51 protein-coding genes, 1 tRNA gene and 1 pseudogene (2 of these 53 cut by a window edge) are annotated in these 56621 nt (G+C 59.8%); 22 read left to right on the top strand and 31 right to left on the bottom strand.

Annotation, left to right across the window (positions count from 1 at the left end; all coding sequences use genetic code 11):
* The 3 genes from AB8B33_RS19445 to AB8B33_RS19435 form a co-directional block, all read right to left on the bottom strand.
* Positions 1-802 carry the 5' end (the start) of a DUF2126 domain-containing protein gene (locus tag AB8B33_RS19445; RefSeq protein ID WP_439016570.1) on the bottom strand. It extends 2525 nt beyond the left edge of the window, so only the first 802 of its 3327 coding nucleotides appear in the window; it begins with the start codon at positions 800-802; its stop codon lies off the left edge, out of view.
* Positions 803-909: 107 nt separating this feature from the next.
* The gene (locus AB8B33_RS19440; RefSeq protein WP_113320948.1) at positions 910-2292 is read right to left on the bottom strand and encodes a sensor histidine kinase; all 1383 of its coding nucleotides are present in this window, start codon (positions 2290-2292) and stop codon (positions 910-912) included.
* Positions 2289-2966 carry a response regulator transcription factor gene (locus AB8B33_RS19435; RefSeq protein ID WP_113320947.1) on the bottom strand — a complete coding sequence of 226 codons (678 nt, stop codon included), beginning with the start codon at positions 2964-2966 and terminating at the stop codon, positions 2289-2291. Before AB8B33_RS19435 ends, AB8B33_RS19440 begins: the two co-directional genes overlap by 4 nt.
* Before the next feature lie 233 nt (positions 2967-3199).
* On the opposite strand from AB8B33_RS19435, the gene AB8B33_RS19430 reads away from it, so the two are divergent.
* Both AB8B33_RS19430 and AB8B33_RS19425 read left to right on the top strand, forming a co-directional pair.
* Positions 3200-3712: a GNAT family N-acetyltransferase gene (locus tag AB8B33_RS19430; RefSeq protein WP_439016569.1), complete on the top strand. Its 513-nt coding sequence runs from the start codon at positions 3200-3202 to the stop codon at positions 3710-3712.
* Positions 3713-3780: 68 nt separating this feature from the next.
* On the top strand, positions 3781-4845 hold the full coding sequence (locus AB8B33_RS19425; RefSeq protein ID WP_310383665.1) for an ABC transporter substrate-binding protein: 1065 nt from the start codon (positions 3781-3783) through the stop codon (positions 4843-4845).
* A 179-nt stretch (positions 4846-5024) separates the two neighbouring features.
* Here AB8B33_RS19425 and AB8B33_RS19420 read toward each other — a convergent pair whose 3' ends face one another.
* Both AB8B33_RS19420 and AB8B33_RS19415 read right to left on the bottom strand, forming a co-directional pair.
* Positions 5025-5858 (bottom strand): class I SAM-dependent methyltransferase, encoded by an 834-nt coding sequence (locus AB8B33_RS19420; RefSeq protein WP_113320945.1) that lies wholly within the window; start codon positions 5856-5858, stop codon positions 5025-5027.
* A 191-nt stretch (positions 5859-6049) separates the two neighbouring features.
* Entirely contained in the window at positions 6050-6730 is a 681-nt protein-coding gene (locus AB8B33_RS19415; RefSeq protein ID WP_113320944.1) for a winged helix-turn-helix transcriptional regulator, read from the bottom strand.
* Between the two features lie 327 nt (positions 6731-7057).
* Between AB8B33_RS19415 and AB8B33_RS19410 the strand changes: the two genes are divergently transcribed.
* The 5 genes from AB8B33_RS19410 to AB8B33_RS19390 all read left to right on the top strand — a co-directional run bounded on the left by AB8B33_RS19410 (position 7058) and on the right by AB8B33_RS19390 (position 12629).
* On the top strand, positions 7058-8002 hold the full coding sequence (locus tag AB8B33_RS19410; protein ID WP_439016568.1) for a Bug family tripartite tricarboxylate transporter substrate binding protein: 945 nt from the start codon (positions 7058-7060) through the stop codon (positions 8000-8002).
* On the top strand, positions 7999-8490 hold the full coding sequence (locus tag AB8B33_RS19405; protein WP_310383659.1) for a tripartite tricarboxylate transporter TctB family protein: 492 nt from the start codon (positions 7999-8001) through the stop codon (positions 8488-8490). Before AB8B33_RS19410 ends, AB8B33_RS19405 begins: the two co-directional genes overlap by 4 nt.
* 92 nt (positions 8491-8582) lie before the next feature.
* Positions 8583-10100 carry a tripartite tricarboxylate transporter permease gene (locus AB8B33_RS19400; protein WP_310383657.1) on the top strand — a complete coding sequence of 506 codons (1518 nt, stop codon included), beginning with the start codon at positions 8583-8585 and terminating at the stop codon, positions 10098-10100.
* Between the two features lie 274 nt (positions 10101-10374).
* Positions 10375-12282, top strand: coding sequence for a methyl-accepting chemotaxis protein (locus tag AB8B33_RS19395; RefSeq protein ID WP_439016567.1), 1908 nt, complete (start codon positions 10375-10377; stop codon positions 12280-12282).
* Positions 12283-12458: 176 nt separating this feature from the next.
* Positions 12459-12629, top strand: coding sequence for a hypothetical protein (locus AB8B33_RS19390; RefSeq protein WP_439016566.1), 171 nt, complete (start codon positions 12459-12461; stop codon positions 12627-12629).
* A gap of 128 nt (positions 12630-12757) precedes the next feature.
* On the opposite strand, the gene AB8B33_RS19385 is transcribed toward AB8B33_RS19390, so the two are convergent.
* Entirely contained in the window at positions 12758-13852 is a 1095-nt protein-coding gene (locus AB8B33_RS19385) for a DUF475 domain-containing protein (protein WP_439016565.1), read from the bottom strand.
* Positions 13853-14224: 372 nt separating this feature from the next.
* On the opposite strand from AB8B33_RS19385, the gene AB8B33_RS19380 reads away from it, so the two are divergent.
* From AB8B33_RS19380 to AB8B33_RS19370, 3 genes are all read left to right on the top strand, one after another.
* Positions 14225-14464 carry a hypothetical protein gene (locus AB8B33_RS19380; RefSeq protein WP_439016564.1) on the top strand — a complete coding sequence of 80 codons (240 nt, stop codon included), beginning with the start codon at positions 14225-14227 and terminating at the stop codon, positions 14462-14464.
* 38 nt (positions 14465-14502) lie between these two features.
* A complete protein-coding gene (locus AB8B33_RS19375) occupies positions 14503-14679 on the top strand; it encodes a hypothetical protein (protein ID WP_439016563.1) in 177 nt (58 codons plus the stop codon).
* A 157-nt stretch (positions 14680-14836) separates the two neighbouring features.
* On the top strand, positions 14837-15550 hold the full coding sequence (locus tag AB8B33_RS19370; protein WP_439016562.1) for a hypothetical protein: 714 nt from the start codon (positions 14837-14839) through the stop codon (positions 15548-15550).
* A gap of 34 nt (positions 15551-15584) precedes the next feature.
* On the opposite strand, the gene AB8B33_RS19365 is transcribed toward AB8B33_RS19370, so the two are convergent.
* The 3 genes from AB8B33_RS19365 to cpdR1 all read right to left on the bottom strand — a co-directional run bounded on the left by AB8B33_RS19365 (position 15585) and on the right by cpdR1 (position 16808).
* Positions 15585-16061 carry a hypothetical protein gene (locus tag AB8B33_RS19365; protein ID WP_439016561.1) on the bottom strand — a complete coding sequence of 159 codons (477 nt, stop codon included), beginning with the start codon at positions 16059-16061 and terminating at the stop codon, positions 15585-15587.
* A gap of 225 nt (positions 16062-16286) precedes the next feature.
* Positions 16287-16361 (bottom strand) — tRNA-Val (locus AB8B33_RS19360).
* Between the two features lie 84 nt (positions 16362-16445).
* The gene (gene cpdR1, locus AB8B33_RS19355) at positions 16446-16808 is read right to left on the bottom strand and encodes a response regulator CpdR1 (protein ID WP_003542883.1); all 363 of its coding nucleotides are present in this window, start codon (positions 16806-16808) and stop codon (positions 16446-16448) included.
* A 190-nt stretch (positions 16809-16998) separates the two neighbouring features.
* Here cpdR1 and AB8B33_RS19350 point away from each other — a divergent pair, with 190 nt between their 5' ends.
* Together AB8B33_RS19350 and hisN are read left to right on the top strand one after the other, a co-directional pair.
* Complete coding sequence (locus AB8B33_RS19350; RefSeq protein WP_310383648.1) at positions 16999-17880, top strand: N-formylglutamate amidohydrolase; 882 nt, start codon at positions 16999-17001, stop codon at positions 17878-17880.
* A gap of 251 nt (positions 17881-18131) precedes the next feature.
* A complete protein-coding gene (hisN, locus tag AB8B33_RS19345; protein WP_113320938.1) occupies positions 18132-18905 on the top strand; it encodes a histidinol-phosphatase in 774 nt (257 codons plus the stop codon).
* Positions 18906-19010: 105 nt separating this feature from the next.
* On the opposite strand, the gene AB8B33_RS19340 is transcribed toward hisN, so the two are convergent.
* Positions 19011-19982 (bottom strand): alpha/beta fold hydrolase, encoded by a 972-nt coding sequence (locus AB8B33_RS19340; protein ID WP_439016560.1) that lies wholly within the window; start codon positions 19980-19982, stop codon positions 19011-19013.
* Positions 19983-20219: 237 nt separating this feature from the next.
* Between AB8B33_RS19340 and AB8B33_RS19335 the strand changes: the two genes are divergently transcribed.
* Together AB8B33_RS19335 and AB8B33_RS19330 are read left to right on the top strand one after the other, a co-directional pair.
* The gene (locus tag AB8B33_RS19335) at positions 20220-20744 is read left to right on the top strand and encodes a hypothetical protein (protein WP_439016559.1); all 525 of its coding nucleotides are present in this window, start codon (positions 20220-20222) and stop codon (positions 20742-20744) included.
* A gap of 325 nt (positions 20745-21069) precedes the next feature.
* Positions 21070-21540 carry an Hsp20 family protein gene (locus AB8B33_RS19330; RefSeq protein ID WP_007822816.1) on the top strand — a complete coding sequence of 157 codons (471 nt, stop codon included), beginning with the start codon at positions 21070-21072 and terminating at the stop codon, positions 21538-21540.
* 71 nt (positions 21541-21611) lie between these two features.
* Here the strand turns inward: AB8B33_RS19330 and AB8B33_RS19325 are convergent, their stop codons facing one another.
* Positions 21612-22616, bottom strand: a complete 1005-nt coding sequence (locus AB8B33_RS19325) for a bile acid:sodium symporter family protein (protein WP_439016558.1) — start codon at positions 22614-22616, stop codon at positions 21612-21614.
* A gap of 94 nt (positions 22617-22710) precedes the next feature.
* Between AB8B33_RS19325 and AB8B33_RS19320 the strand changes: the two genes are divergently transcribed.
* Entirely contained in the window at positions 22711-23565 is an 855-nt protein-coding gene (locus tag AB8B33_RS19320; protein ID WP_439016557.1) for a LysR family transcriptional regulator, read from the top strand.
* A 74-nt stretch (positions 23566-23639) separates the two neighbouring features.
* Here AB8B33_RS19320 and AB8B33_RS19315 read toward each other — a convergent pair whose 3' ends face one another.
* Entirely contained in the window at positions 23640-24692 is a 1053-nt protein-coding gene (locus AB8B33_RS19315) for a threonine aldolase family protein (RefSeq protein ID WP_439016556.1), read from the bottom strand.
* Positions 24693-25233: 541 nt separating this feature from the next.
* Between AB8B33_RS19315 and gltB the strand changes: the two genes are divergently transcribed.
* The 3 genes and pseudogenes from gltB (at position 25234) to AB8B33_RS19300 (ending at position 32536) form a co-directional block, all read left to right on the top strand.
* The gene (gene gltB, locus AB8B33_RS19310) at positions 25234-29958 is read left to right on the top strand and encodes a glutamate synthase large subunit (RefSeq protein WP_439016555.1); all 4725 of its coding nucleotides are present in this window, start codon (positions 25234-25236) and stop codon (positions 29956-29958) included.
* Between the two features lie 223 nt (positions 29959-30181).
* Complete coding sequence (locus AB8B33_RS19305) at positions 30182-31636, top strand: glutamate synthase subunit beta (protein WP_439017278.1); 1455 nt, start codon at positions 30182-30184, stop codon at positions 31634-31636.
* A gap of 257 nt (positions 31637-31893) precedes the next feature.
* A pseudogene (locus AB8B33_RS19300) lies at positions 31894-32536 on the top strand (hypothetical protein).
* Positions 32537-32575: 39 nt separating this feature from the next.
* Here AB8B33_RS19300 and AB8B33_RS19295 read toward each other — a convergent pair.
* Together AB8B33_RS19295 and AB8B33_RS19290 are read right to left on the bottom strand one after the other, a co-directional pair.
* Positions 32576-33787: an SGNH/GDSL hydrolase family protein gene (locus tag AB8B33_RS19295; RefSeq protein ID WP_439016554.1), complete on the bottom strand. Its 1212-nt coding sequence runs from the start codon at positions 33785-33787 to the stop codon at positions 32576-32578.
* 192 nt (positions 33788-33979) lie between these two features.
* Positions 33980-35203 (bottom strand): lytic murein transglycosylase, encoded by a 1224-nt coding sequence (locus AB8B33_RS19290; protein WP_439016553.1) that lies wholly within the window; start codon positions 35201-35203, stop codon positions 33980-33982.
* A 203-nt stretch (positions 35204-35406) separates the two neighbouring features.
* Between AB8B33_RS19290 and galU the strand changes: the two genes are divergently transcribed.
* A complete protein-coding gene (gene galU / locus AB8B33_RS19285; RefSeq protein WP_310383622.1) occupies positions 35407-36294 on the top strand; it encodes a UTP--glucose-1-phosphate uridylyltransferase GalU in 888 nt (295 codons plus the stop codon).
* Positions 36295-36300: 6 nt separating this feature from the next.
* On the opposite strand, the gene AB8B33_RS19280 is transcribed toward galU, so the two are convergent.
* Positions 36301-37833 carry an outer membrane beta-barrel protein gene (locus tag AB8B33_RS19280; RefSeq protein ID WP_439016552.1) on the bottom strand — a complete coding sequence of 511 codons (1533 nt, stop codon included), beginning with the start codon at positions 37831-37833 and terminating at the stop codon, positions 36301-36303.
* Positions 37834-37976: 143 nt separating this feature from the next.
* Here AB8B33_RS19280 and AB8B33_RS19275 point away from each other — a divergent pair, with 143 nt between their 5' ends.
* Positions 37977-38972, top strand: coding sequence for a KpsF/GutQ family sugar-phosphate isomerase (locus AB8B33_RS19275; protein ID WP_439016551.1), 996 nt, complete (start codon positions 37977-37979; stop codon positions 38970-38972).
* Here AB8B33_RS19275 and AB8B33_RS19270 read toward each other — a convergent pair whose 3' ends face one another.
* The 13 genes from AB8B33_RS19270 to AB8B33_RS19210 form a co-directional block, all read right to left on the bottom strand.
* On the bottom strand, positions 38973-39428 hold the full coding sequence (locus AB8B33_RS19270; protein WP_113320927.1) for an NfeD family protein: 456 nt from the start codon (positions 39426-39428) through the stop codon (positions 38973-38975). It abuts the gene before it with no gap.
* 3 nt (positions 39429-39431) lie between these two features.
* A complete protein-coding gene (locus AB8B33_RS19265) occupies positions 39432-40451 on the bottom strand; it encodes an SPFH domain-containing protein (RefSeq protein ID WP_113320926.1) in 1020 nt (339 codons plus the stop codon).
* An 83-nt stretch (positions 40452-40534) separates the two neighbouring features.
* Complete coding sequence (locus AB8B33_RS19260) at positions 40535-40798, bottom strand: hypothetical protein (protein ID WP_439016549.1); 264 nt, start codon at positions 40796-40798, stop codon at positions 40535-40537.
* 157 nt (positions 40799-40955) lie between these two features.
* On the bottom strand, positions 40956-41987 hold the full coding sequence (gene hemH, locus AB8B33_RS19255; protein ID WP_439016548.1) for a ferrochelatase: 1032 nt from the start codon (positions 41985-41987) through the stop codon (positions 40956-40958).
* A 126-nt stretch (positions 41988-42113) separates the two neighbouring features.
* Positions 42114-44021: a 5'-nucleotidase C-terminal domain-containing protein gene (locus AB8B33_RS19250; RefSeq protein WP_439016547.1), complete on the bottom strand. Its 1908-nt coding sequence runs from the start codon at positions 44019-44021 to the stop codon at positions 42114-42116.
* 177 nt (positions 44022-44198) lie between these two features.
* A complete protein-coding gene (locus AB8B33_RS19245; RefSeq protein WP_439016546.1) occupies positions 44199-44519 on the bottom strand; it encodes a hypothetical protein in 321 nt (106 codons plus the stop codon).
* A 30-nt stretch (positions 44520-44549) separates the two neighbouring features.
* Complete coding sequence (gene omp10, locus AB8B33_RS19240; protein WP_439016545.1) at positions 44550-44918, bottom strand: outer membrane lipoprotein Omp10; 369 nt, start codon at positions 44916-44918, stop codon at positions 44550-44552.
* Positions 44919-45091: 173 nt separating this feature from the next.
* On the bottom strand, positions 45092-46537 hold the full coding sequence (locus tag AB8B33_RS19235; protein WP_029868533.1) for a homospermidine synthase: 1446 nt from the start codon (positions 46535-46537) through the stop codon (positions 45092-45094).
* 131 nt (positions 46538-46668) lie between these two features.
* Positions 46669-47526 (bottom strand): heme-dependent oxidative N-demethylase family protein, encoded by an 858-nt coding sequence (locus AB8B33_RS19230; RefSeq protein ID WP_439016543.1) that lies wholly within the window; start codon positions 47524-47526, stop codon positions 46669-46671.
* 47 nt (positions 47527-47573) lie between these two features.
* Positions 47574-47858, bottom strand: a complete 285-nt coding sequence (locus tag AB8B33_RS19225; RefSeq protein WP_192729205.1) for a YciI family protein — start codon at positions 47856-47858, stop codon at positions 47574-47576.
* A gap of 2 nt (positions 47859-47860) precedes the next feature.
* A complete protein-coding gene (locus tag AB8B33_RS19220) occupies positions 47861-48490 on the bottom strand; it encodes an aminotransferase class IV family protein (RefSeq protein ID WP_439016541.1) in 630 nt (209 codons plus the stop codon).
* On the bottom strand, positions 48487-49647 hold the full coding sequence (locus AB8B33_RS19215) for an aminodeoxychorismate synthase component I (RefSeq protein WP_439016540.1): 1161 nt from the start codon (positions 49645-49647) through the stop codon (positions 48487-48489). Before AB8B33_RS19215 ends, AB8B33_RS19220 begins: the two co-directional genes overlap by 4 nt.
* 34 nt (positions 49648-49681) lie before the next feature.
* The gene (locus AB8B33_RS19210) at positions 49682-51535 is read right to left on the bottom strand and encodes a M3 family oligoendopeptidase (RefSeq protein WP_113320916.1); all 1854 of its coding nucleotides are present in this window, start codon (positions 51533-51535) and stop codon (positions 49682-49684) included.
* A gap of 311 nt (positions 51536-51846) precedes the next feature.
* Here AB8B33_RS19210 and AB8B33_RS19205 point away from each other — a divergent pair, with 311 nt between their 5' ends.
* Both AB8B33_RS19205 and AB8B33_RS19200 read left to right on the top strand, forming a co-directional pair.
* A complete protein-coding gene (locus AB8B33_RS19205) occupies positions 51847-53391 on the top strand; it encodes a sigma-54-dependent transcriptional regulator (protein ID WP_439016539.1) in 1545 nt (514 codons plus the stop codon).
* Between the two features lie 179 nt (positions 53392-53570).
* Positions 53571-55448, top strand: a complete 1878-nt coding sequence (locus AB8B33_RS19200) for a DUF882 domain-containing protein (RefSeq protein WP_439016538.1) — start codon at positions 53571-53573, stop codon at positions 55446-55448.
* 156 nt (positions 55449-55604) lie between these two features.
* Here AB8B33_RS19200 and AB8B33_RS19195 read toward each other — a convergent pair whose 3' ends face one another.
* The 3 genes from AB8B33_RS19195 to AB8B33_RS19185 all read right to left on the bottom strand — a co-directional run.
* The gene (locus tag AB8B33_RS19195; protein WP_007822869.1) at positions 55605-55868 is read right to left on the bottom strand and encodes a DUF2312 domain-containing protein; all 264 of its coding nucleotides are present in this window, start codon (positions 55866-55868) and stop codon (positions 55605-55607) included.
* Between the two features lie 90 nt (positions 55869-55958).
* Positions 55959-56264 (bottom strand): DUF1244 domain-containing protein, encoded by a 306-nt coding sequence (locus AB8B33_RS19190; RefSeq protein ID WP_439016537.1) that lies wholly within the window; start codon positions 56262-56264, stop codon positions 55959-55961.
* Positions 56265-56282: 18 nt separating this feature from the next.
* Positions 56283-56621 carry the 3' end of an N-formylglutamate amidohydrolase gene (locus AB8B33_RS19185; protein ID WP_439017277.1) on the bottom strand. It continues 450 nt past the right edge of the window, so only the last 339 of its 789 coding nucleotides appear in the window; its start codon lies off the right edge, out of view; it ends in the stop codon at positions 56283-56285.

The following is a 56621-nucleotide window of genomic DNA, read 5'->3' as shown; positions in this document are numbered from 1 at the left end:
TGCTGAAATGCGGCGTGGCGGCGAGCGGAATATGGCTTTCGCCGGTCAGCAGGCCGGAGGTCGGATCGAGACCGACCCAACCGGCGCCGGGCAGATAGACCTCCGCCCAGGCATGCAGATCAGTGAAATCGACCTCGGTACCTGAAGGACCGTCGAGGGCCTTCAGGTCTGGCGCCAACTGGATGAGATAGCCGGAGACGAAGCGGGCGGCGAGCCCGAGATGGCGCAGAATCTGCACGAGCAGCCAGCTGGTGTCGCGGCAGGAGCCCTTGGCAGTTTCCAGCGTCTCCTCCGGCGTCTGGACGCCGGCTTCCATGCGGATGACATAACCGATCTGCCGCTGCAGACGGGCATTGAGACCGACGATCATGTCCACCGTCGGCTGATCGGGCGACCAGTCGAGCGTCGGCAGGAGTGCCTTTAGGCGCGGGCCAGCCGGCTCCGGCATCATGTAGATCGAGAGATCTTCACGGAGCGATTCCGGGTAGTTGAAGGGCCACTTCGTCGCTTCCTCCTCGACGAAGAAATCGAAGGGATTGTAGACCGTCATGTCGGCAACGAGATCGACCTCGATCTTGAATTCGGTCACCGGTTCGGGAAAGACGAAGCGCGCGAGGTAGTTGCCGTAAGGATCCTGCTGCAGGTTCACGAAGTGGTTCGACGGCGTGACCTTCAGAGAATGGCTCAAAACCCGCGTCTTCGAATGCGAGGCCGGTTTCAGACGGATGATCTGTGGGCCGAGGCGGACCGGTTTGTCATACTGATAATGGGTCAGATGATAGATGCTGGCTTTGATCGACATATTGCTCTTTTATCTGCTTGCCGTTGATCGGCTTAGCTGTTCCCAAAGCCAGTGTGTGCAATGCAGCGAAAGAATGCAAGGCGGAAAGGTTAACGCGGTGACGGCATTCAGGCGGCTCTGTTGAACGTCACTGACGCCTTCAGACCCCTACCGCCGCGGCCCGGTATCAATACAAGTCTCGCATTGAAAAGATTAGCGATTTCCTCGACGATCGGCAGGCCGAGGCCGGCACCGGGTGCGCCGGACTCATTGCCGCGGGAGAAACGCTTTCTGACGGCTTCCAGCTTTTCGGGCGGAATCCCCGGGCCGTTATCCTCGACTTCCAGTCTGACCGTTTCCGCATCCTCCATGATACGGACAGTCACTTCCGCGCCCTTGCCGGCATAGGCGATGGCATTGCCGGCGAGATTGCGCAGCATCTCGCCGATCAGCAGCGGCTCGGCGCGGATCATCGCAGGCCCTTCGCCCTCGAAGCCGAGATCGATGCCGGCTTCGGCAGCGCGGGGGATCTGCTCGCCGGTGATCTCCTGAGCAATGGCCGTGAGATCGATGGCCGAGACCGTCAGTGCTTCCTTGGCGGTCGCGGCATCGATCTTGGCCATCAGCAGAAGCTGGGCAAGGATACGCTCGGCATGGGCAACAGCCTGATCGCCTTTGAGTGCGGCATGTTGCGCCTCGTCGAGAGAACCGGCGCGGGCTGAAAGAGCAAGCTGTGTGCGGATGATCGTGAGCGGCGTGCGGAGCTGGTGGCTGGCATTGCCGGTGAAATTGCGCAGCGCATCGAGCGCCGATTGCAAGCGCACCATGAAGGAGTTGACCGTATCGACAAGTGGCTGCACCTCACTCGGAACGGATTGCTCGATCGGATGCAAGTCGCCCGGGTTGCGCTCGCCGATAGCGTCGCCGAGCTTGTAGAGCGGCCGTAGCGCCACCGTAACGGAAATCCAGACGATAACGGCGGCACCGGCTATCATGACGGCGAGGCGCAGCGCCGAGCGGACGAGGATTGCCTGCGCCAGATGACGGCGGGCAATGGTGGTTTCGGCGACGGTGACGACGAAGGGCACAGAGCGGATGCCGGTCGAGGCGGAGCGTCCCAATGTCGCCACACGGATCGGCTCGCCGCGGAAGATGTCGTCGGCAAAGGCGGCCGTATCGCCCTGCGTTTCCTTCAGCACCGGCAGCGCTTGGTAGCCGGTGATGAAATTTCCGGGTGGGCCGTCGACACGGTAGAAGACGCGGTCCTGTGCCGCCGATGTCAGCATTTCCAGCGCGACATAGGGAATATCGACCTCGAGCGTGCCGTCTTCGGCGACGACGACACGTTCGGCGATGGCCAGCGCCGAGCCGGCCAACACGCGGTCAGAAACGATGTTCGAGGTCTGGACGGCTTCGCGCCAGGTATCGGCGAGCGCCAGCGTGCCGATAACGGCAGTCGAAACAAGTAGCCAGAAAAGCAGTCGGCGCCGGAGCGAATAGGCCGCCGTCATGAGGGCTCGGGCAGCTTGTCGAGATAATAACCGATGCCGCGGGCGGTCCTAACCGTCAGTCCGTGCGGTGAAAGCCTCTTTCTCAGGCGGCTGACATATTGCTCGATGGCATTGGCGGAGATGTCGTCATCGAAGGCAGTCAGCGACTGCATGATCGCCTCCTTGGCGACGACCTTGCCGGCGCGCATGAAAAGAATTTCGAGCAGGCCGAGCTCGCGGGAGGGGATGTCGAGCGGCGTGGCACCGGCCGAAAAGGCGCGAGAATTCAGGTCGAGTGAGATCGATCCGAAGCTGACTGTCGAGGAATGCAGCCCGGCCTGGCGGCGCAGAAGCACGCGCACACGCGCTTCGAATTCAGCAATGTCGAAGGGCTTGATGAGGTAGTCGTCAGCACCGAGATCCAGGCCTTTCACACGCTCTTCCGGCGAGCCGCGGGCCGTCAGGACGAGCACGGCAGCCCGGCTGCCGCGGGCGCGCATGGCGCGCAGCACATCAAGGCCGTCCATTTCGGGAAGGTTCAGATCGAGAATGACGAGATCGAAATTTTCCGCTGCGATGACGGCATTGGCCGAAGCCCCGTCATGGACGACATCCACTGCATGGCCCGTGCCGCGCAAGATCGCCGACAGGCCGTCGGCCAACGCGATATTGTCTTCGGTAAGCAGGATGCGCAACGGATGTTTCCCTCGATTTTTCGGGGAGTTTATCAGGGATGACAGCCCGATGTCACAGCGATTCTGGGAATTGGTGAATGGAGGATAGCAGGATTTTATTCGCCTTCCGGCCCTGCGCATCATCAGCCCGATCGCCACGACGCCATGGGCCGGTTTCGATCCGCACCGAGATGTCGATGGCGGGGCGCAGACCGTCGTGGTAAGGACAAGGGGAGTTTGGGGAGGCTTTGCAGATGCGGAACCTGTCGGTCGGGCTTGTGGAAAGCCCGGAAGAGATCGATGCCGTTCGGCATCTCAGCCGTGCCTTCCGACAATGGCTTTACGACAACTATCCCGACGAGCGGGCGCAGATAGAACTTTACTACAGTCCGGAAAAATTCGAGGCTATGCTCGCCGACCTGCCGAAGATCCATGCAAGGCCACAAGGGGCAATGTTCCTGGCGCGGCTGGATGGAGAGATTGTCGGCTGCGTGATGCAGCATGAGATCGCTCCGGGCATATCGGAGATGAAGCGGCTCTTCGTTTCCGAGCAGGCACGCGGCAGTGGCGCAGCACTGGCGCTTTGCGAAGCGTCCCTCGCACAGGCCAAGAAGGATGGCTACCGGATGATGCGGCTCGATACCGGCCATCGGCAGGTCGCTGCCCAGAAGCTATATCGCCGCCTGGGTTTTCGCGAGCGAGACGCCTACTACGAGATCCCTGATGATCTGAAGCCGATCCTGATGTTCTTCGAGCGCGAGCTTTGAGGTCTGGCTGTAGCCACCACTGGAAGCCGACCCTTGTCTGGCTTGTGCGGCTCGGGCATTCTTGCGCGATGAGGAGCCTTTTCATTCTGTTCCTGTGTCTGGTGCCCGGCTTTGCGGCAGCGGATCAGGTCTTCTATCCGGCGAAGTCGGGCAATACCGATGCGCCGGTGCTGACAGTCTATTCCTCGCTCGACGAGCCCTTGGCGCAGCCGATGATCCGCGGCTTTCAGGAGGCCAATCCGGACGTGGCGGTCAAATACGAGGACATGCTGACGGGGGATATTTACGACCGCATCGTCAAGGAGACGGATGCCGGTCACAAAACGGCGGACTTCGCCTTCTCCTCTGCGATGGACCTGCAGGTGAAGCTTTCGAACGACGGCTATGCGCAGGTGAGCAACCTGCCGATGAGCGCCCAATGGCCGAAATGGGCGAACTGGCGCAACACCGCCTATGCGCTGACCTTCGAACCTGCCGTCTTCGTCTATCACAAGCCGAGCTTTGTTCATGAATCGGTGCCGAGCTCGCGGGCGGAATTCGTCGACTATTTGAAGCGCAAGGGCAATGAGGTTTATGGGCGGATCGGGACCTATGACATTGAACGTTCCGGCGTGGGCTTTTTGTTCATGGCGCGCGATCAGGAACAGTTCGGCGATATCTGGTCGGTGATCGGGGCGATGGGGGCAGCCGGCGTGAAGCTCTACTCCACGAGTTCGGCAATCCTCGAGCGGGTGGCCGATGGGCGCTTCGTGCTCGGCTACAATATCCTCGGCTCTTATGCGGCCGACTGGGCCTCGCGTCATCCTGACGTCGGCATTGTGTTGCCGAAGGATTATACGGTCGTGATGTCGCGCATCGGCCTGGTGCCGCAGGCTGCTGCCGAGCCGGAACTCGGGCGGCGCTACCTTGCCTTCTTCATGTCGAAGGAAGGTCAGACGATCATGGCCCGTGAGTTGCAGATCCCGGCCGTCAGCCCGGAAGTGGCGGGCGAGAATACCGCCAATACGTTGCAGGAACTGCTCGGCGCACAGTTACGTCCGGTGCCTGTCAGCCCCGGTCTGATGGTCTATCTCGATCAGGTGAAGCGGGCTCGGCTGATTGCGCACTGGAATGAGGTGCTGCGGACGCAGTAAAAACCTCGCTCGGCCAGTAGGAAACCTGTGGGCTGACCAAAATAAATCACATGTTCTCAATGACTAAGCGCTGATCCATTCGGCAGGAATGGTCCGAGCTCTAACTCAAGAATATAAAGGGCGAGGTTGCTGCTAGCGAACCTTGCCCTTTCGCATTTATGCCGTGACGGCAGCTACGGTCAGCCTTTGCGTATCACCACTTCCAGATATTCAGCCGGCACGACCATGGTGCCGTCCTTGGCGCGGTTGAAGCGGGCGATGAGCGCAAGGAAATCCTCTTCGAGAGCCGCCTTGCCCGGCTGTGGCAGAGCTTCGAAGGCCTTGTGGACAGGGCCGTACCAGGTGCGGAACACTTCCAGCCAGTGGGCGGGTGAGCGGTAGCGGAAATTATACATACGTGACGTCGCCTCGATGCTGGCCTGGCCGCCGAACATTTCTTCCAGCCTTGCCTTCGTGCCCCACAGCGCCGGCGACCTGAGGCCCGGCATCGGCGGAATATGCTTGCCTATCGTCTTGAAGACCTGGCCGATGAAGCTCTCCGGCGTCCAGTTCGCCATGCCGATGCGCCCGCCTGGCCGGCAGACGCGCAGCATTTCCTTTGCCGCCTTGTCCTGATCCGGCGTGAACATGACCCCGAAGGTGGAGACGACGACATCGAAGCTTGCATCCTTGAAGGGCAGGGCCTCGGCATCGGCCTGCTGGAACTCCACCGCCAGACCGTTTGCCATCGCCCGTTCGCGGCCGCGCTCCAGAAGCTCCGGCACGTAGTCGGTCGAGGTCACCTCGGCCCAACGCCGCGCAGCGGCAAGCGTCGCATTGCCGTTGCCGGCGGCGATATCGAGAACCTTTTCGCCGGAGCGCAGGTCCAGGGCTTCGCACAGGCTTTCGCCGACGATCTGCAGCCGGGCGCCGATGACGGAATAATCGCCAGAAGCCCAGGCGACCTGCTGGCGCGACTTCAACGCGGCGAGATCGGGTGTGGGCTGTGTCACGGCATTCGCTGTGGTTTGCATGGAATGTCTCCTCTCATCTCGGCGAACGAAGGCCAGAGCCGCGAGCGCCCGCCGGTTTTTGATATCCAGATATAGCGCAGCGTTCGACCAGCCTCTTGGAGTGCCTCAGGTCCGCTCGCAGGTAGATCGTGCCTCGGGTTGGGCAATCGGCCTAGTGTAGAAAATGGACTGGAGCCGATACAGAAAATGGATCAGGCGGCGTAGGAGCTGCGCACCATCCAGTTTCCGATGCTTGTGGCGAGCGACATGTCGCCGATGAAGGAGATGCGTTCCCTGGCGATCTCGGTATCGAGGCTGGAATGGCCCATCCAGGCCGAGGTCATCGCCTTCAAATCGGCGGTGACGAAGAGGTCGACATCGTAACCGGGATCTGTGAGGCAGAGGTCCACAGGCGTGCCTAGCCGCGCCACGAGCCAGTAATGCCGTTCGTCACGCGGCAATTCGGGATAGGTGAACTGGATGACGCTGCGCTTGCGCGAGGGCAGGGCGGCGGCATTGACCTTGCGGCGCATGTTCCACATCAGAATGCGGGCATCGAGCTTTTCGAGGGTTACGTTGGCGTCGATATTGCGATGCGCCCAGGTGCCGAGCGCATGCACGATCGGCTCCAACTCGTTGGCGATCTCGGTCGTCCGATAGACGATCTCACCCGTGATGCGGTTTTCCGAGCGGGTGACGAGGCCGTTTGCCTCCATCTCGCGCAGCCGTTTTGCCATGAGGGTCGGTGACATTCCCGGTACGCCGCGTCGGATCTCGTTGAAACGTGTGGAGCCGGACCACATTTCGCAGAGCAGCAGCAAGGTCCATCGCGGCTCGAGCAGCTCGCACGCCTTGGAAACCGGACAAAACTGGTTGTAACCGCCATTTGCCATCGGATCGCCCTCCGCGGCCGACTATCGGCCAAGTTCCTGAGAGCGTCCAGTACTGACAATGTACTAGTCCAGTCGCATTTCGCGGGAAGGTAGTCGAATTACGGCAAAAAAGTGTCTTGCCGCACTGGATATCCCGCCGATGTCAGCTAAATGACAGCTTCATATGATGGCTTGGGCTACTTCCTCTCCGTGGAGGCGGAGAGTTGAAGATTTTCCGGGAGGACTTCCGCTCGCTATCAGGACAATTGCGTCCACCGATCGGTGATCTCTCCTCATTTTCAAAAATAGCACAGGCGGTCCGCTCAGCCGCAGCACGGAGGACACATCGTGAAGCACACTTTCATCGCAACCCTTTTAGCAGCGGCCATTGCGCTGCCGGCCTATGCGGCTGATTACACCATCATCGCTCCGGCAGCGCCCGGCGGCGGCTGGGACCAGACGGCCCGCTCGCTGCAGACGGTGCTGCAGCAGGAAGGTATCTCCAAAAGCGTCCAGGTTCAGAACGTACCGGGCGCCGGCGGCTCTATCGGTCTTGCCCAGTTCAGCAGCCAGAGTGCCGGCAATCCGAACGCTCTCATCGTCGGCGGCTACGTCATGGTCGGCGCACTGCTGACCAACAAGTCCGTCGTCACGCTGAAGGACGTCACCCCGATTGCCCGCCTGACCGGCGAGTACGAAGCCATCGTCGTTCCGGCCGCATCCGACATCAAGACGCTCGCCGATCTCGTCACCAAGCTGAAGGCTGATCCCGGCGCCGTTTCCTGGGGCGGCGGTTCTGCCGGCGGCACGGACCACATCGCCGTCGGCCTGATCGCCAAGGCTTCCGGTGTCGATCCGACAAAGATCAACTATGTCGCCTTCTCTGGCGGCGGCGAAGCACTCGCCGCTATCCTCGGTGGCCAGGTCACGGCCGGCATTTCGAGCTACAGCGAGTTCGAATCGCAGGTCAAGGCCGGCACGCTGCGTCTGCTCGGCGTTTCCAGCGATGCCCGCATCGCCGGCGTCGATGCGCCGACCTTCAAGGAAGCTGGTACCGACGTTTCCATCCAGAACTGGCGCATGGTCGCTGCCGCCCCGGGCCTGACCGATGACGAAGTCGCCTCGATTGCAGCAGACTTCGACAAGCTCCACAAGTCTGCTGCCTGGCAGGAAACCCTGAAGACCAAGGGCTGGGCCGACACCTATCTCGCAGGTGACGAGTTCAAGGCACAGCTCGAAAAGGATGTCTCGGCCACCGAAGGCATTCTCAAAGACATCGGTCTCGTTCAATGAGCGAAGCCGATATCTCATCGGCAACGAAGCGCCGCCCTGATTGGGCGGCGCTGGTCATTGCCGTCTTCCTCATTGCCGTCGCTGTCGTGGTGTTCTGGGATGCCTCGCATCTGAAGACGATTGCGCAATATGACCGCATCGGCCCGTCGACGGTGCCGAAAGTCGTCGCTCTCGGCCTGTTCTGTCTCGGCATCTGGACGGTGATCGAAGCCTGGCGCGGCGATTTTCCGGAACGCGAGCATCAGGAAGTGGCACCGGTCATCTGGATCGTCGCAGGCCTTGCCGGGCAGATGCTGCTCCTGCGCATCGCCGGTTTCTCAATTGCGACCGGCGTGCTCTTTGCGCTGACCGCGCGCGGTTTCGGCAAGCGCCAGATCTGGTTCTCGCTGCCGATCGGCATCATCATGAGCTTCATCGTCTGGGCGATCTTCTCGCAGCTCCTGCAGCTCACGTTGCCAGCCGGGCCGCTCGAACATCTGTTCTTCTGATAGCGCTCGCCTCGCGCCGGGCGCTTTCAGTTCTCTAGTTTTTGCGCGGACGGTCCTGTGCCCCCTCAGGAGCCGCCGCTTGGGATAAAACCATGAGCACATTCGAATTCCTATGGCAGGGCATTCTGGTTGCTGCGCAGCCGATCAACCTGCTCTACGCCTTCATCGGCGTGACCCTTGGCACCGCGGTTGGCGTACTGCCGGGCATCGGCCCGGCACTGACGGTCGCGCTGCTCTTGCCCGCCACCTACAAGCTCGATCCGGGCGGCTCGCTCATCATGTTTGCCGGCATCTACTACGGCGGCATGTATGGCGGCTCGACCACGTCGATCCTTTTGAATACGCCGGGTGAAAGCGCTTCGATCGTCACCGCGCTCGAGGGCAACAAGATGGCGCGTGCAGGTCGCGGCGGACCGGCATTGGCGACAGCGGCCATCGGCTCGTTCGTCGCCGGTCTCATCGCCACGCTCGGACTTGCTTTCGTCGCCCCCTATATCGTGAAACTGGCGTTGATCTTCGGTCCCCGCGAATATTTCGCGCTTATGGTGCTGGCATTCGTGACCGTCTCTTCGGCCTTCGGGGATTCGGCGTTGCGTGGCCTCACCTCGCTCTTCATCGGCTTTGCGCTCGCCATGGTCGGGATCGACCAGCAGACGGGCCAGGCGCGCCTTTCCTTCGGCATACCCGACCTGCTCGACGGTATCGAGGTGACGACGCTGGCTGTTGCCATGTTCGCCATTGGCGAGACGCTCTACATCGCCGCTCAAGGAAAGCGCGGCGAGGACAAGGTGGAAGCGGTTCGTGGCTCGCTCTGGATGAACAAGCAGGACTGGGCACGCTCCTGGAAGCCGTGGCTGCGTGGCACGATCATCGGCTTCCCCATTGGCGCGATGCCGGCGGGCGGCGCCGAAATCGGCACGTTCCTCTCCTACGCCACGGAAAAGCGCCTGTCGAAGAACCCCGAGGAATTCGGCCATGGCGCCATCGAAGGCGTTGCCGGTCCCGAGGCTGCCAACAATGCATCGGCCGCCGGCACGCTGGTGCCGCTGCTGACGCTTGGCCTGCCGACGTCAGCGACAGCGGCGATCATGCTGGCCGGCTTCCAGCAATACGGCCTGCAGCCGGGTCCGCTGCTGTTTGCGACCAACCCGCAGCTCGTCTGGGGTCTCATCGCCAGCCTGCTCATCGCCAATGCGATGCTCCTGGTCCTGAACCTGCCGATGATCGGTCTCTGGGTTCGCCTGCTGACGGTTCCAAAGCCGTGGCTCTATGCCGGCATCCTGCTGTTTGCCACGCTCGGCACTATCGGGGCCAATCCTTCGGTCTTCGAGCTCGGCATGCTGCTTGGTTTCGGCGTGCTCGGTTATATCATGCGGATCTTCGGCTATCCGATCGCGCCCACCGTCGTCGGTCTCATCCTCGGGCCGCTGGCCGAGCAGCAGCTTCGCCGAGCGCTCTCGATCAGCCAGGGCGACGTGACCACGCTCGTCATGTCGCCGATCGCCTGCGGCCTGCTGATCGTCGCCGCTGCGGCCTTCCTCATTCCGCTGATCCTGAGATTGCGTGGCCGCGGCCAGGTTCTTTCTCAGCTCGCGGCAAATGAAGACTAAAACAAAAAGACGACCCCGACCCCTAATTCAGGCCGGCCGTGGCAACATGGCCGGCCTTTTCTTTGCCTTTCACAGCCTGTGCAATTTCGTCCTGAAGAAAAGCTAATAAGTATGGCTCTTGTTCTGTGGCGCGGCAATTTCGCAGTGACAGATCCAGCCGACGTTTAATTTAAATTTAAGCGAATCTCCCAATATTTTGCATCACCACTGCCCTGGATGCAGGCATGAAGCCCTCATCAGCCTGCCGCTTCCCCTCTTCTATCAGGAACATTGTATGAGACGCCCACGCGTAAAATTATTACTCTCCGTTGTCTTTGCCGTCATTGCCATCATGTTCGGTCTGCTTGCGTGGATGTCGATCAGCAGCATGCGGCTCTTGAACGGCCAGACGGAAGTCATCGCGACCAACTGGATACCGAAAATCGCTACCGGCAAAAGCATTGAGAGTGCTTTCTATCGGCTGAACTCGGCCTATTTCGAGCATATCCTGGCCGATACGCCCGAAGCAACGAAGACTGCGGAGACCGAGATCGCGCAACGCACCGACACGCTTTCGCAGCAGATTGAAAAGTACCGACCACTCGTTACCACCCAGCGCGGTGGTGAACTTCTAAAGGCTATCGAAGGCGGCGTCGCCGACTATAAGCAGGTTGCGGTGCAGATGATCTCTCTATCGAGTACCGGCAAGAAAGCGGAAGCGAAGGCGCTGCTTTCCGGCGACATGCGCACCAAGCTCGACAAGGCGTCCGGTTATCTCAGGGACCTGCTCGACTTCAATACGTCAAGCTCCGACAAGATCTACCGCGATGGCATCTCGGTCTTCCAGACGACGGTTCTGGCAGCCGCTATCCTGATTGCAGTCTGTGCTGCGATCCTGCTGGCTGCAGTGGCGTTTGCCATCATCGGCGTTGCCCGCCCCATCGAGATGATCACGGCTTCGATGAAGAAGCTGGCAGCCGGCGATACGGATAGCGCCATTCCCTTCCCGGGCCGTTCCGACGAGATCGGCGATATGGCAGGGGCTGTCGACATTTTCCGCGCCAATTCGGTCGCCAATCGCCGTCTGGAGCAGGAGGGTGAGGCACAGCGCAATCTCACAGAGGAAGAGCGTCGTCGCAGCGCCGAACACGAGCATATCAAGGCTGAGGAGATGCGACGGGCCACGGCTGGCCTCGGCAACGGTCTGAAGCACCTTTCCGCCGGTGACCTCACGTTCCAATTGAGGGAACCGTTTGCCGCTGATTTCGAATCGTTGCGTGCCGATTTCAATTCGTCGGTTACACAGCTCGCCGACGTCATGCGGGCCGTCGCCGCCAGCGCCTCATCCATCGACAGCGGAACCCGAGAGATCAGCCAGAGTGCAGACGATCTTTCCCGCCGTACCGAGCGGCAAGCCTCCTCTCTGGAGGAGACGGCGGCAGCGCTTGACGAAATCACCGTCAATGTCGCGAATTCCTCCAAACGCGTCGATGAAGCCAAGTCGGTGGCAATCCAGGCAAACGGCAGCGCAGCAAAATCCGGTGCCGTCGTCGCTGATGCCGTCCACGCAATGGAGCGGATCGAACAGTCTTCGAGCCAGATTTCCAATATTATCGGCGTCATCGATGACATCGCCTTCCAGACGAACCTGCTGGCGCTCAATGCCGGTGTCGAGGCCGCGCGTGCCGGCGAAGCGGGTAAGGGTTTTGCTGTTGTCGCCCAGGAAGTGCGCGAACTCGCTCAACGCTCTGCTCAGGCGGCGCGCGAGATCAAGGATCTCATCAGTGCCTCGACAGGTGAGGTTGCCGTCGGTGTGAAGCTGGTGCGTGAAACGGGTGGGGCTCTGAGCACGATCGGCGACTATGTCGTGACGATCAACAAGCACATGGAAGCAATTGCCACTTCGGCACGGGAGCAGTCCACGGGACTGACGGAGGTCAATTCTGCTGTCAACCAGATGGATCAGGTGACACAACAGAATGCTGCGATGGTCGAGGAGAGCAACGCGGCGAGTGCCACGCTGGCAACCGAAAGCCGCAGACTGCGCGAGCTGATTGCTCGCTTCGATCTCGGTCAGGGCAATGCTTCGACGCACCGGACCGCTACTCCGCCTTCTGCATCGGCCAAGCCGGCGGCCACGCGCACGGCTGGATACGCGAGTGTCGGAAATGTTGCCTTGAAGCAGGAATGGTCAGAGTTCTAACCGGCTGAATTTTCAGTCGAATTCCGAAGCGGCTCGGGGCGACCCGGGCCGTTTTTTGTTTGCCGGCGAAAGAAATATGCGCTTCTTGCATAGCAGCGGTGATTTCTTGCGCGTTGTAGGTGCATCCGGATTTCCCCACCTAGGAAGGGTCAACGAAAGAGCGAGAGGAAAAGAAGATGTCCGCTTTCAGAAAGTCGATCCATAATGGTTTCCTGGCCCGCGCCATTGCAGCGCTCGGTGCCGCAAACGCAGTCAGCGCCGCTGTCGAAGGTGGCCGCAAGCCACGCGCACGTGACCTGCAGGAACTCGGTATCGATCCGGTAAGCTTTGGCCGTGTCATCCGGTAAGACGTGCCGAATGCATAGATTGAGTGTCAGATCATCTATTGAATGAATGAGCCCGCAACCGTTGGTCGCGGGCTTTGTTTTTTGGACTATGCGAGCCGCAGCGCCAGACCGTGGCGGCTTTTTGACTGTCAGGCGTGCAGGCGCTCCCGCTCGGGGACATCAGCTTCTTTCTGCAGCTCTTGCCTGTTGTAGCGGATCGAGGACCAGAGCGAGATGCCGATCAGGGCTGCGCCGCCAAGGCCGGTGATGACCTCGGGAATGTGCGTCAAGGTCTGCACATACATGATCACCGAGAGGATCAGAATGGCGTAGAAGGCGCCGTGTTCCAGATAGCGGTATTCGGCCAGCGTTCCCTTTTCCACCAGCATGATCGTCATGGAGCGCACATACATGGCGCCGATGCCGAGGCCGATGGCGATGATGAAGAGGTTCTGCGTCAGTGCGAAGGCGCCGATGACGCCGTCGAAGGAGAAGCTGGCATCCAGCACTTCCAGATAGATGAAGGCGCCGAGGCCACCCTTTGCCGCCTCGCTCATCGCGCGCTGCGATGCATCGAGAAGACCACCAATGACTTCCACCACCAGGAAGGTCACGAGACCGTAGATGGCGCAGTAGACGAAAGTGGTCGAGTCTTCGCCTTCCAGGAGATAGGAAAACAGCAGGATCAGCAGGAGCACGAACGCGATCTCGATACCCTTGATGGTGGCCGAACGCGCCATCAGCCGCTCCAGCGAGCCGATCCAGTGGACTTCCTTCTCATGGTTGAAGAAGTAGCTGAGGCCAACCATCATCAGGAAGGTGCCGCCGAAGGCTGCGATCGGCAGATGCGCATCATTCATGATGCGGGCATATTCGGCAGGTTCACGCGCCGCAAGCACGAGCGCTTCCCATGGGCCGATCTTTGCTGCGATGGCAACGATTGCCAGCGGAAAGACGATACGCATGCCGAAGACGGCAATAACGATACCCCAGGTCAGGAAGCGATGCTGCCAGACAGGGGTCATTTCTTTCAGCTTATTGGCATTGACGATGGCGTTGTCGAAGGAGAGCGAGATCTCCAGCACAGCCAGTACCGTGCAGATGAAGAAAACAGTGGCCATGCCACCCAGCGTGCCGGTCGACTGCCAGCCGAGAAATGCGCCGAGTGCCAGGCCGAGTGCGGTGACGATGAAGGCCCAGCGGAAGTAGCCGAGCGAGGATTTGTGGGATTGAAGCTGGTTCATGGCTGCACCTCGCAGCCACAAACCGTTTCTGAAGATGGGGTGAAAACAGAAAAACGCATACCACATAGGGCATGCGCTATTGGCATGGTGAGCTTTTTCATCGATGAAAAATCCGCCGGCTAATTTGCAGGCGGTACCGACATCACGAGAGCGCCGTAAAAACTCTCGCCAGAGGGGCCCGGCACCAGGGTTCCCCCGCAGCCGATGTCTGGATGAGGCGGCGGGTGCTCCACTAGGTAGTCATGTTGCTGCGCCAGTCAAGATGCACGGACGGGCAAGGTTATCGATTTCTTTGGAACCATACTGGCGCTCACCCGTTCCGTCCTAGCTGAGCCGATGAAACATCTCAGATACTCTTGAAGGAGGGCGACGATGCATAATTCGACCCATGTTCCCGACAAGCGCACGGAAGCGTCGGACCGTATGAAGCGGGCGAAACCCAATCGCATGCAGAGGGCGCAGGTTCTGCCCCCGCACCAGGTGGACCTGACGCTGACCCCGGGCGCAATACACGACATTCATGTGCCTGCGCATATGACCGGCAGCGACCTTTCCAAGGGCGGGCTTGATATCAAGAGCAACGATGCCAACGTCGCAAAGCCCGTGCGCTGAAAACCAGTTCCGCAACCGACAAGACAGGTGAAATACGAATGACGATCAATCTTGTGCCGCGGGATATCTTCATCCAGCATGAATATGAGTGGCAGGCCGTGCGCGAGGCGGCCGAACGCCGGATCGATATAGGCAAGCGCGAGACGCCATCCGCGCAGTCAAGCGGGCAAACCGCAAAGCCCGCTGCTGCAACCTCGGCAGCGCAAGGCTGCTGAATACAGGGCAGAGTTTGAATGAGACGCCCGGCCATGCGCCGGGCGTTTTCTTTTCCGACGAGTTCTGGTCTGGGAAAGCGACCCACGGCCATATCTTGCCAACCTTTCCGAAAGGATTGGGCAGCGATAATCCGGCCCATTCAAGGGAATCGGATCGATGGCCAAGACAGCGACACGCCGCCGCAAGGCGCCGGCAAAAAGGAAGAGCAGCGCGTCCTCCAGCGGCGCGATGCCCTGGATGGTGATAGGCATCGCGGCGGTGGGCGCCATTGCCGCCTATGACAATTGGAAGAGCATCCGCCCGATGCTTGGCAAGGCACCTGCCGCCGTCATCAGTGAGGCGGCTGAAGGCAAACCTCAGACATCCAAGGAAGCGCCGAAGCAGGTTGCCGTTGCGGCTCCTGCTGTCAAGCCCCGCCAGACAAACGATCCAGTACCACCTGCAGCGATCCCCTCGGCTCCAGTGCCGGCGGCAAAGATCGTGCCGGCCTCTATTTCTCCTGCTTCCTCGTCCTCGTCGGAAACCGCCAAGGCGGCTTTCGGATATTGCGGGCAGGGCGAGCATATCAATTGCGTCGGTGACGCAGGTACCTTCTGGTATAAGGGCGAGAAGATCGTCATCGCCGATATGGTCAGCCCGGACGTGGACCGTGCACGCTGCGAAGACGAACGGAAGATTGCCTTTGCTGCCAAGTCGCGTTTGCTTGCGCTGCTGAATGCCGGTCCGTTCAACATGAATGCTGTCGGCAAGGCAGATGACCGGGGTGCGCCGCGTGTCATTTCGCGCGACGGGCGCTCTTTCGGCACGCGGCTTATCAATGAGGGCCTGGCCAGGAAGCCGGGATCTGCCGGCGGTTCCTGGTGCGCTTGAGGCCCCCGGTCTGACGATCGCTTATTTTCGCGTGTTATTTCCGTGCTGGCGCCTTGCCGCTGGTGCGGAAGCTGCCGGTGAAGGCCGAATCCTTGCTTTCGGCCGTGCATTCGATGGCAGTCGGCTTACCGGAATAAGGATTGCCGAAGGTGCACGAACCGGCAACCTTCACCTCACCTGTCATCTTGTTTCCAACGCCCGTGGTGACAAGGCTGAGCGGCAGGCGGGCATTGCCATTGGACGCGGGCTTGATGCCCTTCCCATCGCCCTGGAAGCCCAGCAGCTTGCCATCAGAGGTGAAGATGAAGGTCACAGTGCCGTTGATGAGCGTCACGCTTGCCAGCTCGCCCTTGCAGCCCTTCGTGGCATCGAATTTCGCGACGACCAGCTTCTGGCACTTGCCACCAAGGGCGATGACGCCGGGCGCACCCGGAAAATTGTCGTCGGCCTGCGCTGCAGCTGCAAAAGCGAGGGTGGAGAAGGCGGCGATGGCAAGCGCGGATAATTTCATTTCGATTCGAACCCCATGTCCTGACGAGGCGAATCAACGCCTCGGGCTCTATTATCGCGCATGGCATGGCTCTGTGTCCGAATTTGGTTTCGATCCCTTCGGATAAGATTTGAGACGAGCCGGTACAGGTGGCTTGGCCTGGAATGCGAATCCGGCAACTTAAAACCGGAAACTAAAAAGGCCTTTCGATTTCTCGAAAGGCCTTTGCTTTTCAGCGAATTAGGATGGTGGGCGTGACAGGGATTGAACCTGTGACCCCTACGATGTCAACGTAGTGCTCTCCCGCTGAGCTACACGCCCATCCGATGGCGGCGCATAGATCACAAAACCTCCGGAGCCGTCAATAGGCTTTTTTGAAGTTTTGTGACGAGCCGCCAAGAAGCCTTATGCGGCAAGCATCTTGTTGACCTCGTCAACGAGATCGCGCAGGTGGAAAGGCTTGGAAAGGACCTTTGCATCCTTCGGAGCCTTCGAATCAGGGTTCAGTGCAACGGCTGCGAAGCCGGTGATGAACATGACCTTCAGGTCAGGATCGAGTTCGGTCGCACGGCGCGCCAGCTCGATGCCATCCATTTCCGGCATGACGATATCGGTCAGCAGCAGGGAGAAGGGCTCCTCACGCAGGCGGTCATAAGCGCTAGCGCCGTTGTCGTAGGAAAGGACCTTGTATCCGGCCTTTTCGAGCGCCTTCACGAGGAAGCGGCGCATGTCATTGTCGTCTTCGGCGAGAAGTATCTTCTGAGTCATTAATCCGGACCGCTGATCACTGATGTTTTTCTAGGATACCAGCCGTCTACACTAAACTTCGCCCGGTAAACAACCGGTGAAATCGCCCTAGCCACGACCGCCATCCCTTCTATGTAGTATGGACTTAAGGGCAGGCAACTGGCAACATAGTCGTCACAGCCACTTGATGACATGGTAAAGAGGGCAGAAAGTGCCGGAAATACGCGAATACGAGCTTTTTGAAGTGCATGAGCCCGTGTCGCAGACCATTCCTTTCGTCTACAACTCCCCTCATAGCGGTCGCATTTATCCACCGGAATTCATCGCGCAGTCGCGGCTGGAAGGTATCTCGATACGCCGGTCCGAAGACCATTATGTCGATGAGCTGTTCGGCGCAGCCGTGGACCTCGGTGCGCCACTCCTCCTTGCGAATTTCCCGCGCGCCTACCTGGACGTCAACCGTGAGCCTTATGAGCTCGATCCGCGCATGTTCGACGGGCTGTTGCCGCCCTATGCGAATATCAACTCGCTAAGGGTTGCGGGTGGACTTGGCACCATTCCGCGCATCGTGGCCGAGAACATGGAAATCTATGCGCGCCGGCTGCCCGTTCAGGAGGGGCTGGAACGTGTCGAAAGTGTCTACAAGCCCTATCACTCGACGTTGCGGCGGCTGATTGCACGCACCCATGTACAGTTTGGCTTCGGCGTCCTGATCGACTGCCATTCCATGCCGGGCAACGTGCGCGTTGCCGGTAGCAATGCGCGGCCCGATTTCATCATCGGCGATCGCTACGGCACCAGCGCTTCGGCAGAGCTTTCGCGTACGGCAATCGGCATCCTCGAGGAAATGGGTTTTGCAGCGATCCGCAACAAGCCCTATGCCGGTGGCTTCATCACCGAACATTACGGCCGTCCGTCACGCGGGCTGCATGCGCTGCAGATCGAGGTCAACCGTTCGATCTACGTCGATGAGGTCACGCTGGAGAAGCGGCCAGATTTCGACATCGTTGCAGCCGCCGTCACGTCGTTCATGCGGCAGATGGCAGACTATGTCGAAAAATTCTCCGGCGACCGGGCGCTCGCGGCCGAGTAATTTTCTGCCTTCAGATCAAAAAAAACCGCGCTTTGTGAGCGCGGCTAAGTCTAGGGAGGAAACACCCAAGGAGGGTATTTACAGTCAGAAGACTGTAGGTAAGAAACTACTGCTGCATTGCACAATTGTCAAGCATTATATTGCACTGCAAAATATTTAGGCAGCTAATCGGAAATTGCCTGTTGTGTTTGCAATCCGCCGGTTTTTCGCTATGAAAAACGCCATTTCCCGCCAGCTATGTGGATTTCTCCATGCTTCCTGACCGTTCGTTCTTCAACCGTCTCGCCGAAGCTGCCAAGGCCGAAACCCTGCCGCGTTTTCGCTCGGGCACCAATGTCACCAACAAGCTGTCGTCCGGCTTCGATCCGGTCACTGAAGGCGACAGGGCGGCGGAGACAGCCATCCGTGCGCTGATCGAAGCGCATTTCCCGGAGCACGGTATTCTGGGCGAAGAACATGGCAATGTCGGCCTCGACCGCGAGCATGTTTGGGTGATCGACCCGATCGACGGTACGCGCGCCTTCATTTCCGGCGTTCCGGTCTGGGGTACGCTGATCGGCCTGCAGAAGAATGGCCGGGCGGTTGCCGGTATGATCGAGCAGCCTTTCACCGGCGAACGTTACTTCGGCGACGAAAACGGTTCGACCTATAGCGGGCCTGAGGGCGAACGCCGGCTGCAGGTGCGTGACTGCGGCGCTCTTTCCAATGCCATCCTCTTCACGACCTCGCCGCATCTCTTCGTCGGCGAGGAGATGGAGAAATATCGCGAGATCGAAAGTCAGGTGCGGCTCTTCCGTTATGGCTGTGACTGTTATGCCTATGCGCTGCTGGCGGCAGGCCATGTCGATCTCGTGATCGAGAACAGCCTCAAACCCTATGATGTCGGTGGGATCATTCCTGTCATCGAGGGCGCCGGCGGCATCATGACCACCTGGGACGGCGGACGGCCGGAAAACGGCGGCTCCATTATCGCTGCCGGCAGCAGGGCGGTCTATGAAGAGGCGATCGCCATCCTGCAGCGCTAACGCGCGTCGTGCAAAAGTGTGCAGCGGTTTTGCGATAACCACATGCGTAAAATAAGAACTTAAAGCATGGCGAGCGAATCCTGGAGACCGCGATGGGTTTAAGTTTCAGACGCCGATCGCCGTCACGTCATCGGTCGCCTCGGCGTCGCTGCCGGGAATGAAGGCGTGGAAGGCGGCAAGTGCTGCGGTACGATACATATCCCTTTCCTGGAATATCTCGTGGCGGGCGCCGTTGATCGGTACGAGCTGACCGGCGCGGAAATAACGCGAAAGCCTCTCCTGCACCGTATAAGGCACCAGCCCGTCGCGTGTCGGGGCGATGACGACAGAGGGAATGGTGATCGAAAAGAGATGATAGGGCTGGGTCACCCGGTCGATCGCCTTCATGCATTCATACATCCAGCGCGCGGTCGGCGCTCCCAGCGCAAGCTCCGGGTGGGCTTTTGCTATAGCCGCATTGCGCTCGAAGCGCGTTTCGTCCGATGTGAGCGGATTATCAAGGAATTGCAGCTCCTTCATCTTGCCGAGCGGCATCCCGCCGAGGCCAACAGCACAGAGTGCGCTCGATACCGTGCGGATGACGCCTTGGGAGGCGGCCTGGCCGATGAGGCCGAGGAAAGGGGCAGAGAGCACCATGCGCTCGATACGCGTCGAGAGATAGGGTGCGGCGGAAAGCGCAATCAGCGCGCCTGTGGAATGAGCAAGCATATAGAAGGGCAGGCGGGTATCCGGGAGCACGACCTTTTCGAGGAAGGCATCGAGATCGCGCTCGTAATCGGAAAAGCGGCGGATGTGGCCATGATTGCGTTTCTTGATCAGCCGAGGCGAACCACCCTGGCCGCGCAGATCGAAAGTCGCGACCCAGAGGCCCTTGGCGGTGAGATCTCGGATCGTCTCGAAATACTTCTCGATATATTCGCTGCGCCCGTGCAGGAGCACCACCGTTCCATGGGCGACCGGTGCCTGCGACCGGAAGACGGCATAACGCAACCTATGGCCGTCGTAGGTCTCGAAAAAACCTTCGGTGCGGTTCTCTGGCGCCGGATTGTCTGGGGTCGAGTAAAGAACCTGTTCCATAGGCAGAATGTTTCTTCGCGTGAGAGATATACTAGGGGATAGCGCAGAGGCCGGGAAAATCAATGGCGAAATTGTGGCTTAATATAAGCGAGGTATAATACATTAAGATTTTTCTATATGGCAAGCTTCGCGAAAGCAGAGACACGCTATGGTTAGTGCGAACGAAAGATTTGTCCCGGCATGAGGCCGGTTATCCGCACGTTCATGACTGAAGATTGGGGCGCCGGGAGGCTGGCCATGAGTTCGGTTTCTTCCGTCGGGCCTGTCAATTCCGGCGTCCACCAATCAACCGGTCCGCAGCGGCCGGAGTCCATTCTCGATTATTTGCAGTCGGACTATCTCGATATCGATCCGCCGGATGTGCATCCGGCGATCCTGAAACTGCTCAGCGACAATTCGAAGTCGCAGGCAGCTTTCGCGCGGGAATATTCTGCCGTCATGGCAATGCCGCAGAATGCCGACATTTCGCCGGAAAACGGCCAGTTCCTTGCGCTCGAGCAGATGATCGTTGACAATCGCGACGCCTTTCCGGCGGAGGGTTTCACGATCAGCACGAAGCTGCCGGGCGGCGGTTCCATCGTTGCCGAGGTGCCGCCTTCAAACAGCGGCGGCAAAGAGGACAGCAGTCCTTTGTCGATATTTTCAAGCAGTGATTCAGCTGCGCTGTCGCGCATCGTCAGCGCTCTCATGCTGAGCCATCAGGATGCCGCGGCTGATAGGCTGGATGCGACGCAGGATCAGCTTGCAGAGCTTTACGCCTGAAGAAAAAAGGCCGGCGGAGCTGAGGGAGCTCTTGGCCGGCCGAATTTAGGCTGAAGAAGAAGGGACGATACACTTCAGCCTTCGGGCCAGTGTCACCCGATGCCTCTATCTCTAGACAGCAGCGCCTGAACCTTCGCCGAACCTGCCGTTCATGCGGGGTTCACGCAGCCATCCCGGGTGCTTTGAAGAGGGCTTGAAGTCCCAGAAAGCCATACCCATCTGAACTCTGCGGACGCCAGAAGGGTCCGCGCAACCGTCCCGAAGCCGCCAAGAACGGGGTTTCAGGGCATGATATCGCAACACGTCGCTTCCCTAGGAGGACATCATGCGTCACGTAGACTTCTCTCCCCTTTATCGTTCCACCGTCGGTTTCGACCGCCTCTTTACCATGCTCGACAGCCTCTCCCAGCCGGAGCAGGTTCCGAGCTATCCGCCGTACAACATCGAGCGGACCGGTGAGAACACCTACCGTATCACCATGGCCGTTGCCGGCTTCGACGAAACCGAACTCTCCATCGAATCGCATGCCCACGCGCTCATCGTGAAGGGTGAAAAGCGCGAAGAAAATGCTGATGGCAGCGAGTTCCTCTATCGTGGCATCGCAAAGCGCGCCTTCGAGCGCCGCTTCCAGCTTGCCGACCATGTCGAAGTGACCGCCGCTTCGCTGAAGAACGGCCTCCTGCACATCGACCTTCTGCGCAGCATCCCGGAGGCTCTCAAGCCCCGCAAGATCGCTATTGCTGCCGAGCCGGTCGAGGCTCCGAAGGCGATCGAAGCACAGGTCGTCAACAACTAATCCGCTTTGACAGATCAGACGGAAACGGCGCCCTCGCGGGCGCCGTTTTTGTTTGCGGTCATTCTGTTCAATCAGGCTGGGCTTGCCGCTTCTTCAAGCTGCTTTTCGGTGGCCCGGCGGGCTGCGGCGGCGGCATATTTCTGGGCGATGACGGCGCAGACCATCAGCTGGATCTGATGGAAGAGCATCAGCGGCAGGACGATTGCGCCGATCGACTGGCCGGCGAAGATGACGTTTGCCATCGGAACGCCGCTTGCGAGGCTCTTCTTCGACCCGCAGAAGGTGATGGTGATCTCATCGGCCTTGTTGAAGCCCAGCCAGCGGCTGCCATACATGGTGATAACGAGAACGAGCGCCAGCAGCACCATGTCGGCGATGATGACGGCGGCGATGTCGCCGATGGAGAAGGTGTGCCACAGGCCCTCGACGACGGCCGTCGAGAAAGCCAGGTAGACGACCATCAGGATGGAGCCGCGGTCGACCGGCATCAGGATCTTCTTCTTGGAGCGGATCCATTCGCCGATCCAGGGCTGCAGGATCTGGCCGACGACGAAGGGGGCGAGGAGCTGGAGCAGGATCTGTTCGAGCGCATCGAAGGAAAAGCCGCCGTGGCCGCCGACCGAAAAGAGCAGGCCGACGAGCAACGGCGTCAGGAACATGCCGAAAATATTGGAAGCCGAAGCCGAGCAGATCGCTGCCGGCACATTACCACCCGCCATTGAGGTGAAGGCGATCGAGGACTGCACAGTCGACGGCAGCACGCAGAGGAAGAGGATGCCGAGATAAAGCGGCTGCGGCAGGATCGAATCCGGGATGAAGCCTATCGCCAGGCCGAGGATCGGGAAGAGTCCGAAGGTGGTCAGCAGAATGACGAGATGCAGCCGCCAGTGTAGCAGACCGGCGATGACAACATCACGCGAGAGTCGCGCGCCGTGCAGGAAGAACAGCAGCGCAATGGCGAAATCAGTCGCCACACCGAACCAGCCGGCAAAGGTGCCGCTCGCCGGAAAGATCGAAGCGAGAATGACGGTGCAGACGAGCAGGATCGTGAATGTATCGGGCAAAAAGCGGCGCATGGCAGTCTCGCTGGAATAAATGAGTCATTATTCTGTCGCTCATTATGATACAGGATGCAAGGAATAACAGTTATCGTGAATCAGGATCGCGCCTATGCTGGATCTTTCGCAGCTTCGCAGTTTCGTTACCGTCGAGCAAATGGGGAGCTTCACGCTCGCGGCCGAAAGGCTCGGCCTCGGACAATCGACGGTGAGCCAGCATATACAGAGGCTGGAAACGTCGCTCGGGCGCCGGCTTCTGGAGCGCGATACGCATAAGGTCATCCTGACAGGCGATGGCGAGGCGCTGTTGTCGCATGCGCGTGCCATGTTGTCGATCGAAGGGCAGGTGCAGTCGCTATTCAAGGGAGGCAGCCTGCGTGGACGCCTGCGTCTTGGTGTTTCCGAGGATTTCGTGACAAGCCAATTGCCGGCGGTGCTGGAGGATTTCGTTCGCTCGCATCCTTCGGTCGATCTGGAGCTGACCGTGGCGCTTTCAGGCGTGCTCTATGAAATGCAGGACGCAGGAGCGATCGACCTCGTGCTTGCCAAGCGAAGGCTTGGAGATGCGCATGGGCGGCTGGTCTATCGGGAGCCGCTGGTGTGGCTGGCGCGGGATCCCGAGCACATTCTTTCAGCCGGCCCGCTGCCCCTGATTGCCTTTCCGCCGCCAAGTGTCACGCGAGCCATTGCGCTCGAGGCACTCGGGCGGCATGGTGTGCCTTGGCGGATCGTCTGTACCTGCGGCAGCTTGAGCGGGCTGACGGCTGCGGCGCGCGCTGGCATGGGCGTGCTGGTGCAGCCGCGCAGCATGGCGCCTTCGGGACTGAAGGAGATCGCAGTCGGCAGGTTGCCGGTTCTCGAGGATGTTGAATTCGTGCTGGTGCCACGCAAGGGCGCCGATCAGGCGCTGGTGGAAGCACTTTCGGATGATATTCTGAAGAAAGTCAGGAACTTGCGGTCGGCTTGATTACCTTAAACAAAAATCCCGCCGATATTGGCGGGATCTTGTTTTGTGACCGTGATGGTTGCCGTTGCAGGAACTCAGGCCGCCAGGCACTTCAGGAAGCCATCGACATCAGCTTCGGTGGTGGCGAAACTGGTGACGAGGCGCACGAGCGTTTCGCCTTCCGAAACGAGGTCCGGCATGCCGGCCGGGATCGGCCACTCGTAGAATTTTGCGCCTCTGCCCTCAGCCATCTTTGCCGCTGATTTCTGAATGACTGCAAAAACTTCGTTTGAGGCGGTCGGCCAGGCGAGCCGAGCCGAGTTGCTGGCGCCGATGCCTGCGCGCAGACGCTCGGCCATGCCGTTGGAGTGACGGGCGAGATCGAGCCAGAGGCTATTTTCGAAATAGGCGTCGAACTGGGCGGAGATGAAGCGCGACTTGGAGAAGAGCTGGGCGGCGCGTTTGCGGATGAAGGGCATTTCCTTCGCCTGTTCAGGATTGAAGAAGATGATCGCCTCCGCGCACCAGCAGCCATTCTTGGTGCCGCCGAAGGAAAGGATGTCGACGCCGCGTTTCCAGGTCATTTCAGCAGGCGTTGCGTTGAGCGCGACAAGCGCATTGGCGAAGCGGGCGCCGTCCATATGCAGCGGCAGATTGCGCTTCTTGGCAATGGCGGAAATTTCGCCGATTTCCGGTAGAGAATAGACGGTGCCGATTTCAGTCGCCTGGGTGATGGTGACGGCACTTGCACGACCATGATGGACCGCGTCTTCAGGGAAGGTGGCAATCTTCGCGGACAGTTCTGCCGGATCGATTTTGCCGAAATCGCCGGCGACCGGCATCAGGCGGGATGCACCGGAGAAGAATTCGGGGGCGCCGCATTCGTCCTGGGCGACATGGGCTTCCTGATGGCAGAAGGCGATGCCGCCGGGGCGTTGCACGCTTGCGAGCGAAAGCGAGTTGGCGGCGGTGCCGGTGGCGACGAAGAAGACCGAGACCTCGCGTTCGAAGATTTCGGAGAAGCGGGCTTGAACCTTCTTATCGTAGTCGCTGTTGCCGTAGGCGGCGGCAAAACCGGCAGATTCAGCCAGCAGGCGCTCGGCAATGGATTTATGGGCGCCAGCCCAGTTGTCGGAAGCAAAAAACATGGAAGAAACCATTGAAAATGATGGGGCGGGAGTTCGGAAAGGGACATTACGCCAAAGCTTCACAGGATCAAGCGCGGAAGTCCTGATCCATCACAGAAATTGAACCTCGTAATCAAAAAACAAAATACTTTCTCGATGAGCAATTTTATGTCGTGGTTTCGACTGATTTGGCAATCTTCCGTCGCAAATTGACGTTTTTTTAAGAGCACACTCTTGCGAAGAGGAATTGTTTCTGTCATTGAACTGATGAACTAGGACAGGGTTGCTGTCCTATTTTGGCCTTCCCGGCCGAAGAGGCGCCGAAAGCCCTGGAACAGAGCGGCTTTCACGCTATAGTTCTTTCGAGTGCTGAGCCTTCACATGGCGGCGCGCGGAGGCGAATGGCAGGCGCGGAACGCGACGGTTTGCTTTCCCCAAGCAGACGTCTGCGACCGGATCTTCACAATGCAACAGCGCTGTCACGCGCCGGACCTATCTTAAAGGGTGCGGTGCGCGACGAAAAGCCGCCCGCAGCCCCGCGGGCTTCGACAGGAGGAAGACGATGACGAAGAAGACGCCATCCACGCAGATTGACCAGTTCGCAGCAGCAAACGTGCGCGCAACGGCCAATACGCGTAAATTCGCCTCCGGCTTGCCGAAAAAACAGGGGCTCTACGATCCGCGCAATGAACATGATGCCTGCGGTGTCGGCTTCGTTGCGCATATGAAGGGCCAGAAGTCGCATCAGATCGTCAAAGACGGTCTCTTCATTCTTGAAAACCTGACGCATCGCGGTGCCGTCGGCGCCGATCCGCTGATGGGCGACGGTGCTGGCATCCTCGTGCAGATCCCGGATCGCTTCTTCCGCGAGGAAATGGCTCAGCAGGGCATCACCCTACCGAAGGCCGGCGAATATGGTGTCGGCCATGTCTTCATGCCGCGCGACGAAAAGCAGATCGAGCACTTCAAGAAGGTGATCAAGGACGTCATCACCGAAGAAGGCCAGGTCCTCATCGGATTCCGTGACGTTCCGGTCGACAATTCCTCGCTCTCCAAGGCGCCGGCAATTGCCGCGACCGAGCCGCATCACGTGCAGGTCTTCATCGGTGCCGGCAAGGATGCCGCGACGAACGACGAATTCGAGCGCCGGCTCTTCACGCTTCGCAAGGTGATCTCCAACCGCATCTATGACGAGTTCGACGGCGAGGAGAGCCACTTCTATCCGGTGTCGCTCTCCAGCACGACCGTCGTCTACAAGGGCATGTTCCTGGCCTATCAGGTCGGCGCCTATTATAAGGACCTGGCGGACCCGCGCTTCGAGAGCGCCGTGGCACTCGTGCACCAGCGGTTCTCGACCAACACCTTCCCGTCCTGGAAGCTTGCTCACCCGTACCGCATGGTCGCCCATAACGGCGAAATCAACACGCTGCGCGGCAACGTCAACTGGATGGCGGCGCGCCAGGCCTCTGTCTCCTCTCCGCTGTTTGGCGAGGACATCTCCAAGCTCTGGCCGATCTCCTATGAAGGCCAGTCGGACACGGCCTGTTTCGACAACGCGCTCGAATTCCTCTTGCGCGGCGGCTATTCGCTTTCGCATGCGGTCATGATGCTGATCCCGGAAGCCTGGGCTGGTAACCAGTCCATGTCGCCGGAGCGCAAGGCATTCTACGAATATCATGCTGCTCTCATGGAACCTTGGGATGGCCCGGCTGCCGTTGCCTTCACCGACGGCAAGCAGATCGGCGCGACGCTCGACCGCAACGGCCTGCGTCCCGCTCGTTATCTCGTCACAGACGATGATCGCGTTATCCTCGCCTCCGAAGCTGGCACGCTGCCGGTTGCCGAAGAGAGCATCATCCAGAAGTGGCGCCTACAGCCAGGCAAGATGCTGCTGATCGACATGGAAGAAGGCCGCATCATCTCCGACGACGAGGTGAAGGCGCAGCTTGCGAACGCGCATCCCTATCGCAGCTGGCTTAACCGCACGCAGCTTATCCTTGAAGACCTGAAGCCGGTCGAACCGCGTGCGCTTCGCCGCGACGTTTCGCTGCTCGATCGCCAGCAGGCCTTCGGCTACACGACCGAGGACACCAAGATCCTGATGTCGCCGATGGCGACGACGGGTCAGGAAGCGATCGGCTCGATGGGCACGGATACGCCGATCTCGGCCATGTCTGAGAAGTCTAAGCTGCTCTACACCTACTTCAAGCAGAACTTCGCGCAGGTGACGAACCCGCCGATCGATCCGATCCGTGAAGAGCTCGTCATGAGCCTCGTCTCATTCATCGGTCCGCGTCCGAACATCCTCGACCATGAAGGCATGGCGAATGCCAAGCGCCTCGAAGTGCGCCAGCCGATCCTCACCAATGGCGATCTCGAAAAGATCCGTTCGATCGGTCACACGGAAGACCGTTTCGACACCAAGACGCTCGACTTCACCTATGATGTGGAGCGTGGCGCCGAAGGCATGCCGGAAATGCTCGATCGTCTCTGCGAGCGCGCGGAAGCGGCGGTCAAGGGCGGGTACAACATCATCGTGCTCTCCGACCGCCAGATCGGCCCTGATCGTATCGCGATCCCGGCGCTGCTTGCGACCGCTGCCGTGCACCATCACCTGATCCGCAAGGGGCTGCGCACCTCGGTCGGTCTCGTCGTCGAAACCGGCGAGCCGCGCGAAGTGCACCATTTCTGCCTGCTGGCTGGTTATGGCGCCGAAGCGATCAACCCCTATCTCGCCTTCGACACGCTGCTTGACATGCATGCCAAGGGCGAATTCCCGAAGGAAGTCGACGCCAGCGAAGTCGTCTATCGCTACATCAAGGCTGTCGGCAAGGGCATCCTGAAGGTCATGTCCAAGATGGGCATTTCGACCTATCAGTCCTATTGTGGCGCGCAGATCTTCGATGCGATCGGCCTGCAGTCGGAATTCGTCGACAAGTACTTTTTCGGCACGGCGACGACCATCGAAGGCGTCGGCCTGGAGGAAATCGCCAGCGAGACGGTCATCCGCCACAAGTCAGCCTTCGGTCGCGATCCGCTGCTCGCCAGCACGCTCGATATCGGCGGCGAATATGCCTACCGCATGCGTGGCGAAAGCCATGCCTGGACGCCGGATGCCGTGGCTGCCCTGCAGCATGCGGTTCGCGGCAATGCCGAGGATCGCTACCGCGAATTCGCCGAGATGGTGAACACGTCGGCGCTCCGTATGAACACGATCCGCGGCCTCTTCAAGATCAAGAGCGCTGAGGCACTCGGCCGCAAGCCGGTGCCGGTCGACAGCGTCGAGCCGGCGGTCGATATCGTCAAGCGCTTCTCCACGGGCGCCATGTCCTTCGGCTCGATCAGCCGCGAGGCGCATACAACGCTGGCGATCGCCATGAACCGGATCGGCGGCAAGTCGAACACCGGTGAGGGTGGTGAAGAGAGCGATCGCTACATGCCGCTGCCGAATGGTTCGTCGAATCCCGAGCGCTCGGCCATCAAGCAGATCGCATCCGGCCGTTTCGGGGTGACGACGGAATATCTCGTCAATGCCGACGTGCTGCAGATCAAGGTTGCGCAGGGCGCCAAGCCCGGCGAAGGCGGCCAGCTGCCCGGCCATAAGGTCGATGCGGTCGTTGCCAAGACCCGTCATTCGACGCCGGGCGTCGGCCTGATTTCGCCGCCGCCGCACCATGACATCTATTCGATCGAAGATCTGGCACAGCTGATCTACGACCTGAAGAATGTCAACCCGACCTCGGATGTCTCGGTCAAGCTTGTCTCGGAAGTCGGTGTCGGCACGGTTGCCGCCGGTGTTGCCAAGGCGCGCGCCGACCACATCACGGTTGCCGGTTTCGACGGCGGCACGGGCGCTTCACCGCTCACCTCGTTGAAGCATGCAGGCTCTCCCTGGGAAATCGGCCTTGCCGAAACCCAGCAGACACTGGTGCTGAACGGTCTGCGCTCGCGCGTTGCCCTGCAGGTTGACGGTGGTCTGAAGACCGGCCGCGACGTCGTCATCGGCGCGCTGCTTGGTGCCGATGAATTCGGCTTCGCGACGGCTCCGCTGATCGCTGCCGGCTGCATCATGATGCGCAAGTGCCATCTCAACACCTGTCCGGTCGGCGTGGCGACGCAGGATCCCGTCCTGCGCAAGCGCTTCAAGGGCACGCCGGAGCACGTCATCAACTACTTCTTCTTCGTCGCCAACGAAGTGCGTGAAATTCTGGCCTCCCTCGGCTTCACCAGGCTCGATGAGATCATCGGCGCTTCGGAACTGCTCGAGAAGGACGAGATGCTGGCGCACTGGAAGGCTAGGGGACTCGACTTCGCGAAGATCTTCCACAAGGTCGATGCACCGAAGGAGGAGACCTACTGGACGACGCGCCAGAAGCACCCGATCGACGACATTCTCGACCGCAAGATGATTGCGGCGGCCGAGCCGGCGCTGGCATCGAAGACGCCCGTTGCCTTCGAAGTCGACATCAGGAACGTCGATCGTTCCGCCGGTGCGATGCTCTCGGGCGAGGTGGCCAAGCGTTATAACCATCGCGGCCTGAAGGAAGACACGATCAACGTCACCCTCAAAGGAACAGCAGGCCAGAGCTTCGGCGCATTCCTGGCACGCGGCGTGACCTTCAACCTGATCGGCGACGGCAATGACTATGTCGGCAAGGGCCTCTCGGGCGGCAAGATCATCATCCGTCCGCCGGAGAACTCGAGGATCGTCGCTGAGAACTCGATCATCGTCGGCAATACCGTTCTCTACGGTGCGACCGAGGGCGAGTGCTACTTCCGCGGTGTCGCGGGTGAGCGTTTCGCAGTTCGTAACTCCGGTGCGATCGCCATCGTCGAAGGCGTGGGCGACCACGGCTGCGAATATATGACGGGCGGCGTGGTCGTCGTGCTCGGCGAAACGGGCCGCAACTTCGCGGCCGGCATGTCGGGCGGCGTGGCCTATGTTCTCGACGAGGCCGGCGATTTCGCCAGCCGCTGCAACATGGCCATGGTCGAGCTCGAGCCGGTTCCGGAAGAGGATGACATGCTGGAGAAGCTGCACCATCACGGCGGCGACCTCATGCACAAGGGACGTGTCGACGTCTCCGGCGACATGACGCGTCACGACGAGGAGCGCCTATACCAGCTGATCTCAAACCACCTGCACTACACGGGCTCTACCCGCGCCAAGGAAATCCTTGAGCACTGGGCTGACTACCGCCCGAAATTCCGCAAGGTCATGCCGGTTGAATACCGTCGCGCGCTTGAGGAAATGGAGCGCAGCCGGATGGGCATCGCTGCCGAGTAGTTGCACCGAACAATCCGCCACGCCTGAAAAGCGCGTGGCGGGTGACTGAAATATCTCAATGACACACGACGATGAGCCACGAGCTTGAAGCTTGTGCAACTGCGTGGATGGCGACAGGGGATATGTTCGAATGACGGTCAAGACAAACAACCTGCCTCCGCGATCGAGGCTGAACAGACAACTGGCCGCGGGCGAGGCGGTCATGAGGGTAAGGGACGAAAATATGGGTAAGGTTACAGGTTTTCTGGAAATCGACCGGCAGGTAGCGAAGTATCAGCCGGCGTCGGATCGTATCCGTCATTTCCGCGAATTCACGATCCCGATGTCGGACCCGGAAGTGCAGAAACAGGCGGCCCGCTGCATGGACTGTGGCATCCCCTATTGCCACGGCCCGACCGGCTGCCCCGTGCATAACCAGATTCCGGACTGGAACGACCTCGTCTACAACAACAACTGGGAAGCGGCGATCCAGAACTTGCATTCGACCAACAACTTCCCGGAGTTCACTGGCCGGGTCTGCCCCGCGCCTTGCGAGGAGGCCTGCACGCTGAACCTCGAGGATACGCCGGTCGCCATCAAGACGGTCGAACAGGCGATTGCCGACAAGGCTTACGAGCTCGGCTTCATCCGTCCGCAGCCGGCAACGATCCATACCGGAAAGAAGGTTGCAATCATTGGCTCCGGCCCTGCCGGCATGGCGGCCGCCCAGCAACTCGGTCGCGCCGGCCATGACGTGCATGTCTATGAGCGTGAGACGAAGCCCGGCGGCCTGCTGCGTTACGGCATTCCGGATTTCAAGATGGAGAAGAACTTCATCGATCGCCGCGTGGAGCAGATGAAAGGCGAGGGCGTGACGTTCCATTGCGGCGTCAATGTCGGCGTCGACGTCAAGGTCGAGCAGCTGCTCGCGGATCATGATGCCGTGCTTTACTGCGGCGGCTCCGAGACGCCGCGTGCTCCCGGCATTCCGGGCATCGATCTCGCCGGTGTTCACGATGCAATGCCGTATCTGGTTCAGCAGAACAAGCGCGTCGGCCGCGAGAATATCGACAGCACCGGTTGGCCGTCCGATCCGATCCTGGCCGGCGCCAAGCATGTCGTCGTTGTCGGCGGTGGTGATACGGCGTCGGACTGCGTCGGCACGGCCTTCCGTCAGGGTGCGGTCAAGGTGACCCAGCTCGACATTCGTCCGCAGCCGCCGGAAAAGGAAGACAAGCTCGCCGTCTGGCCGTTCTGGGCCACGAAGATGCGTACCTCCTCTTCGCAGGCCGAAGGCGCGATCCGCGAATTCCAGGTCGCCACGCTCGAATTCGTCGGCGAAGATGGTGTCCTGACAGGCGTGAAGTGCTGTGAAGTCGATGAGCGCCGCCGGCCGGTTCCGGGTACGGATTTTGTCATCAAGGCAGATCTTGCCTTTATCGCCATCGGCTTCAGCGGTCCGTTCAACGACAGCGTGCTGAAGGAGCTCGACGGCAAGCTGATACTCAATATCGACAAGCGCGGATCGACCAACGTCGTTGCCAACGACCTTGACTACAAGACCTCGATCGACAAGCTCTGGACGGCGGGCGACGTGCGCCGCGGCCAGTCGCTGGTGGTCTGGGCAATCCGCGAAGGCCGCCAGGCTGCGCGCGCGATTGACGAGGCGCTGATGGGCTCCACCGTCCTGCCGCGCTGATCGGCCACAAACAATTCGTCGAGCAATAAAACTCCGCCGCATTCCGGCGGAGTTTTTCGTGGTGCGACCGGTTGACGCGCCGCGGCTTCCGGCAAGCTTCATGCAATTCCCGAGCTGCAGTTTTCCTGCGTATGCAGGCCCGAACCGGCCTGCGGCGACTGGCTGGACATGCCCCCGCCCGTTCAGTCGTGAGGCGTTTCACTGTTGGCCGCGGCGCAAGGGACATGGTTGCTGCGGACCATCACAAAGGACAAACCATGGTTTCCGCAATCGACAGTACGCGGCTGGTCTCAGCCCAATACGCCCTGAAGAACCTGCGCGGTTCCGATGACGACAACAATCAGAGTGCCACCAATTCCTCCAGCGCTGCCAGTATCCTCAGCAGCTATGGTCTCGACCCGGACACATCCTCTCTGCTTTCCAACAATGCGCTTGCAAGCCTGCTCGACACGCTTTCGGCGCAGAACGACCAGACGGACGAAACGACCGACACATCGAGCGAAAATCCCGATGTGACGAGTTCCTCCTTCAATGGCCATGCTCAAAAAGCAGCTTGAAGAGGCGGCCGAACAGGAAGGCACTGATGGTATGGCGCATGATATGCTGGCTGCTCTCGAGAACGGTACGCTGACGGTCTCCGATCCGACGCAGGGCGTTTCCATCACCGCCTGGGATGTCGAAAATCCGGATGAAGCGAATACGGACAGCAAGCCTGGCACCGATATCGAGGCCAGCGGCTGGAACGACTTCCTCAATGCGCATCTGAAGCGCGGCGACGACGCCTCATTCGTCAAGCAGGCCGGTCACCGTGTGGATAAGGTCGACAACAGCAATGCCTATTTCGGCCAGATCGGCTCTGACTTCTATTATCTCACCTGGCCGCAGGCGACAGCCAAGTAAGTCCCGATCATTGATGAGGGCCGCTTTAGCGGCTCTTTCTCATTTCACGGATACTTCGGCAGTCGTCTTCAGTGTCGGCATGCGATAGTCGTCGATACGGCCTGCGGGCGCCGGCGCCATCTCTCCCTGTTCGACCAGGAGATCGCGCGGCGATTTCGTCAGCGTCACCGGCGGCGTGTTGCCGGCACCGAGCAGTTCTGCTCCACCGTCGAGGTTCGGGTCGGAGAGGCTGATCGGCTGCGTATGTTCGACGGGATTGGTCGGCAGCGTCAGCGCCGGCAGGTTGCCGGGGTCGAGGCGCACGAGGTCGGGGCTTGCCTGGGTGCCGAGAATGCGGCGCGCCGGTTTTTCCACGTAGAAGGCGAGCTTGCGGCGGCCGGCCTGCGTGAGGTTGATGCCGTCAGTGGTGCGCAGGCGCACCTGCTGGCCGTTGACATCAGAACCGGTGACGATGAACTTGCCATTCTCATTCACAAAGCCGTCCCAGATATCGACGAATTCGCCGCCGATGCTTTCCACCTGATTGCGGTAGAGCTGGTTCATCTGCACGGCATCGGCCGTCATCGAATCGGATTCAAAGGCAGGAAGTCCGACCCAGAGCAGCGGGATCTTGCGGCTCGTGATCTCTTTGCCGAAGGCCAGCACGCGGCGCTGATACTCGGTAAACCAGCCGTCGGTCCGAAATTTTTCCTTGCCGGCATCGGTCACCATCTGCTGGCGATCATTGGCGCCGATCATGACGACGACCATTGCCGGCTTCAACTCGTCGATCATCTTCGGCAATTCGCCGGGCCAGTTGTAGTAGTCGTCGCGCACGAGGCCGGAAGAGACATTGCTGCGGGCCTCGATTACGACGCCGGGCGAGGTTTCAAAGGCGGCGGTGAGGCCGTCGCCCAGGCCGCCGGCGAGAAAATCACCGACGATCAGGATTTTCTGGGCATTGTCCAGCTTTTGGACCACGGGTTCAGCGGGCGCGACCGGCGCCGTGCGCATTGGCGTCACGGCCTTCTGCGCGGCTGGGCGCCTGCGTTGCTGTTGTTGCCGCCGCGGTTGGCCGCGCATTTCGGGCTGCGGGTTCTCATCGATGTAACGGCGACCGAGAAAGAAATCGAGGATGGAGCGGCGTTGATAGCGAAGCTCCTGCGCCTCAGCATAGTCGGCCGGCAGCATCGAACCAAGGCAAAGGGAAAGCGTGGCTGCGGCAAGCGCAAGCCCACGAATCCATCGGGTCCGGTCAATTTGTCTTGTCATCGGGCAGTTCCGCATCTGCCGGGCATCTTGCATAGGCAGCTGCTTTCCGTCCACACCACCAATATTATTTAGGTCAGGCTTTCCCCGCTTCTACAGCATCGGCCCGAAAATCGGAATGATTTTCGGAAAGCACGATACGTAGATTCAAGGAGTTAGAATGTCCTTTGTGCGTCCAAATGGACGCACGACGCGCTAACGGCGCAGCGCGTCGAGAAGCGAAAGTGAAGGCTCACCATCCGGCTGCATGCCGATGCGCTCCTGAACAGCGGCGATGGCTGCCTTGGAGCCGGAGCCGAAATTGCCGTCGACATCACCACTGTAATAGCCGAGCGTCTTCAGGCGTGTCTGCAATTCGAACTTCTCGGTGATGTCGAGCGCACCTTCCGGACGCGGCCAGCGCTGCTGCATTCCGCCAAAGCCGGCAATCTGGTCTGCAAGCAGGCCGACGGCGAGCGCATAGCTGTCGGAGGCATTGTAGTTCTTGATGGTGAAGAAGTTCGCCGTCATCAGGAAGCCCGGACCATCGCTACCTGCCGGCATCTTCAGCATGGCGCGGGTGTCGCCATCCTTGAAAGGCTTGCCATTCGGACGCTTCAGGCCGAGTGCAGCCCACTGGGCGAGCGTGCGCGTCTTGCCGACCTGCTGTGCGGCAGATGCCGGTACTGCGACCTCGTAGCCCCAGGTTCTGCCAGCGTCCCAGCCGTTCTTCATGAGGAGATTGGCTGAGGTCGCCAGCGCGTCGGGCACGGAATTCCAGATGTCGCGATGGCCGTTGCCGTCAGCGTCCACCGCATAGAGAAGATAGCTCGTCGGGATGAACTGGGTGTGGCCCATGGCGCCAGCCCAGGAGCCGGTCATCTCCTTGGCCGGCACGTCGCCGTTCTGCAGGATCTTCAGGGCTGCGATCAACTGCTTCTTGGCAAATTTCGCACGCTTGGGATCGGCAAAGGCAAGCGTTGCCAATGCGCGGGGCACATAGTGAAGGCGCTCATCCTTAGCGAGAACTGCGCCGTAATTTGATTCCATCGACCAGATGGCGAGCAGAATCGATTTATCGACGCCGAAGTGGCGCTGGATCACATCCAGCGTCTTGGCATGCTTGGCGGCCATCTTACGGCCGATTTCCACAGTGTAGGGATTGACGCGGGAATCGACGTAATCCCAAATTTTAGATGTGAATTCAGGCTGATAAGTCGCCTTTTCCAGCACTGTGGGGTCAGGTTCGCTTACCCCGGAAAAGGCTTTCTGATAGGTTGCCTTACTGATGCCACTCTGCGCGGCAGTTTGGTAGAAGTCCGCGATCCACTTCTGGAACCGGGCATCAGCTTTTGCGTTATTGGGGGCCAGTCCGGTCGCGGTGGCGACAACGAGGGCGAGAGCAAGACCACGAAGGGAGTTCATATATTTCTGGGTCATCGGCAGTCGTATCCGTCATCTTCAGTTTTAGCCTGGGCGGTACGTCATGTCCGTCCTACGCCGAAATTACAGGAACGGAGTCAACAAATTCTTTACCATGCCCGGCCGGTCCAGTCACCATTTGCAAAACGGTAGCAATTCTATACTAGTTCAAATCGATGTAGCGTTCGTTAAAAGCGGTATAGTCAAAACAGGAGGTCGATGTGGCTCTGAATAAGAAAGTTCGCAAGGCAGTATTTCCAGTCGCAGGTCTGGGAACGCGGTTCCTTCCAGCCACTAAAGCGGTTCCAAAGGAAATGTTGACGGTCGTCGATAAACCAATCATTCAGTATGTTGTCGACGAAGCACTTGAAGCAGGCATTGAACATCTGGTTTTTGTTACTGGTCGTAACAAGCATGTCATCGAAGATTACTTCGATATTCATTTCGAACTTGAGCAGACGCTCAAGGAGCGCGCCAAGAAGGCGGAGATCACCCTGCTGCAGCAGCAGCTTCCCAAGGCAGGCACGGTGAGCTTTACCCGTCAGCAGGAGCCGCTCGGCCTTGGCCACGCCGTCTGGTGCGCCCGCGAAATCGTCGGCGATGAGCCTTTCGCACTGCTTCTTCCCGACATGATCATGAAGGATCAAAAGGGCTGCATGAAGGGCATGATCGAGCTCTACGAACACAGCGGCGGCAATATCATCGCTGTCGAGGAATGCGCTCCCGACCAGGCTCACAAATATGGCATCGTCGGCGTTGGCGAAGCTATCGGCGAAGGCTTCCGGATCACCGGCATGGTTGAAAAGCCGGCCAAAGGTACGGCTCCTTCAAACTTCTTCATCAACGGTCGCTACATCCTGCAGCCGGAGATCTTCAAAATCCTGGAAACCCAGGAACGCGGCGCAGGTAACGAAATCCAGCTCACCGACGGCATGCTGAAGCTACTCAAGGAGCAGGATTTCGCTGGCTACCACTTCAAGGGTGAAACTTACGACTGCGGCGCCAAGGATGGCTTCATCCTCGCCAACGTCGCCTTCGCTCTTGAGCGTGCGGATATCCGTCCGACGGTTGAGGGCGGCTTCAGGGACCTTCTCGCCGGCCTGAACTAAGGCCCTTCAGCGCTTCACCTTGAGACCGACGCCGGCTCGCCATTGCTGCGAGTCGTCGCCTTCCTTGCGTGTCGTCAGCTCGTAGCCAAGCGTGCTGGTGAAGTCGAGGTAGCGGTTGATGTTCCAGACAAGACCTGTCGAGGCGGTGTAAACCGTCTCGTCGTTTATCGTGCTGCCGCTCGGATAATCGCGCAGCGTCACGCCGCCGATGACCGTCGCCACCAGATTGTCGCGCAGCTGATGATCGACGGTAGACGTTAATTGATGCGAGACATAGCCGCTTTCACCCGCTGCGGTGGAAGGCTGGATGCTGGTCTGGAGGTCCAGATTGACATTCGTTCCGCGGATCGGCGACCAGAGCAGGCTAGCGTCGAGTGTCGCCGTATCGATCGATTTCAGCCTGTCATCATCGAAATCCGCCGTCGCATAACCGACCGCGACCTCGCCCTTGAGTTTTTCGCCCATATCGACCTGAACGCCGCCCTTGGCGCCGTAGCTGTCCCCCGAACGCCGATAACCGGAGGAATCGGTGCGTTCATCATAGTTGGTCTTGCCGATCGACGCCTCGATGAAGGGAATGAGTGCCGGCGAGAGTTCATAGCCGATGCGGCCGCGCACCGTGCCCGTGGTCTGGTTGCGGTCACTCATGGAGACTGTCGTGCCGTTGGAGAGTTCGGCATCGGAATAGATCGAGCGCGAAAGCGCAACGGCGGCGGTTCCCCGCAGGATGCCGAAGTCGTGCTCAATGGAGGCGCCGCCGGTAAATTCCTGCACATCGGATTGCTGATCGGCGTTGGTGATCGCATCCGGATCATCAGTGTCTTCGCGGTAGAAATTATAGCCACCAGTGATGTGGCCGACGGTATCGCGCGTCAGGTCCAGGCGCAGATCGCCATTGATCTTGAAGGATGGCTGTTCTTCACCCTCGCCGCTGATGTTCTTTTGCCAGGCGCCCTCGGAGGTGACGGTCAGCTGATGCCGGCTCCAGTCGGAGGTCAGCGTCGCGCCCATATCGGTCTCGAGGAAGCCGCGGCTCTTTTTCGTTCCACCGTCCTTCGTGGTCTCGGTATTGATCGTTTGGGTGACGCTCGGGCGCAGGACAAAGCTGCCGAGAGGGATGCCGGGCGTCTGCTCGGTCGAGATACTTTCCGGTACCTTGCGCGCCGGCGTTTCGTCCAGGCGCGGTTCGCGGGTGTTCAGCCTGCGCATATCCTCGTCGAGGATCGCGCCGGTAATCTCATCGTCGGGCTGTGTTGTCGGAGTGCGGCCAGCCGCTGCGTCCGAATCCTGATCCCGGACATTGTTGGCAGGAGTGGTCGCGGCATCGCCCGTATCGCCGAAATCCGGCGCCGCATTGTACGTGGTTGCGCCCTGTGTGGCTGTCGTGCGGGAATTTGCCGTGCTTGCCGGTGCTTGTTGAGACGTCGTCTGCTGTGCGAAAGCGGCGGGCACGAACAGCAGGCCGATAGCCGTGATGGAGACGGCACGGCTCATGGCGCGGAGCGGCGTCACACTGCTCGTCTGTTTTCCCTGGCCCATTCAATCCGCGCCTGAAATGCTTCGAAGTCTTACCCAAGCGTAAAGCCTTGTGGTTAACCATTCGTTGCCGTGCGGGCTGCGTGTTCATACATGGGAAACATTGTCGGGTGGACAGCCAAAGTGAAAAGGTCTAACGCATTGCCATGATCAGGAGAGCGGTAAAACTCGTCGAAAACAGCGTGCTGGAGTCGGGCAAGCGCACCGTCAGCATCGAAAGACGTGCGCTCGAAGCACTCGAACGTGCCTTCGATGATGGGCTGGCCGGACCCTTTACTCGTGCAATCGAGATGATTGGCGAGAATACCGGCCGCGTGATCGTGACCGGCGTCGGCAAGAGCGGCCATATCGGCACGAAGATCGCCGCTACCTTCGCTTCAACGGGAACTCCCGCCTTTTTCGTGCATGCAGCGGAAGCCAATCACGGCGATCTTGGCATGATTGCCGGCGATGATCTGGTGCTGGCGATCTCCAAGGGTGGTGAAAGCGCCGAACTGAAGAGCATCATTTCCTACACGCGGCGTTTTTCCATTCCGCTGATCGCCATGACCTGCAGCCCACAGTCCTCACTGGCGACGGCCGCAGATATCGTGCTGCTGATCCCCAATGAGGAAGAGGCCTGTCCGAATGGGCTGGCGCCGACCACATCGACGATGATGCAGCTTGCGCTCGGTGATGCACTGGCGATTGCGCTTCTGGACGCGCGTGGCTTCACGGCGACGGATTTCCATGTTTTCCATCCTGGCGGCAAGCTGGGCGCTAGCCTGATGCATGTTGCCGACGTCATGCATACCGGTGACCGCCTGCCGCTGGTCGCGCAAGGCACGTCGGTGCCGGCGGCGATCAAGGTTCTGTCGCACAAGCATTTCGGCTGCGTCGGCGTGCTGGATGCGGAGGGCCGGCTTTGCGGCATCGTTACAGATGGTGACATGTCCCGCAACCTCAGCCGCAATCTCGCGGAGTTGACAGTCGATGACATCATGACGCGCGCGCCGAAGACGGTCAGGCCGACGATACTGGCGACTGCGGCCCTGGCACTGCTCGAACAATACAAGATCGGTGCGCTTATGGTCATCGATGACGAGCAGCGCCCAATCGGGCTCGTTCACTTCCATGATCTCCTGCGGATCGGTGTGGCCTGATCAGGTTGGCTCGACCGTCAGGTCGCGGCCGTTGCTCGAAACCACTTTGACCTGCGTTCCGGCCGGAAGATCCGGCCCCATGACCTGCCACGTCGTGTCATCGAGACGAATGCGGCCGCGGCCTTCGCGGATCGGCTCGCGCAGCGTCGCGGTACGGCCAACGAGGCTCGCGCCGCGCTGATTGAGGAACGGCTCATCCGTCGTGGCATTGCGCAGTGTCAGCCGCCGGCCGATGAGCGTGGCTGCGACCGCGAGGATGGCGAAGAGGATTGCCTGAAGCTCCCAGATCCAGAAAGCGGCATCCCAGAAGAGCAGCGACAAAACACCGACGGCAAGTGCGGCAAGCCCGATCCAGACCAGGAAGAAGCCTGGCACGACCATCTCGGCTGCAAGCAGCACGAGGCCTGCCACCCACCAGCTCCACGGCCCAAGTTCGCCGACGATCTTCGCCAGCATGGCTTACCGCTCCGGATTGGGATTAAAGGGATTGGCCGGAGCCGGGCCGACCGACGGCGTGGAGCGCGCCGGAACTGCCCGGGGAGGCGGCGGCGGATTGTTGCCTTCCCCAAAGACCTCCCGGGCAATCGCGCCAATGCCGCCAAGTGAGCCGAGAATGGAAGACGCTTCCATCGGCATCATGACAATCTTGGAATTGGGCGCCGAGCCGATCGAAGCGAGCGCCTCGGTGTATTTCTGGGCAACGAAATAGTTGATTGCCTGGACGTCGCCGGCGGCGATCGCTTCCGAGACCATCTTCGTCGCCTTGGCTTCGGCTTCTGCCAGGCGTTCGCGCGCTTCGGCATTGCGGAAGGCGGCTTCGCGCTGGCCTTCAGCCTGAAGGATGGCGGACTGCTTGGCGCCTTCTGCTCTCAGGATCTGCGCGTTGCGCGAACCTTCAGCTTCCAACACCTGGGCACGTTTCTCGCGCTCGGCCTTCATCTGGCGGGCCATAGCGTCGACGAGGTCGCGCGGCGGCTGGATATCCTTGATCTCGACGCGGGTGACCTTGATGCCCCAAGGCTGTACGGCTTCGTCCACGACGCGCAGCAGCCGGTCGTTGATCGCATCGCGATTGGAGAGCAGCTCATCAAGATCCATAGAGCCCATGACGGAGCGAATATTGGTCATGGTGAGGTTCAGGATAGCATTTTCCAAATTGGAAACCTGATAGGCGGCCTGAGCGGCATTCAGCACCTGGTAAAAGGATACGGCATCGGCTGAGACCGAGGCATTGTCCTTGGTAATCACCTCTTGGGTGGGCACGTTCAGCACCTGCTCCATCACGTTCATCCTGGCGCCGACGCGTTCGATGAAAGGGGTGATCAGGTTCAGGCCGGGTTCCAGCGTGCGCGTATAGCGGCCGAAACGCTCGATCGTATAACGGTAGCCCTGCGGAACCGTCTTGATGCCCGCAAAAAGCACCAGGATGACAAAAACCACCAATACGATCACGACGATATCGAAGCCGCTCAGCAGCATGTATTCCTCCCTAAACCCACCTATCTGACGTGGTGAGTTATCACGTTCTTTGCAAGGAAGGAATGACGGCCTCGCCTGTCAAATCAGGGTGATAGGCCGGCATCATCGAGGTCGCTCTTTGTGATGTAGCCGCCCATCAGGCAATTGGTGAGAAACGGCTGATCGTCCGGCTTCAGATTGCTGGTTTTGACATCGCGGAGGCGAAGCTGACATGCGACCTGACCGACGATGCCTTTGGGAGGGGCGTTGGCATAGACCCGCTGATAGTGCTCCCACGCAAGATAACCGCCACCTGCGATGACGAGCAAGCAGGCGAGGACAATCAATTTTCTGAAACCCGGAATCATAAAGTACGTCCAGATCAATAAAGCAGCAGGCCACCAATCTGCAGGCCGCAGTCGCGCCTCTGACGCGATTGCGCTCGCCTATCGGCCATTCTCTAGATCTGGTGCGCGGGATATTTTTATCTATTGCAGGGCGCCAGAAAATCTGGCGCCGCGTCAATTATGCCCAGCCCAACAGCTCACGGCGCACGACTTTTTCCAGCACCTGCATGCCGTCCTCTCCGTCATTCAGGCAGGGAATATGCGTGAACTGTTCGCCGCCATTGTGCTTGAAAGAATGGGCGGCCTGTTCGGCAATCTCTTCCAGCGTCTCCAGACAGTCGGAAACGAAGCCGGGATTCATGACGGCGATGCGCTTGACGCCGTCCTGCGCCAGCTTCTCGACAGTCTTGTCGGTATAGGGCTGCAGCCATTCCTCTGGTCCGAAGCGGGACTGGAAGGTGACCATGAAATTTTCCTTTGTCAGCCCGAGGCGCTCGCGCAGCAGGCGGCCGGTCTTCTGGCACTGGCAGTAATAGGGATCGCCCTGCTGGAAATAGGAGAGGGGAATGCCGTGGAAGGAGGCGAGCAGCATCTCGGGCTTCCAGTCGAGGGTGGTAAGGTGCCGTTCGACGGATTTGGCGAGCGCTTCGATATAGGTCTCGTCGTCGTGATAGTCAGGCACCGTGCGCAACGCCGGCTGCCAGCGCATGGTCAGAAGCTTCTGGAAGGCCTTGTCGTTGACGGTCGCGGTGGTAGCTGCCGCATATTGCGGATAGAGCGGGAAGAGCAGGATGCGGTCACAACCCGCATCCTTCAGCGCTTCGATACGCGAAGGGATCGATGGCGTGCCATATCGCATTGCCCAGTCCACCTTGACATCAGGCAGGTCCTTCAGGCGTTCGGCCATGAAATCAGACTGGTTGCGGGTATAGGTGCGCAGCCAGCTTTCATTCAGATCCTTGTTCCAGATCGTCTCATAGGCCTTGCCCACCTTCTGCGGGCGCGTGTTGAGGACGATTCCGAACAGGATCGGATACCATTTCCAGGGCGACCATTCGATGACGCGCTTGTCGGTCAGGAATTCGCGCAGATAGCGGCGCATGGAGGTGTAATCAGTACCATCCGGCGTACCGAGATTGACCAGCAGGACGCCGACCTTGCCGAATTTGACGGCGGGATGGTCCGCCGGGCGGAGTGTAGTATCTGTCATTCTGGCCCCAACGCGCTTTCGTGTCTCGCCGGCTCATACGCAGCCGGCCGATCACGGTTCACCCTATAAGAAGAAAAGCCGGCCCGGGGAACCCCGGACCGGCTCTGATGATCGGGACAAATCGTCTTACTTGGCGGGAACCTGGATTTCCTCGCCGACCCGCAGATGGCGCGGGTTCGGGCTGCCATTGGCTTCCGACAATTTGCGCCATTCGGCGCCATCGCCGTAAAAGGTCTTGGCGAGATCCCAGAAGGTATCGCCGGCAACGATGACGTGGGTCGAGGGCGTGGCCGGTGCGGAGGCTGCCGGGGCAGGCGCCGGGGTCGGTTCAGCCGAAGGGGCCGGTGCTGCAGGAGCTGGGGTCGGTTCGGTAGATGGAGCCGGGGCCGCGGGTGCAGGGGCCTGCTCTGCGGAGGGAGCAGGTGCCGCCTGCGCAATTTCAGTGATGCGGCCGTCTGTATAAGGCTTATAGGGCGAGTGCGCGGCAATATATTCGGCTGTCACGTCGGCCAGGTCCGGACCGTAGTCATAGGCATTCTGGCCGTCTTTGAAGGCGACATAGCCATCGCCGCCGGCGCGCATGAAGTTGTTGGTGGCGACGCTATAGGTCTTGGCATTGTCGATCGGCACGAAATTATCGCCATCCTTGACCTGCACATCGCTGACGCGGCTGCCGACCGGCTTCGACTGGTCGAAGGTGAATTTCAGACCGGCGACCTGCGGGAAACGGCCGGCACCCTGGTCGATCTGGCTGACGCCGTTTTCGAGCGCCTTGATGATATCGGTGCCGGTCAGCTGGAAGGTTGCAAGCGTGTTCTGGAAGGGCAACACGGTGATGACTTCGCCCTGGGTGACGTCGCCGCCATCGATCGAGGCGCGCAAACCGCCGCCGTTCTGGATGGCAATGGTCACACCCTGGTTCTTGCTGCGATCGAGGATAGCATCGGCCACCAGATTGCCCATCGAGCATTCCTTGACGCGGCAGACCTTGCGGTCGCCCTCGATGGGGCCTTCAGAGGAGCCGATCACCTTCTTGCGCAGGTCTTCAATCGGCTTTGCCAGTTCGACAATGCGTGCCGTGACAGCCGGATCAGGCGTGAAGGAAGAATCGATCAGGATGGGATCACCCTTGGCTTCCTTGACGACGCCATTATCATCGAAATTAACGACGAGATCGCCGAGATATTTGCTGTAGGAGGCTGCCTGCACCACCGGTACCTTGTACCCGCCGGGATTGTCGACCATCGTCGGATAGGGACCTTCGGCCTTCGGATCGGTGTTCGACAGCAGGCTGTGTGAATGGCCGCCGACGACCACATCGATATCAGGGATCTTGCCGATCATCGCGAGGTCGCGCGGGTAGCCGACATGGGTGAGTGCAATGATCTTGTTGACGCCTTCGCCCTTCAGTTTCTGAACCTCTGCCGTGATGCTCTGGACGTCATCGGCAATCGTCACGTTCGGGCCGGGCGAGGAAAGCTCCGGCGTGTCATTGGTGACGGCGCCGACGATACCGATCTTCTGGCCGCTGACGTCAAGCACGAGAGAAGGTTTGACGCGGTCGCCAAGCTTGGAGGCAGCACTTGCCTTGACGTTGGCGGTGACGACGGGGAATTGCACCTTGTCGAGGAAGGTTGCGAGCCCATCCTCGCTGTCGTCGAATTCATGATTGCCGACCGTCATGGCGTCGAACTTCATGAGGTTCAGCATTTCGGCTTCGGCCGCGCCCTTGTAGGTCGTGTAGAACAGCGAGCCCTGGAAATTGTCGCCGGCGTTGAGCAGCAGCACGTTCTTGCCCGTCAGAGCCTGACGGCGCTGGTCGATAGCGGTCTTCAGGCGGGCGGCGCCGCCGAAGCATTCATTCTTGCCTTCTTCCTCGGCCGAGCAGGTGGAGTCGAACTTGTTGATCGATTCAATGCGTGAATGGAAATCGTTGATATGAAGAATATTGAGTTCGTAATCCGCGAAAGCGGCGCCTGTGCTCAGCGCCAGCATGGACGCGGTCAAAAGACCGAAGCTGAAAGACTTCGTCATCCCTGTTCTCCTGATTAAAAGGGCGAAGATCCCCCTGATCCTCGCCAACCCCTTCCATAGTCAGCCCGGGCGGTTTCCCGGCATGCGGATGTTCCATCAGACGATGCACCGCCGCAAGGGAAAGCTGGGCCAGGAGAGCCGCTTTCCAAGGGGGAACCGGGCAAAAAAGCCGACTGGTTATCCCACGCATTCTCCGGCGGCAGCGTTTCGGTAGAGTTCGTGCATGGCCTCCGCAATATTCGAAAATGTGGCGAGCGCGATGATCAAGCAAAGAAGGGAAACGATGCGGTGAAAGCGCCGGCCGGCCCGATAGGCAAGGACTGCGGCTGCGCCGTAGATCAGGACTGCCGGCACGGCGAAGATCAGCACCTGCAGCGGCCCGTCGCAATCGAGGGCGGCGATACCTTGGGCACGATAGACATTAGCCGGCAAAATGACCGCAAGTGCGGCAAGCGGCGTTGCGAGCAACAGGACGAGGTAACCAGCGAAAGCCCGCATGGTGCTTAGCCTTCACCCCATCTGCTTTTTTCAGCTGCGGCGGGTCAGGACAAACTGTGCGCCGGCATCCGAGGTGCAGTTCAGCTGGCTCGTCGTAACGAGGGCGCAATTGACCTTCGACTGAGTGTTGCGAACCAGCGAGGTCATGTTGATTTCCACCAGCGTCGGCGAGGTTTTGGTATAGGTGCCGGAGGCCAGAAGCTGGTTGCTGTCGGTCGTGCGCGTCGTGAAAGTGCCGGACTGGAAGGTGGAGACGATGCCGTTCGGATCAGCCCAGGTTCCTTCGACACCGGCAGGAGTGGGTGCTGATGCAACGGGGAGGGGGCGCGGGCCGGAGGAAACACAGGCGGCAAGAGCTGCCGATGCAACCGCAAGAACGAGACCAGTTCTGACTTTCATAAGGCTTCTCCCGGCGAATCTAAGCGGAAGCTTTCCGCGACAGTCCGCCAAAAACATGGCGCGGGCCTTCCGCGAAGGCAAGCCTTCGACGGGGGTCGGCCGGCATTTAGACAGCAGGCGTTACAAAAATGCCCGCCTAACAGCGGGCATCTTCGAAAGCGTTAGGGCAGGGTTCAGCGAACGAGGATGTTCTTGAACTGCCACGGATCCTTGGTGTCGATGTCTTCCGGGAACAGGCCCGGACGGCCGTCGAGCGGGGTCCAGTCGGTGTAGTGGCCTTCGACCGGGCCGAGATAGGGCAGCTGCACTTCGAGGCAGCGCTTGTAATCCATCTCGTCGGCTTCGACGATGCCGGCCTTCGGGTTTTCAAGAGCCCAGACCATGCCGGCGAGAACGGCAGAGGTTACCTGCAGACCAGTCGCGTTCTGGTAGGGGGCGATGCGGCGGGTTTCTTCCAGCGACAGACGCGAACCGTACCAGTAGGCGTTCTTATCGTGGCCGTAGAGCAGTACGCCGAGCTCGTCGACGCCATCGACCAGTTCGTTCTCGTCGAGGACGTGGAGAACCGGCTGTGCCTTGCCGCCGTTACCGAACATCTCATGCAGCGAGAGAACGGCATCATTGGCAGGATGGTAGGCGTAGTGGCAGGTCGGACGATAGGAGACGTCGCCGTCCTTGTCCTTCACCGTGAAGAAGTCGGCGATCGAGATCGACTCATTGTGGGTGACGAGAAAGCCATACTGCGGGCCGGGCGTCGGGCACCAGGTGCGCACGCGGGTGTTGGCGCCGGGCTGTTCCAGGAAGATGGCGGCCTTGGAGCCCTTCTTATGCTTCTTGGCGTTCTTCGGCATCCAGTTTTCGTGGGTGCCCCAGCCGAGTTCTGCCGGCTGCAGGCCTTCGGAGATGAAGCCTTCGACCGACCAGGTGTTCCAGAAGACGTTGAGCGGCTTCGGGTGGATGGTGCGCTGCGTGTCGCGTTCGGCGATGTGGATGCCCTTGACGCCGACCTTCTTCATGAGCTTTGCCCATTCTTCGCGGTCGTCCTGGCCCGGCTCATCGAACTTGAGGCCCATATCACGGGCAAGGTTCAGCAGGCCCTGCTTGACGAACCAGGAGACCATGCCCGGATTTGCGCCGCAGGTGGAAACGGCCGTGGTGCCGCCGGGGTTCTTCGCCTTTTCCTTGCGAACGGTTTCGCGCAGCGCGTAGTTGGTGCGTTCCTCGTTCTTCATGTCCTTATCGAAATAAAAGCCGAGCCAGGGCTCGACGACGGTATCGATATAGAGCACGTCAAGCTTGCGGCAGAGTTTGATGATGTCGAGCGACGAGGTGTCGACCGAGAGATTGACGCAGAAGCCCTGGCCTTCACCTTCAGTCAGGAGCGGCTTCAGCAGCTCCTTGTAGTTGTCCTTCGTCACATGCGCCTGGATGTGCTTGACGCCGTGCTTTTCCAGAATGTGGGCATCGTCCGTGCGCGGGTCGATGACAACCATCCGGCTCTTGTCGAATTTGAAGTGGCGCTCGATCAGGGGCAGCGTGCCGCGGCCGATGGAGCCAAAGCCGATCATGACGATCGGACCGGTAATTTCGCCATATACCGGATAGTTCTGTTCCGTCATTCTTTTCTCCTATTGGAAGGGAACGAAGGCTTTCAGCCTAAAGAATTCATGTGAAAATGCCGCGAAGCTCGCGAAGTGACCGGCTCTAATCACAAAATGGCGTCACAATAAAGAGCGTTCCCCTGCAAAGGTCAAATATCGGCGCTGCAAAGTGCTCGCAGTTTCCGCACGAGTTCCGTCCGCTGCAGGGTCAGCCCTTTGTAGACGGTCTGCTGGACGTCGAGTGCTTCCAGTTGGTCGGCAAAGCTGGCTGCGAGTTTCCGCGCCTGCGGATGCCGGGCAATGACGGCGACCGGATCGATATAGATGCGGATGGTGAAGAGAATGTCGCCCGAGACAGGCAGCTTGCGAAGGGTCTGGCGCTCGACGCGGACGAAACGCTCTTCGAGCGTGAAGGCCTCGACGTAAGGCGGCCGGCGATGTTTCGAGACGGGAAGGAAGAGATCATCAGTGGCGTTGACCGACCAGTTCAGCCGCTCGATCGGCTGGGCACTCTGCAGGCCGTCGAAGACGCGGGTAATCAGTGCGGCATTGCGCGTGCCTTCGCCGAAGCCCGGCACATCCCCATGGATCTCGTGCATCGGCCGACCGAATTTCTCATGCAGTGACCACGAGGAGGGAAAGGCGACATGGGCGGCAACGAGATGCCAGCCATCGGCCTTGCGGCGCATCAGAACGAGATCATCCTGGATGAGTGAACCGGCCTTGAAGAGCGGCGGCAGATCGGATGTATCCTGCCGGAGCATCGCCGGATGCCGATCGGCAAGGTGAGCGAGGAGAATATTCAGCGCCTCCTGCTGGGCTGCTTCCGTTCCATCCTCTGCGACGAAGATGTCGTCGAGGCACTCGCCTGCCAGCCGCGCCTTTTCCTTGAGGTAGCGGTTGAGATCTTCGTCGGGTTCGATCCAGCGGGCGGGATCGAACGGCATCAGGCCGATCGTGAAGGGCCGGGCCGAGCCGTCATAGGGCGTGTAGGTCGGACGTTTCATCGCCGCTCCTTTTTGAGCCTGACGATTTGCCGGGTGCGGTTTGTAACTCAGCGCTTCAGAGCCTCCAACCCTTCCGTCACCGTCGTCAGCGCGACTTCTGTGATGTCATATTCGGCAACACCATGGATGGTGAAAGGGTCGGCTGCGACATAGGCTTCAATCTGGGCGCGGTCGCCGACGGCGAGAACGACTCCGCCGGTGCGCGGTACCTTCCGGCCGGAAGCGAGGAACCAGCCCTTCGCATATCCCTCCTTCACCCAGGCCATGTGAGGCTCCATGTGCTTGTCGGCCTCTTCATTGGGCTTCACATAGGTCAGGGAGAGGATCAGCATGGTCAGTCCTTTTGCAGCGTGGCGCGGATCAGGCCGCGTAGCGAATTTCCAACGTAAAGCATACCCTTGTCCAGATCATCGAGCGTGATGCGACCGACGCGGGCCTTTCGCTGGCAGATGAGCTCGGTGCGGAGCACCCCGGCGAGCAGGCCGCAGGAGATCGGCGGTGTCCTCAGAATGCCGGAGCCGTCATCAAGGAAGACAGACGTGATGGTTCCCTCGCAGACGTCCTGTCGTTCGTTGAGCAGGATGACTTCATCCGCTTGCTGCGGCGTAAACTCGGCGCGCGCCGCTTCGTACACAGCCCGGCATGTGGTCTTGATACGCAGTAGCTTGTCGGTGGAATCGAGACGCGTGCTGGCGATACGGAGTTTCCAGATCGTGTCTTGCTGCAGCGGCGTGAAGGGCGCGGTGGTAACATCGATCCGGCCCTGGCTGTCGAAAGTCAGCCTGACACGACGCGGCTCCTTACCATCCTTTACCGCATCTTCGAGCTTCGCGACCACATCCATCGGTTCGGGAAAACCGATGCGGCGGGCGGAGCGGGAGAGGCGGGCGAGATGAAGGCGCAGGCGAACGAACCCTTCGTCCGGTTGCCAGCGCAGGGTTTCGATCAGCGAAAAATCCGTCATCGGGCAATCCATTGGTCGCCGATGGCGAAGCGGGCCTTGAGCAGGCATTCCTCATATTCGGCTTCAGCCGTAGAATCGAAGACGATGCCGCCGCCGACATTGAAGACTGCTTTGCCACCGTCGAAGAGTGTCATGGTGCGGATGGCAACGGAGAAGCGCATCGCGCCGTTGGGCGCGATCATGCCGATTGCGCCGCAATAGGCATCGCGCAGACCACCCTCGAGGTCGTGGAGGATTTCCATGGCGCGGATCTTCGGCGCGCCGGTGATCGAGCCGCAGGGAAAAAGGGCGGCGAAGATGTCGCGGATGGAAAGATAGGGCAGGAGCTTCGCCTGAACGTGGCTGACCATCTGGTGGACGGTGGGATAGGTCTCGATTTCGAAGAGTTTTGGAACATCGAGCGTGCCGACCTCGGTGATGCGCGAGATATCGTTGCGCAGCAGATCGACGATCATGCGGTTTTCCGCTTGCGTCTTGATGTCGGCCTTCATGGCTTCGACGATTTCGGCATCTTCGGCCGGTGTCGCACCGCGTTTGGCCGTACCTTTCATCGGGTGCGTCTCGATCCAGCCATCTTCGTCGGTGCGGAAAAACAGTTCCGGTGAGCGGGAAAGAATGATGGGACCGCCGAGATCGGCAAACGCGCCGTATTTCACGGGCTGGCGGTCGATCAGCGACCAGAAGGCGGCCAGCGGATCGCCGCTCCAGCGGGCTTCGATCGGCATCGTCAAATTGGCCTGATAGATATCGCCGAGGCGCAGATGCCCGTGGAGGCGTTCGAAACGCTCTTTATATATAGAGAAGTTCCAGGCTGCCTTCGGTGCGGTCAGGAATTCCTCGTTTTCGTGGCGATGCCGTGGCATTGCGAGAGGATGATCGTCTGGCTGCGGCGCATCGAAGACACCGAACAGCAGCAGCGGTGTCTCGCGGTTCTCTTCCGCGAAGGGAGCAAGCTTTTCTTCGAAGAGATGGCCGGCCTCATAAGCGATGTAACCGGCAAGCCATTTGCCGGCCTGTCGCGCCTCTTCCATCCGCTTGAGCGCCGGCAGGAATTCCGCCTTCGTGCGAGCGGTGATCATGTTTACCGGGCCGGCGAAGAGCATGACTTCGCCGGTCGTGTCGTCCCGGAACAGGATGAAGGGTTCGGACGCTGCCATTGCCTTTCCAGCGAAGCTGCGGGTTCGGGCGGTCTTATGCCTTGTCCAGTGCCTCGAGTTCGTCGATCAGGCCTTCGATCATCGACAGGCCCTTGCTCCAGAAGGAAGGATCGGTTGCATCCAGGCCAAAGGGCTTCAGCAGTTCGGAATGATGCTTGGTGCCGCCGGCCTTCAGCATCTCGAAATACTTGTCCTGAAAGCCCTTCTCGGCCTTCTGATAGACGGCATAGAGCGAGTTCACCAGGCAGTCGCCGAAAGCATAGGCGTAAACATAGAAGGGCGAATGGATGAAGTGGGGGATATAGGCCCAGTAGGTCTCATAACCCTCGGAAATCTTGATCGCCGGGCCAAGGCTTTCCGACTGGACGGAAAGCCAGAGTTCGCCGATGTCGTCGGCGGTCAGTTCGCCGGCTTTGCGGGCGGTATGAACCTTGCGCTCGAACTCGTAGAAGGCGATCTGGCGCACGACCGTATTGATCATGTCTTCGACCTTCTGGGCAAGCATGGCCTTGCGTTCGCGGTTGTCAGTCGTCCGGTTCAGCAATGCCCGGAAGGTCAGCATCTCGCCGAAGACGGAAGCGGTTTCGGCAAGCGTCAGCGGGGTCTGGCACATGAGCGCGCCTTGCGCGCCGGCAAGTACCTGATGCACGCCGTGACCGAGTTCATGGGCGAGCGTCATCACATCGCGCGGCTTGCCCATATAGTTGACGAGCACATAGGGATGGGCCGACGGAACGGTCGGATGCGCAAAAGCGCCGGGCGCCTTGCCGGGGCGCACGGGGGCGTCGATCCACTGTTCGTCAAAGAAGCGCTTGGCGATCGCAGCCATTTCCGGCGCGAAATTGCCATAGGCGGACAGCACTGTGTCCCTGGCTTCGGTCCAGGAGATGATGGCGCTTGAGGTTTCCGGAAGCGGCGCATTGCGATCCCAGAAGTTCATCTGCTCCATGCCGAGCCATTTGGCCTTCATCTTGTAATAGCGATGCGAAAGGCGCGGATAGGCTTCCTTCACCGCCGCAGCAAGCGCATCGACCACTTCGCGCTCGACGCGGTTCGCCAGATGGCGGCTGTCGGCAATGTCTTCGAAGCTGCGCCAGCGATCGGAGATATCCTTGTCCTTGGCGAGCGTATTGGTGATGAGCGTGAAGATGCGGATATTGGTCTTGAAGGTTTCGGCGAGCGCCATTGCCGCTTTGCGGCGCACTTCTGGATCCTTTTCCTGCAGCATGTTCAATGCCACTTCGAGCGGCAGCTTCTCGCCGTCGATCTCGAAGCGCAGCTCCGCCATCGTCTCATCGAAGAGACGGTTGAAGGCGGCAGCTGATGTCATCGATTTTTCGAGGAAGAGCTGCTCGAGCTGGTCTTCGAGCTGGTAGGGCTTGTCCATGCGCAGGTCGACCAGCCAGGGGCGGTAATGGCCGGCAAGCGGATCGTTCGCCATGCAGGCATCGATCACTGCATCGTCGATGCGGTTGAGTTCGAGAGCGAAGAACAGCAAGCGGCCGGAATAGTCGGTAAGCTTGGCCTGGACGTCGCCATAGAGCTTGCCGTTTGCCGGGTTGGACGTATCCGAGAAATAGGTAAGGCCAGCGAAAGAGCCGAGGCGGCCCATAATATCGTCGAGCGCCTCATATTCCTTCAGTGCCTGGCCGATGCCTTCCTCGCCCTTCTTGGCGGCTGCTTCGGCAAGTTTGCCCTTCCATTTCTCTTCAAAAGCGGAAGCGGCCTTGCCGGCTTTTTCCATGTCGGCGACGAAGGCGGTGGAGGTGGCCGAGGGGTAGAGATCCTGCAGCCGCCAGGAGGGAAGCTCGCCCAGAGCCGGGTCCGATGCTGCAGCGGGAGCCGTTGCCGAAAGGTGAAGATCGGCGTGCGCAAGCATATGTCTCATGGGGCGGTTCCTCTTCCTCTTTTATAACAGGTCTGACTGTCTACAGCATCGGCCCGAAAATCGGAATCGATTTTCGGAAAGCCTGATTGCGCAGTTTCAAAAAGAGAGACGTCCTTTGCGCGTCCGAATGGACGCGCGGCGCTCTGGGCGCCGAAAGGTCTAGCATCAAGGGGTTTTCGGCGTGTGAAAGGGCCCGTAACGGCACGAAAACGGCCTGTCATAACAGTTAAAATGCAATTGTTTCTCAAAACAGGATGTTCAAGCCTTTCTGTCAGAGTGCGCTCTATGGTTTCGCATGAAGTGAGGCGACAATGACCGGTTACAATGAGCTCAAAGGGGCAGGGCAGATCCTTGTGGTCGAGGACGATCCCGTCCAGCGCCGTCTGCTCAAGAACGCGATCGAGCGTAGCGGCCATGTGGTGCATCAGGCCGAAAACGGCCGCATCGGGCTGGAGATGGTGAAGCGCGATCCCGGCCTTTTCAACGTCATCGTGCTCGATTTGATGATGCCGGAAATGACCGGCCTCGAATTCCTCGAAGCATTGCATGATTTCGGCACCCAGATTCCGGTCATCGTCCAGACGGGGCAGGGCGGCATCGAAACGGTGGTGCAGGCCATGCGCGCCGGGGCTTTCGATTTTGTCGTCAAGCCGGTTTCTCCGGAGCGTATCAATACGTCGATCTCCAATGCGATGAAGCTCGACCAGCGTGAGGTGAAGGCCCGTACCGGTCGCCGTTCACGCTCGGGCTCCGTCGGCTTCGACGACATCGTTTCGGCAAGCCCGGCGATGATCCGTGTCATCGATCTGGCGCAGCGCGCCTCGCAGTCCAACATCCCGGTCGTGCTCGAAGGCGAATCGGGTGTCGGCAAGGAGTTGGTGGCGCGCGCCATCCAGTCGGGGGGCGATCGCGCCACCAAACCGTTCGTGACGGTCAATTGCGGTGCCATTCCGCACAATCTCGTCGAAAGCATCCTCTTCGGTCACGAAAAGGGTGCGTTTACCGGCGCGACCGAAAAGCATATCGGCAAGTTCATGGAAGCCGATGGTGGCACCATCTTCCTCGACGAGATCGGCGATCTGCCGCTCGAGGTGCAGGTGAAGCTACTGCGCGCCGTTCAGCAAGGCGAGATCGAGACCGTCGGTGCGCGCACTGCGCACAAGGTCAATGTTCGCCTCATCTCAGCGACGAATAAGGATCTGATCGAAGAGGTCAAGAACGGCCACTTCCGCGAAGATCTCTACTATCGCCTGAACGTCTTCCCGATCACCATTCCGGCGCTGCGCAAGCGCAAGGAGGACATTCCGCATCTGGTGCGCGTCTTCGCCGACCGCTTCTCCAGCGAGCAGAAGAACGGCCGCCGCATGACGGTCAATGCCGGCACGCTGGCGTTGCTGACCGCCTATGACTGGCCTGGCAATATCCGCCAGCTCGAAAACGCGATCTTCCGCGCCGTCGTGCTTGCCGAGGGTCCGGAGCTGACCGAAGCGGACTTCCCGCAGATCGCCGCCCAGCTTCCGAACTACGAGGTCGTGGACCATCTGGCGCTCGTTGCCGACAATTCGCACCTCGATCCTGACGCGGAATTCCCCGAGGATTATCAGGCGGAATCAGTCGCCGAGACGATGCGCCGCGGGACCGAGGCTTCCGATAACGCGATATCGAGCGTCAATCAGTCTGGTGATGTTCGGCGTCTTGCCGATGTCGAGGAAGAACTGATTCGTTTTGCCTTGAAATTCTACCGAGGACAAATGAGTCAAGTGGCAAGAAAGCTAGGTATCGGGCGATCCACACTTTACAGAAAGCTCAAGGACTACGGTATCGACCCCGATAATCCTCAGAAAGATGCGGCATAAGCGCATTTTTATTAAGAATAAGGCAACCACATTTGGTTACCGTCCATAAACCACTTGTTAGCAGCTCGTTCACTCTATAAAGAAAAGGTTGATCATGTGTGGCATTTTTGCCATCGTGTGACCGCATTTGACAGCCATTTGAGACAGCATTGGACATTGACTGTCTGACGGGGATCGAGTTGCAGAATCTGAATGGGAATACCAAGCTTTCGCGCTTGAGTTGGCGTTTGTGCGCCAAGATTGGCGGAAAGGCAATTAGGACGGCAGCGGCCGCCCTTCTTGCACTCGCGGTTTCCTCACCGGTATTCGTAAGCACACCGTCTCAGGCTGCCGGGGATACCCGCAGCCTGAAGCTCTATTTCATTCATACCGGCGAAAAGGCCGTCATCACCTACAAGCGAAACGGCAAATTCGACCCCAAAGGTCTCGAGCAGCTCAACCGTTTCCTGCGCGACTGGCGCAAGAATCAGCCGACGAAGATGGACCCGCGCCTCTTCGACCTCATCTGGGAAGTTTACCGCCAGTCCGGCTCCAGGGATTACATCAACGTCGTCTGCGGTTTCCGCTCGCCTGCTACCAACGAGATGCTGCGCGGTCGTTCGCGTAAATCCGGTGTCGCCGAAAAGAGCCAGCATATGCTTGGCAAGGCGATGGACTTCTTCATTCCAGACGTAAAGCTCGCCACGCTGCGCGGTATCGGCATGAAGATGCAGGTCGGCGGCGTCGGCTTCTATCCAAAGTCCGGTTCGCCTTTCGTGCATATGGATGTCGGCGGCGTTCGCGCCTGGCCGCGCATGAGCCGCGACGAACTGGTCAGGCTCTTCCCTGACGGCAATACCATTCATATTCCCGCCGATGGCAAGCCGCTGCCAGGCTACCAGCAGGCAATGGCCGATTACAAGCGCCGCATGGCGAACGGCAGCCAGATCATGATGGCTAGCGCCGGCGCTTCCGTTTCCGATGACGAACCTCGCAAGCAGAAGACGCTGTTTGCCTACCTCTTTGGTGGCGGCGCCGACGAGGAAGAGGATAATTCGGAGGATAGCACACCGGTTGCTGTCGCCAAGGCAACGCCGCCGAAGGCTGAGGCTGTCCCAGCAGCTGATGAACCGCAGCCGCAGACCGAAGTTGCGAGCGTGAATGCACCAGTGCCGCAGGTTCGCCCGGCCTTCAGCAACCAGCTTGCCGGCAACGAGGTTGCCAATGCTCTGGTGCCGCCATCTGCAGGTAATGCGGCTCAGCAGGCGCTTGCCGCCATGCCCGCAAACCAGCCGCAGGAACCGGAGCATTTCGCCGATCTCAGCGGTTACAGCATTCCGGTTCCGTCACTCCTTGGGCAGCGTCGTGCGCCGGGTGATGCAGAACTTGCCTCCGTCGATCCGAGCCTGATGTCGACGAGCGTTCCGACCCCAGCCGAACGTCCGGCCGTTGCCGAAAACCTGCTTGCTGCACAGAATGCCGATGCTGAAGCGGGTGAAGACGAAGCTGATCAGGACACGCTTTCGCCCGCCATGGCGGCAGCACTTGCAAAGCAGCAGGATCAGAGCGGTGGCACTGAGGTCGCTATGAACGCACCTTCTGAGCCGCAGACTGTCGAGCAGGCAATCAACGCCGCCGCGCCGAAGAATCCGCCGGCACTAGACAAGCCGCCGCTGCAGCTTGCGGCACTTGCTCCGATGACGAAGTCTGCAAGCTTTGCTGCTCCTCCCGCGGCGCCGAAGCCTGTCACCGTCGACAGCCCGGTCGCGCAGGGCCTTCCCACCAAGGGTGGTCGTCCGACGAAGCAGGAAGCTGTAGCCGCTGACGAAAGCCGCCAGACAGTGCGTACGGAGCCGAAGCTGACCCAGAAGATGATCTCGCAGTGGGCTCTTACCAATGCCCGCCTGGAAATGGCGTCCAAGAAGGTGCAGGCACCGCGCTTTGTCAGCCAGGAGCTGCGCGCCCAGCCGACCTCGGTTTATGCCGAAGGCTTCCAGAAGACTGCTTCGATCGACCCTGGTCGCTTCAGCGGCACGGCCGTCAATTTCATGGAAGTGCGTAAGTTCAACACGCGCTGATCCGGCCATATTTCGAATAAGCAAAAGCCGCTGGATCGTCTCCGGCGGCTTTCGTTTTTGGGCCGGAGGCACGGCGAAAACGGCGCTGGTACTTTGATGAGATCAAAAGAAAAGCCGCCGAAACGGCGGCTCTCTGAAAATGCGGTTGGATGATCCTCAGCCTTCCGGCGGGGATTCGATCATGCCGAGAGCGTGCAGGTAGGTATCGAGGATCGCATCTTCTTCCATGCGTTCCTGCTCGTCCTTCTTGCGGAGCGCAACGACCTTCTTGAGGATCTTGGTGTCGAAGCCCATGCCCTTGGCTTCGCCATAGACGTCCTTGATGTCGTCGGCGATGGTCTTCTTTTCTTCTTCCAGGCGTTCAATGCGCTCGACAAAAGCGCGAAGCTGATCGCGAGCGACGCCATGTGCATCAGACATCGTGTTCTCCTGATTTCGGGATATGCATTCGGGTTGCCAGTGACTGCCGCGAAGTGCCGCCAGCGTCAAGACGATTTGAGAGCGGGTGGACTATTTGTGCGGGTTGTTCACCTCAAAAGTCGCCTTTTGCACAGGCGATGCTTCCGTCTGGTGAAGGTTCTTCCAGTCTTCGTAGGGCATGCCGTAAACGATCTCGCGCGATTCGTCCTTCGTCATAGTGACGCCTTCGGCCTCCGCGGCTTCGCGGTACCAGTTGGAGAGGCAGTTGCGGCAGAAGCCGGCGAGATTCATCAGATCGATGTTCTGCACGTCGGTTCGTTCGCGAAGATGCGTGATGAGCCGGCGGAAGGCGGCTGCCTCGAATTCCGTCTGTTGTTCCTTGCTGAGCGTGGTCATGGGCCAAGTCCTTTTCACTCAATAGGGGCCGGTGCGGGAAGCGTGCACGCTGTATGCATGAAGGGCCGGATCGTCGTTCATCTCCGCAAAAATGGGCGCCAGGCGCGCCGCCCATTCCTCGATGCCGGCCTCGTTGCCGATGAGGTCCTGACGCACTTCTAGAAGCGCGTGCGGGATGCCCGTCATCATGCAATGACGATACATGGTGTCGCCCTTCAGGGCACCGTCATAGGGTTCGTTGTCACCGACGACGAGATCGGGATCAGCCCGCAGTTTTTCAAGCAATGGGGCGGCGGCGCGGTGGTCACTATCCCAGAGCACTGCTGCATGCCAGGGGCGGGGAACGCTCTTCCAGGC

Origin of the sequence: Rhizobium sp. 768_B6_N1_8 (genome assembly GCF_051811225.1) — a bacterium.
In the GTDB taxonomy this organism is placed as follows: domain Bacteria; phylum Pseudomonadota; class Alphaproteobacteria; order Rhizobiales; family Rhizobiaceae; genus Rhizobium.
Note: the sequence above shows the minus strand (reverse complement) of the source record. Positions and strands in the feature narration are given on the sequence as shown.

Excerpts from the sequence above, each read along its gene's own strand:
- AB8B33_RS19440 (WP_113320948.1), bottom strand. The coding sequence starts at position 2,292 with ATGACGGCGGCCTATTCGCTCCGGCGCCGACTGCTTTTCTGGCTACTT.
- AB8B33_RS19430 (WP_439016569.1), top strand. The coding sequence starts at position 3,200 with ATGCGGAACCTGTCGGTCGGGCTTGTGGAAAGCCCGGAAGAGATCGAT.
- AB8B33_RS19425 (WP_310383665.1), top strand. The coding sequence starts at position 3,781 with ATGAGGAGCCTTTTCATTCTGTTCCTGTGTCTGGTGCCCGGCTTTGCG.
- AB8B33_RS19420 (WP_113320945.1), bottom strand. The coding sequence starts at position 5,858 with ATGCAAACCACAGCGAATGCCGTGACACAGCCCACACCCGATCTCGCC.
- AB8B33_RS19415 (WP_113320944.1), bottom strand. The coding sequence starts at position 6,730 with ATGGCAAATGGCGGTTACAACCAGTTTTGTCCGGTTTCCAAGGCGTGC.
- AB8B33_RS19405 (WP_310383659.1), top strand. The coding sequence starts at position 7,999 with ATGAGCGAAGCCGATATCTCATCGGCAACGAAGCGCCGCCCTGATTGG.
- AB8B33_RS19400 (WP_310383657.1), top strand. The coding sequence starts at position 8,583 with ATGAGCACATTCGAATTCCTATGGCAGGGCATTCTGGTTGCTGCGCAG.
- AB8B33_RS19395 (WP_439016567.1), top strand. The coding sequence starts at position 10,375 with ATGAGACGCCCACGCGTAAAATTATTACTCTCCGTTGTCTTTGCCGTC.
- AB8B33_RS19390 (WP_439016566.1), top strand. The coding sequence starts at position 12,459 with ATGTCCGCTTTCAGAAAGTCGATCCATAATGGTTTCCTGGCCCGCGCC.
- AB8B33_RS19385 (WP_439016565.1), bottom strand. The coding sequence starts at position 13,852 with ATGAACCAGCTTCAATCCCACAAATCCTCGCTCGGCTACTTCCGCTGG.
- AB8B33_RS19380 (WP_439016564.1), top strand. The coding sequence starts at position 14,225 with ATGCATAATTCGACCCATGTTCCCGACAAGCGCACGGAAGCGTCGGAC.
- AB8B33_RS19375 (WP_439016563.1), top strand. The coding sequence starts at position 14,503 with ATGACGATCAATCTTGTGCCGCGGGATATCTTCATCCAGCATGAATAT.
- AB8B33_RS19370 (WP_439016562.1), top strand. The coding sequence starts at position 14,837 with ATGGCCAAGACAGCGACACGCCGCCGCAAGGCGCCGGCAAAAAGGAAG.
- AB8B33_RS19365 (WP_439016561.1), bottom strand. The coding sequence starts at position 16,061 with ATGAAATTATCCGCGCTTGCCATCGCCGCCTTCTCCACCCTCGCTTTT.
- cpdR1 (WP_003542883.1), bottom strand. The coding sequence starts at position 16,808 with ATGACTCAGAAGATACTTCTCGCCGAAGACGACAATGACATGCGCCGC.
- hisN (WP_113320938.1), top strand. The coding sequence starts at position 18,132 with ATGCTTCCTGACCGTTCGTTCTTCAACCGTCTCGCCGAAGCTGCCAAG.
- AB8B33_RS19340 (WP_439016560.1), bottom strand. The coding sequence starts at position 19,982 with ATGGAACAGGTTCTTTACTCGACCCCAGACAATCCGGCGCCAGAGAAC.
- AB8B33_RS19335 (WP_439016559.1), top strand. The coding sequence starts at position 20,220 with ATGAGTTCGGTTTCTTCCGTCGGGCCTGTCAATTCCGGCGTCCACCAA.
- AB8B33_RS19330 (WP_007822816.1), top strand. The coding sequence starts at position 21,070 with ATGCGTCACGTAGACTTCTCTCCCCTTTATCGTTCCACCGTCGGTTTC.
- AB8B33_RS19325 (WP_439016558.1), bottom strand. The coding sequence starts at position 22,616 with ATGCGCCGCTTTTTGCCCGATACATTCACGATCCTGCTCGTCTGCACC.
- AB8B33_RS19320 (WP_439016557.1), top strand. The coding sequence starts at position 22,711 with ATGCTGGATCTTTCGCAGCTTCGCAGTTTCGTTACCGTCGAGCAAATG.
- AB8B33_RS19315 (WP_439016556.1), bottom strand. The coding sequence starts at position 24,692 with ATGTTTTTTGCTTCCGACAACTGGGCTGGCGCCCATAAATCCATTGCC.
- gltB (WP_439016555.1), top strand. The coding sequence starts at position 25,234 with ATGACGAAGAAGACGCCATCCACGCAGATTGACCAGTTCGCAGCAGCA.
- AB8B33_RS19305 (WP_439017278.1), top strand. The coding sequence starts at position 30,182 with ATGGGTAAGGTTACAGGTTTTCTGGAAATCGACCGGCAGGTAGCGAAG.
- AB8B33_RS19295 (WP_439016554.1), bottom strand. The coding sequence starts at position 33,787 with ATGACAAGACAAATTGACCGGACCCGATGGATTCGTGGGCTTGCGCTT.
- AB8B33_RS19290 (WP_439016553.1), bottom strand. The coding sequence starts at position 35,203 with ATGACCCAGAAATATATGAACTCCCTTCGTGGTCTTGCTCTCGCCCTC.
- AB8B33_RS19280 (WP_439016552.1), bottom strand. The coding sequence starts at position 37,833 with ATGGGCCAGGGAAAACAGACGAGCAGTGTGACGCCGCTCCGCGCCATG.
- AB8B33_RS19275 (WP_439016551.1), top strand. The coding sequence starts at position 37,977 with ATGATCAGGAGAGCGGTAAAACTCGTCGAAAACAGCGTGCTGGAGTCG.
- AB8B33_RS19270 (WP_113320927.1), bottom strand. The coding sequence starts at position 39,428 with ATGCTGGCGAAGATCGTCGGCGAACTTGGGCCGTGGAGCTGGTGGGTG.
- AB8B33_RS19265 (WP_113320926.1), bottom strand. The coding sequence starts at position 40,451 with ATGCTGCTGAGCGGCTTCGATATCGTCGTGATCGTATTGGTGGTTTTT.
- AB8B33_RS19260 (WP_439016549.1), bottom strand. The coding sequence starts at position 40,798 with ATGATTCCGGGTTTCAGAAAATTGATTGTCCTCGCCTGCTTGCTCGTC.
- hemH (WP_439016548.1), bottom strand. The coding sequence starts at position 41,987 with ATGACAGATACTACACTCCGCCCGGCGGACCATCCCGCCGTCAAATTC.
- AB8B33_RS19250 (WP_439016547.1), bottom strand. The coding sequence starts at position 44,021 with ATGACGAAGTCTTTCAGCTTCGGTCTTTTGACCGCGTCCATGCTGGCG.
- AB8B33_RS19245 (WP_439016546.1), bottom strand. The coding sequence starts at position 44,519 with ATGCGGGCTTTCGCTGGTTACCTCGTCCTGTTGCTCGCAACGCCGCTT.
- omp10 (WP_439016545.1), bottom strand. The coding sequence starts at position 44,918 with ATGAAAGTCAGAACTGGTCTCGTTCTTGCGGTTGCATCGGCAGCTCTT.
- AB8B33_RS19235 (WP_029868533.1), bottom strand. The coding sequence starts at position 46,537 with ATGACGGAACAGAACTATCCGGTATATGGCGAAATTACCGGTCCGATC.
- AB8B33_RS19230 (WP_439016543.1), bottom strand. The coding sequence starts at position 47,526 with ATGAAACGTCCGACCTACACGCCCTATGACGGCTCGGCCCGGCCCTTC.
- AB8B33_RS19225 (WP_192729205.1), bottom strand. The coding sequence starts at position 47,858 with ATGCTGATCCTCTCCCTGACCTATGTGAAGCCCAATGAAGAGGCCGAC.
- AB8B33_RS19220 (WP_439016541.1), bottom strand. The coding sequence starts at position 48,490 with ATGACGGATTTTTCGCTGATCGAAACCCTGCGCTGGCAACCGGACGAA.
- AB8B33_RS19215 (WP_439016540.1), bottom strand. The coding sequence starts at position 49,647 with ATGGCAGCGTCCGAACCCTTCATCCTGTTCCGGGACGACACGACCGGC.
- AB8B33_RS19210 (WP_113320916.1), bottom strand. The coding sequence starts at position 51,535 with ATGAGACATATGCTTGCGCACGCCGATCTTCACCTTTCGGCAACGGCT.
- AB8B33_RS19205 (WP_439016539.1), top strand. The coding sequence starts at position 51,847 with ATGACCGGTTACAATGAGCTCAAAGGGGCAGGGCAGATCCTTGTGGTC.
- AB8B33_RS19195 (WP_007822869.1), bottom strand. The coding sequence starts at position 55,868 with ATGTCTGATGCACATGGCGTCGCTCGCGATCAGCTTCGCGCTTTTGTC.
- AB8B33_RS19190 (WP_439016537.1), bottom strand. The coding sequence starts at position 56,264 with ATGACCACGCTCAGCAAGGAACAACAGACGGAATTCGAGGCAGCCGCC.